Raw genomic sequence first — 55,631 nt, forward strand, 5'->3', positions numbered from 1 at the left:
GACCTGGACTGGCCTGGCGGCGCTGAGCGGCCTGCTGTCCGTGGCCTTCGGCGCCTTCGCCGCCCACGGCATCGAGGGCTGGAAAGCCGTCGAGTGGCTGAAGACCGGCGCGCAGTATCAGATGGTCCACGCCCTGGCGGTGTTTGGCGCCTTCGCCCTGCATCGGGCCGGGGCCAAGGGCATGGGCCTGGTCACGGCGCTGTTCTTCGTCGGGACGCTGGTGTTTTCGGGCTCGCTCTACGCCATGGCCCTGGGCGCGCCGAGGATCCTGGGCGCCATCACGCCGATCGGCGGACTGTCGTTCATGGTCGGGTGGGCGCTGATGGCCTGGCGCGGCTTCTCCATGCCGTCCAACCCCTAGGTCCTTTCAGGCCCGAGGCTTCTTCCCGCCGGGCAAGGCCAGGAAGAAGATCGCCAGGGCCGAGCCGACCAGGCAGGCGAACATCACCCCGGCCACCGGACGCGGCGTGCCGTCGTGCAACAGCCCGCCAGCCCAAGACGCCAGGGCCCCCGCGCCGAACGAGCTCGAGCCCATCAGCGCCGAGATCGAGCCGGCCCGGCGCGGATCCACGCTAAGCGCCCCGGCCATGGTGTTGCCGCCCATCAGGCCATAGATCGACAGGGCCGCGAACAGCAGGGGCAGCACGATCCACTGGCCGCCCCAGCCGGTCCAGGCCGCCAGGGTCAGCAGGAGGGCCGCGACCATCGAGGCGATGCTCGCCTTGCCCAAAACCTCGTCCGGCAGGTTGCGGCGCAGCAGCAGGCGGTTGACCTGGCTGGCCCCGATGATGCCGACGGCGTTGAAGGCGAATATCAGGTTGAAGACAAGCGGCGTGTGGCCATAGGTCCCCATCACCAGGTCCGGCGCGCCCGAGATGTAGGTGAACAACACCGCCCCGTTCAGCGCCCCGGCGATCGCGTAGCCCAACAGCCGGCGCATGCCCAGGAGTGCGACATAGGCCTTCAGTGGGTTCTCCGAGCGCGCCTGGGCCAAGGTCTCCGCCGAGCGGGACTCCTTCAGGCTGGCCAACACCCAGGCTCCGACCGCCAGGCCGAAGCCGACCTGGACCCAGAACACGCCCCGCCAACCAGCGAACGCCTGGATCACGCCACCCAGCTGCGGCGCCAGGACCGGCGCCAGCCCCATGATCAGCATCATCAGCGACAGCACCCGGGCCGTGTCGGTGTGACTGAAGCGATCGCGCACGACCGCGCGCGCCACCACGGCTCCGGCGCATCCGCCCAAGGCCTGGACGAAGCGCGCGCCGATCAGGGCGTGGATGCTTGGCGCCAGGGCGCAGGCCAGCGACGCGACGACATAGACGCCGATGCCCGTCAGCAGGGGACCGCGCCGCCCCAGACGGTCCGACAGGGGGCCATAGACGAACTGACCGATGGCCATGCCCGCGAAGAAGGCCGCCAGCGTGGCCTGCGTTTGGTCCGGCCGCGCCGAGAGGGTGCGACCGATATCGGGCAGACTGGACAAATACATGTCGATCGACATCGGCGCGAAGGCCGTCAGCGCGCCGAGAAGCAGGACAAGACGCCACGGAACGGCGGCGGGCGGCGGGACGGTGTCGGTCATGGCGGGCCTTCTACGCCCTTTGAACCTTACGGAAACCTGAAATGACGCTTGCCCGGACCCGCGGTGGGCTCCAGGGTGATCGCCAATCACCTAGAAACGCGGGGAGACGAGCGGTCATGACGGTCACGAATCCGGGTCTGCCCGAGCCCCAGTACGCCGATATCAACGGCATCCGCATGGCCTATTACGAAGCCGGTCCGCGCCACGGTGTCCCCATTGTCTTCTGCCACGGCTTTCCGGAGCTGGCCTTCTCGTGGCGCCACCAGATCGCCGCCCTGGCCGCCGCCGGCCGCTGGGTGATCGCCCCCGACCAGCGCGGCTATGGCCTGACCCCGGGTCCGGAAGCGGTCGAAGCCTATGACATGGATCACCTGACCGGCGACCTCGTCGGGCTGCTGGACCACCTGGGCGTGGAGAAGGCGATCTTCGCCGGCCATGACTGGGGCGGCATCATCGTCTGGCAGATGCCGTTGCTGCATCCGGATCGCGTGGCCGGGATCATCGGCCTCAACACCCCCTTCACGCCGCGCCTGCCGCTGGACCCGATCGAGATGTTCCGCAACGCCTATGGCGAGGACATGTACATCGTCCACTTCCAGAAGCCGGGCGAGGCCGACGCTCGGCTGGGCGCGGATCCGGAGCGGACGATCCGCTTCTTCATGCGCAAGCCCAAGAGTTCGCAGGACGAGTTCCTGGGCCGCCCGGCCGAACGCCGGAGCCTGGCCCTGCAGGACGCCCTGCTCCACTACGACCCGGCGACCGACGACAACCAGTTCCTGGAGCCCGACGAACTGGCCTTCTTCGTCGACGCCTTCAAGCGCACCGGCTTCACCGGCGGCATCAACTGGTACCGCAACTTCACCCGCAACTGGGAGAAGGCCGAGAGCCTGCCCCGCCGGATCGATGGCGTCCCCTGCCTGATGATCATGGCCGAACTGGACGTCGTCCTGCCGCCGGCCATGGCCGACCGCATGGGCGATCAGATCTCGGACCTGGAGAAGGTGCTGATCGAAGGCAGTGGTCACTGGACCCAGCAGGAGAAGCCGGCCGAGGTCAACGCCGCGATCCTGGACTGGATGGAGCGCCGCTTCCCGATCTAGTTCCGCGCCGCGATCATCTGCTCGGCCCGCCGCCGCATAGCGGCGGCCAATTGCAGCATGGCCAGGGCCGAGACCTCGTCGCGCTCGCCCGCGCGCAGGCTGTAGACGCTGGCCATGGCGAACAGCGCCTCGGCGCGGTCGACACCCTCGGCCCCGAACATCTCGCCGATCTGCCGGTCCAGTTCGGCCTGTTGCTTAGGGTTCAGCATCGCGAGCAGTTCGTCGTCGGAATAGTCTTCTGGCGCGGGCTGAGTCATGGCCGGCAACATACAGAACCGGACGAAAGGCGAAAACCTCAAGGGTCCGCCCAAGCGGACCCGTGTGTTTCATTGACGAAAGGCCTGCTTTTCCGACGCGAGGAAAATCCCCACGATCGGGCGGGCCTTTTGCTTTCCTCCGTTCACAGCCGGCGGAAAAACACGTTAGGTTCGTCTCATGGATCGTAACGCTTCCGCCGCCGCCATGAGTTCCGTTGGCCGTCGGGGCCTCTTCCGCGAGGTCGAGCCCTTCTCGTTCGGCTGGATGCCGACCGGCGGTCCGCACGAGATCTACTACGAGGAATGCGGCAATCCGCGCGGCAAGCCCTGCGTGATCCTGCACGGCGGCCCGGGCGGCGCGGTCAACCCGACCATGCGGCGGTTCTTCGACCCGGCCAAGTGGCGCATGACCCTGTTCGATCAGCGCGGCTGCGGCCGCTCGCGTCCGAACGCCAGCCTCGAGGACAACTCGACCTGGAGCCTGATCGAGGACATCGAGCGCCTGCGCGAGCACCTGGGCGTCGAGAAATGGACCGTGTTCGGCGGCTCCTGGGGCTCGACCCTGGCCCTGGCCTACGCCATCAAGCACCCCGACCGCGTGGACGGCCTGGTCTTGCGCGGCATCTTCCTGCTGACCGAGCGCGAGCTGGGCTGGTTCTACCAGGACGGCGCCTCGATGCTGTTCCCGGACGCCTGGGAGCGGTTCCTGGCGCCGATCCCCGAGGAGGAGCGCGGCGACCTGATGGCCGCCTATCACCGCCGCCTCACCGCCCCGGACCGCCGCGTGCAGTTGGAAGCCGCCGCCGCCTGGAGCCAGTGGGAAGGCGACACCATCTCGCTACGCGGCCCGGACGCCCGCCCCCCGAAGTTCAATGAAGAGGACTTCGCGATCGCCTTCGCGCGGATCGAGTGCCACTTCTTCACCCACAAGGGCTTCTTCGAGCACGACGGCTGGATCCTGAAGAACATCGACAAGATCCGCCACATCCCCGGCTGGATCGTCCAGGGCCGGTTCGACGTGGTGACGCCCTTGGATAGTGCCTGGAAGCTGCACAGGGCCTGGCCCGAGGCGCGCTTCGACATCGTCTGGGACGCGGGCCACGCCTCGACCGAGCCAGGCGTCATCGACGGGCTGATCCGGGCGACCGAGGCGGCGCTGGTCTCTTAGAGACCAGCCAGCCTTACATCAACGAGCCCTTGCCGCTCGTCACTTCGGTATAGCGATGCACCCGCACGGCCTGGACGAGGCCGAAGCCGACCATGACCGTCAGCATCACGGTGCCGCCGTAGGACAGCATCGGCATCGGCACGCCGACGACGGGGGCCAGGCCCATGACCATGGCGCCGTTGATCAGCACGTACAGCGAGAAGGTCGCCGTCACCCCGGCCGCGGCCAGGCGTCCGAAGTGGCTGTGACTGATCGAGGCGATCCGCAGGGCCATGAAGATCACCGCGCCGTACAGGAACAGCACGCCGAAACAGCCGACGAAGCCGAACTCCTCGGCCAGGGTGGCGAAGATGAAGTCGGTCTGTTTCTCGGGCAGGAAGTTGAGCTGGCTCTGCGAGCCCAGGCCGAAGCCCTTGCCCAGCAGGCCGCCGGAGCCCAGGGCGATCTTGGACTGCAGGATGTGATAGCCGTCGCCGGACGGGTCCTGCTCGGGGTTCAGGAAGGTCAGTATCCGATTTCGCTGGTAGTCATGCAATCCGAACATGATGAACGGCGGAATGGCCACGGCCGCCATCGCGCCCAGGGCCGCGATCACCCGCCAGGAGAGGCCGGCCAGCATCATGATCGCCCCGCCCGTGGCGGCGATCAGGATGGCGGTGCCCAGGTCAGGCTGCTTGGCGACCAGCAGGAACGGCACGCCGATCATCGCCGCCGGGATCAGCAGGCGCCAGGACAGCCGGGCGCTGTCAGACGACAGGCCATGATAATAGCGGGCCAGCGCCAGCACGAGGCCGATCTTCATCACCTCTGACGGCTGGAAGCGGAGTGGACCCAACTGCAGCCAGCGCTGGGCGCCCAGCGAGATATCGCCGACCAGATCGACGGCCACCAGCAGGACGAGGCCGATGCCATAGATCGGATAGGCCGCCGCGAACCACCAGCGCAGGTCGCACATGGCCAAGGCGATCATGATGATGAAATAGACGCCGAAGCGCAGCAGATGCTTGTCGGCCCAGGGCTCCCAAGAGGCCCCGGCGATCGAGAACAGCATCAGGCCGCCGACGCCGGCGATCATCGCCAGCACCAGGCAGAAGGTCCAGTCGACCTCCATGAACTTGATGATCGGCCGGTCGCGTTCGCCGGGCCGGGTCAGGCCGCCGCTCAAGGTCATCTTTGCCCTCCCTGGGGCGTGGTCGGCGGAACGGTCGGCGGGGCGCCGACATCGGGCGCTGGCGGCGCGGCGCCTTCGACGGGATCGTCCGGCGCGACGCCTTCCATGACGTCTTCCGGGGCGACTTCGGGCAGCGGCGCGGGGCTCTCGATGCGGGCGCGGATCTCGGGATCCTTCAGCAGAGCCACCCGCATGACCTCGCGGGCGCGCGGCGCGCCGGCGGTCGCGCCGCCCAGACCGCCGTGTTCTATGATGACCGCCACGGCGTAGCGCGGGTCGTCATACGGGGCGAAGGCCACGAACAGGTTGTGGTCCTTCAGCCGCCAGGTCGTGGCGTAGCCCTTGCGGTTCTTGACCCCGTCATAGCTGCGAACCTGTGCGGTGCCGGTCTTGCCGGCCATCTGCACGTCGCCCAGGCCCAGTTGGCTCTGCTTGTAGGCCGTGCCGCGCACATCGTTGGCCACGGCCGCCATGCCGCCGCGGACATAGTTGAGGTGCTCGGTGGAGAACGGAAGGTCGGGCACGGCGGCGCCGCTGGGCTGCTCCACCCCGCCCACCGACTTGATCAGACGCGGGACCAGCGCCTTCTTGCCGTTGGCCAGGCGCGAGACCATCACCGCCAGTTGCAGGGCGTTGACCGTCAAGGCTCCCTGCCCGATCCCGTAGCTTGGCGTCTCGCCCGGAAACCAGGTCTGGTTGGCCGGATTCTTCTTGAACGCCCGCTTCTTCCAGGCCGGGTCGGGGACATTGCCCTTCTTCTGGCCAGGAATGCCGATGTCGTAGATCTGGCCAAAGCCCATGGCCCGCGCGGCATTGGCGATGGCGTCGGGACCGATCTTCAACGACGTCTGGTAGAAATAGATGTCGCAGGAATTCTTGATCGCCTCGTGCAGGTTCTGCGAGCCGTGGCCGCGCGGCTCCCAGCACCGCCATGTCCGGCCGCCATAGTACCAGCTGCCGCCGCAGTTGACGCGGACCTCGGGATTGATGCCGGCGGTCAGCGCCGCCAGCCCCACGGTCGGCTTGAAGGTCGAGCCCGGCGGGAACACCCCAGTCAGCGACTTGTCGAGCATCGGCTTGCGCTCGTATTCGGCCAGCGCCTTGTACTCGGCGCCCGACAGGCCCTTGACGAAGCGGTTGGCGTCGAAGCTGGGGGCCGAGACCATGGCCAGCAGGTCGCCGTTGCGCACGTCCATCACGACGATGGCGCCGCTTTCCTCGCCCATCACCTCGAGGGCGCGGTTCTGGATATCGGCGTCCAGGGTCAGCAGGATTTCCTTGCCCGGGGTCGGCGGCACGTCGCCGGCCGGGTCGAGACGCACGACACGCCCCTGGGCGTCGACCTCGGTCTTGGTGGCGCCGGCGCGACCGCGCAGCGCCTTGTCGAACGCCTTCTCGACGCCCTGCTTGCCGATCCGGAAGCCCGGATGGTGCAGCAGTTCCTGGTCCTGGGTCTTGTCCCCCTTGGCCGCCTCGAGATCGCGGTCCGAGACCTTGGCGACATAGCCGATCACGTGGGCGAAAGCGCCGCCGAAGGGATAGACCCGCACCTCGCCCATGTCGGCGGTGACGCTGGGCAGTTCCGGCGCGCGGATGTTGACGCGTGAGAACTCCTCCCAGGAGAGGTCCTCCATGACCACCACCGGAGCCTTTCGCGGGGCGCGGTCCAGCTCCTTGAGGACGCGGGCGCGGCGCGAACCGTCGATCGGGACCAGCTTGGCCAGGTCATCCATGACCGACTCGGCGTCCAGGCCCTTGTCCTTGTTGATGATCAGCCGGAAGTTCGGCCGGTTGGACGCCAGCGATACGCCGTTTCGGTCTCGGATCAGGCCGCGCGGCGGCGGCACCAGGCGGTAGTTGAACTGGTTGCCGGCCGATAGCTTCTGGTAGCGCTGGGCCTCGACCAACTGCAGCTGGGCCAGACGAGCGCCCAGGGCCAGCAAGCCGCCGCCCGTCAGGCCGCCCAGCAGGAACGCGCGCCGGTGGAAGACCCCCTGACGCTCATTGACCTCGAAGAAGAAGATGGACGGTTCGCTCATGGTCTCACCGGAACCGCACGTCGGCGTCCTCGAAGCGATCGACCAGGCGGTGGGCGAAAGGGAACAGCAGCGCCGTGACCAGGAACTGCCAGAATACGGCCAGCAGGCTGGGCATGGCCAGGCTGTCGAGCATGGTGAACAGGAAGCCGCCGATCATGGCGACGCCCGTGACCCCGGCGAACCAAGCCCACATCATCGGCCGGCTCTGGCCGGTCATGGCGTTGCGCAGGATAAGAACCATGGCGTAGGCGACCAGCAGCGACAGGCCCCACAGGCCCGTGGGCCCGCCCCAGAAGATGTCCAGGAACAGGCCGAGGATCAACAGCGCGAATGGAGCCAGGATGGAGGGGCGGATCATCGCCCAGGCGAAGGCCGGGACCATGGCGAACACCGGCTCCGGCAGTTGCAGGCCCCAGATGCGGATCGGCGCGGCGAACAGGATCGTCGCGAAAATGCTCAGAAGCATCGGCACGCCCAGCCAACGGACGGGATTGAGCGCTCGCCCGCCGCTCATGCTCATCGCGGCGTTCCCGTCGCCGCGGGCGGCGCGGCCGTGGCGGGCTTGGGCGCGACCGGCTTCGGCGTCGCGGGCTTCGGGGCCGCTGGCTTGGGCTGAGCCGCGGCGGGCGGCGCCGGCGTCGTAGCCGGCGGAGACGCGGTGGTCGCCGCGGGCTTGGGCGCGGGCGCCGGGGCGGACAGGATCGAGGTCTGCGGATCCTCGGTCGTCACCGGCGGCAGGGACTTGGCCTCCAACTGCTTCTCGTCGGCCAGCTGGGAGAAGTCCTTGAACAGCAGGATGCGGATGTAGTCGATCGACGACTGGTCGGCGAACAGCACCACGCGCCAACGACCGTCCAGACCCTTGACCGCGGCGCCTACCGGGAGGCCGCGCGGCACCACGCCGCCGTCACCCGAGGTGACGACACGGTCGCCCTGCTGGATCGGATCGACGCCGCGTAGATATTCCAGCTTGGGATTGGGGCCGCCGTCGCCGGTCAGGATGGCGCGGGCGTTGGTGCGGTCGATCATCACCGGCGTGCGCGAAGCGATGTCGGTCAGCAGCAGCACCCGGCTGGCGCCGCGCGAGACGCCGACCACGCGACCGACCAGGCCGCGCTCGTTGAGAACGGGATTGCCGACCTCGACACCCCGTTCCGAGCCGGTGTCGGCCAGACGAGTATTGGCGAAGGGACCGCGGCTGTCGGCCACCACCCGGGCCGAGGCCATCGGGATCGGCGGATCGGTGCGCAGGCCTAGCAGACTCTTGAATCGCTCGTTCTGGTCGTGAAGGTCCAGGGCGCGGTCGCGCCACTGACGCATCTCGGCCAGCTCGGTCTTCAGGCGACGGTTCTCCGAGGCAATGAAGAAGTAGCTGCGGACATAGTCCAGGCCCAGGCCCGTCCAGCGGCCCGGCGCGGCGATGGCGCCGCTGACCGGCCGGGAGACGACGTCCACCGTCTGGCGGGTGACGCCATAGGCCTGCTCCTGGAGGGTCTCGCGACGATCGGCCAGCAGGAAGGCGACAGCGATGACAGCCGCGACGATCAGGGCCACCGCCGCCGTCCAGGTAAGCGGCACTTTCAGGTCGCCAAGGGGACCTTCGCGAAAGGGCACGTACTTTCTCCCGACGCCCCCCAGGCGCCTCTAGAGCAATACCGGCTTTAGGCCAGCGTGGATTCCAGGACGCCCTTCATCCACTTCGGATGCTCGAGAACCTTGCCGCAGCCCAGGGCCACGCACGACAGCGGATCATCGGCCACGGTGACCGGCAGACCGGTGTGGTCGCGGATCTCGGCGTCCAGACCGCGCAGCAGCGCGCCGCCGCCGGTCAGCATGATGCCCTTGTCGGCGATATCGCTGGCCAGTTCCGGCGGCGTGGCTTCCAGGGCCACCTTCACGGCCTCGACGATCTGCCCGACCGGTTCGGCCAGGGCGTCGGCCGCCTGCTTTTCCGAGATGCGGACTTCGCGCGGCACGCCCTGCATCAGGTCGCGGCCCTTGACGTCGATCGACAGCCCCTCGCCGTCGGCCGGCGCGCGGGCGGTGCCGATTTCCTTCTTGATGCGCTCGGCGGTCGTCTCGCCGATCAGCAGGTTATGGTGGCGACGCATGTAGCTGATGATCGCCTCGTCCATCTTGTCGCCGCCGACGCGGACCGAGCGCGAATAGACGATGCCCGACAGCGACAGCACGGCCACCTCGGTGGTGCCGCCGCCGATGTCGACGACCATCGAGCCGGTCGGCTCATGGATCGGCAGGCCGGCGCCGATCGCGGCGGCCATCGGCTCGTCGATCAGGCCGACGCGACGGGCAGAGGCGTTTAGGCAGCTGTCATTGATGGCGCGGCGTTCCACGGCGGTGGCGCCCGACGGCACGCACACGATCACCTTCGGGTTCACGAAGCCCTTGCGGTTGTGAACCTTGCGGATGAAGTACTTGATCATCTCCTCGGCGACTTCGAAGTCGGCGATGACGCCGTCGCGCATCGGGCGGATGGCTTCCATGTGGCCCGGGGTGCGGCCCAGCATCTGCTTGGCCTCGATGCCCACGGCGTGGACGATCTTGCGACCGCCGACATTGCGCAGGGCCACCACCGACGGTTCATTCAGAACGATCCCCTTGCCCTTCATGTAGATGAGGGTGTTGGCCGTGCCGAGGTCGATGGCGATGTCGTTCGAGATCACGCCGAAGAGGGAAGAAAACATTGAAAGCCCTGACTGAGGGGTAGGAGGGGCGTTACAGGCGGTAGAAATAGGACGTCAGATCGGAAGAAGAAGGCCGTTTCCGTCCCTGAGACGGGGTCGACGGAGAAGAAAAGGCTCCTACTTCAATTCGATGCGAGGACAACATGATTCCCGCATTTGGCGGATTTCGATCCAGCCGACAGGCCTCGCCGCTCGACGGGAGCGCGGCCCCCTGGCCGCGCCGTCGTCCGAACGGCCAAAAGCACGCCGACGCCCGCCCGTGTGCCCTGCGAAAGCGTTGAATTCAAGGTCTATTCGCGGGGTTTTCGAAGGCTTTTGCGGCCAAGTTGGCCAAGCACCCGAACATGGCGAAATCTAGCCCAGCGCGGCCATGACGACCCCGACGGCCGTTATGCCGCAGGCGCCCACTTGGAAGAGCGTCAGACGCTCCTTGAACAGACGACGTCCGGCGATGGCCGCGACCGGTATTTCGACCACCCCGACCGCCCTCACCGGCCCGACGGGCGACAAGGCCATGGCCGTGAACCACAGGCCGGAGGCCGCCGCGCCGCAGAACCCCGCGCCCAGCGACTGCCGCCAGGCGGCGACCACCGCTCTGAGCGAGTCCGGATCGCGCCAGGCCAGGTAGCTGGTCAGGGCGATCGTCTGGATGGCCTGCACCACCAGCACCGTCGTGAAGGCGGCGGCCGGCGGGTGGACAGGATCCAGGGCCAGGGCCGCTTGCCGGAAGCAGTTGGCGCACAGGGCGAAGGCCGCGCCCGAGACCAAGCCGGCCAGCACCGCGCCCCGGCGGATGACCACCTCGCCGCGCGGCCACGACAGGGCGGCCAGCCCGCCGGTCGCGATCAGTCCGCCAGCCCAGGCGACCGGGCCGACATGGTCCTTGAACACCAGCGCCCCGAAGATCAGCGCGAACGGCAGGCCGCTCTGCTGCAAGGCGGTGCCCAGAGCGAACGACGAGCGCTGCATCGCCGTCAGCATGGCCGCCGTCGCGCCGATCTGGAACGCAGCGCCGGCGACGCAGGCGACCCAGAACCGGGCGTGCGGGTGGAAATCCAGCCCCGGCGTCGCCAGCACGGCGATCAGGGCGAAGACGGCGGCGAACGGCAGGCCGAACAGGAAACGGACCAGGGTGGCGCCCCACGGCCCCGCCCCACCCATGATCGAGCGCTGGGCCGCGTTGCGCGCCACCTGGAAGACCGTGGCGACGATGGTGATGGGGATCCAGATCATCGGTGATCCTTACGTCGCCCTTAGGCGGACGCTCTGGTTTCGCATGGAGCCCTTATGCGCTGCGGGCGCAAGACAGGCGGCGTTCGTCGCCCGGTGCGACTTCAAGAAGGCTTACCGACCATGTCGCCCCACCCACTCCGTCAGGCCGCTCAGTTCCTGCTGGGCGTTCCGACCGACGGGATCAATCCCGCCCTGGACCGTATGCTGGACCTCGCCGAGGCCACGCCGCTGTGCTTCGTGGCGGTCGCCGGCCCTGGCGCGGGCGAAGCCATGTGCCAGCTGTGGCGTCGCGGCTATCAGCGCGTCGAGGCCGCGCGCCGTGCCACCTGCGGGGCGGCCGACGAGCGCAGCGACGTGCTGCTGGTGCTGGACTGCCCTACCCTGCACGACGCCCGCGCCGTCATCGCCGCGACCTACGGCATACTGCGCCCCGGCGGGACGCTGGTCGTGGACGCCAGCGCCCTGCTGGACGAAACGCTCCGCGGAGCGCTCGCCGACAGTCTGCGGGAACTGGGGCTGGACGTGCAGCCCCAGGCGCACCTGGGGGCCGAGATCCTGGCGACGCGGCCGTTCAGCTCGCGTCGCGTCGCTTAGAAGCCGCTGGCGATCGCCGCTTCCGGCCGGCTCTTTTCCTTGCGGGCGAAGAGGTTGTTCAGCGCGTTGACATACGCCTTGGCCGAGGCGGTGAGCGTGTCGGTGTCGGCGGCCGCGCCGGTGGCGATGCGGCCGTCCTCTTCCAGACGCACCGAGACCTGGGCCTGGGCGTCGGTGCCCTCGGTCACCGCATGCACCTGGAACAGGCGCAGGGCGGCCTCGTGGGGCACGATCTTGTGGATCGCGTTGAACACGGCGTCCACCGGACCGTCGCCCGTGGCCTCGGCCGTCTTCGATTGGCCGTCGACATCCAGGGTCAGCTCGGCCGACTGGCCGTCGGTGCCGGCCACCACGCGCAGGTGCGAGACGCGAATCTTCTCCGAGCCGCGCGCCAGGGCGTCGTCGACCAGGGCGATGATGTCGTCGTCGTAGACGTGCTTCTTGCGATCGGCCAGGTCCTTGAAGCGGCCGAAGGCTTCCTTCAGCGCGTTCTCGCCCAGTTCGTAGCCCAGGTCCTTCAGCTTGGCGCGGAAGGCGTGACTGCCCGAGTGCTTGCCCATGACCAGGCTCGACGGGGCCTGGCCCACCGACTCCGGCGTCATGATCTCATAGGTCTCGCGGTTCTTGAGCATGCCGTCCTGGTGGATGCCGCTCTCGTGCGCGAAGGCGTTCTTGCCGACGATGGCCTTGTTGTACTGCACCGGGAAGCCGGTAATGGCCGAGACGTAGCGGCTGGCGCGGGTGATGTGGGTGGTGTCGATGCCGGTCTGGAAGGGCAGACGGTCGCCGCGCACCTTCAGGGCCATGACGATCTCTTCCAGCGCGGCGTTGCCGGCGCGCTCGCCCAGGCCGTTCACGGCGCACTCGACCTGCCGGGCCCCGCCCTGCACGCCGGCCAGGCTGTTGGCGACGGCCAGGCCCAGGTCGTTGTGGCAGTGGGTCGAGAAGATCACCTTGTCGGCGCCCTCGACGTTGTTGACCATCCAGCTGAACAGGTCGGCGTATTCCGACGGATAGGTGTAGCCGACGGTGTCGGGCAGGTTGATCGTCGTGGCGCCGGCCTTGATGGCGGTCTCGGTGGCGCGGCGCAGGAACTCGCGGTCGCTGCGGGTGGCGTCCTCGGCCGACCACTCGACGTCGTCGCGCAGGTTGCGGGCGTGGGCCACCGAGCGGGCGATCACGTCGATGACGGCGTCCGGCTCCATCTGCAGCTTGTGCTTCATGTGCAGGTCGGACGTGGCGATGACCACGTGGATCCGGCCGCGCTGGGTGGGCTTCAGGGCCTCGGCGCAGCGGTCGATGTCGACCTGGTGGGCGCGGCACAGGCCGGCGATGGTCGAGTTCTTGACGATCTTGGCCACCTCGCGGACGGCCTCGAAGTCGCCGTTCGAGGCGATCGGGAAGCCGGCCTCGATGATGTCGACCCCCATCTCCTCGAGGATCTTGGCCAGTTCCAGCTTCTCTTCCAGCGACATCGAGGCGCCGGGCGACTGCTCGCCGTCGCGCATGGTGGTGTCGAAAATGACGACGTTGTCGCGCTTGTCGAAAGCTGCGGTCGGTACGGAAGTCATGGGAATACTCGTCGAATGGGGTGTCTGCGTGCGGGGCTGCGGGAACTATCCCCTGTGCGCCCGGCCGCGACGAAGCGCGGCCCCTAGAGCGCCCAGGGGCTGATAAGCCGAAGCGAAAGCAGTGCGCGCGCGACGTTCATGGCGGACTTTCTACACATCACCCCGGAATCGAGCAAGCAATTTGCGCCAGCCGCGCGATCCGTCGCAGCTGGCGCAAGTTTGTTCCCACTCGAGTTCAATTCGGGCGCGTAACGATCGGGAAGTCGGTCGGGAAGGCGTCGAACCATCCCGTCATCCGCCCCATCGCCGCGCGATCACCCTCGAGCTTGACCTCGCCGGTCAGGATCTTCGGAACCAGCGACTTGCCCGTGAACAGCGAGTCCAGGAACACCGGCCGCGCCACCGTCAGGGTGGCGTCGGCCTTTTCGCCTTCCCCCGCGGGCTGAGCGACCAGCACGCCGTTGCGCACCTCGACCAGGAACCGCTCGTTCCGGTCCGGGAAGACGAAGACGATCCGCAGGTGCGCGTCCTTGGCCTTGTCGGGGTTCAGGCGCACCGACAGCACGTCGAAGATCATCGCGCTGTCCAGCGCCGCCAGCATGTCCAGCGGGGTCATCGAGGCCGGCAGCTTGCGCACCCCGCCCCGCAGCTCGTCGGCGCCGGTCAGATAGATGTTCCGCCACAGGCTGTTCTCGGTCTGGTAGCCCATCTGCGTGTAGGCGGCGGCGAGCAAGGTCTTGGCCTCCTGGTCGCCGTCGTCGGCCATGACCGCGTGGTTCAGCAAGGTGGCGGCCCAGGCATAGTCGCCTTTCTCCATCGTCTCCTTGGCCATCGCCTTGACCTTGGCCGCCCCGCCCATCGCGGCGACGTAGCGCTTGCCAGCGTCGGCCGGCGGCGACGGGACCAGATGCGCCGGGTTGGCGTCGTAGAAGCCCATATAGCGCTGATAGACCGCCCGGCTGTTGAAGCTCATCGAGCCGTAGTAGCCGCGGTTGAACCAGTCCTTGGAAAGCGCGGACGGCAGTTCTATCCGCGCGGCGATCTCGTCGCCGGTCATGCCGAGGTTCATCATCCGCACCGTCTGGTCGTGCAGATATTTGTAGGCGTCGCGGTGATCGGCCAGGAAGTCGCGGACCACCGCCCCGCCGAAACGCGGCCAGCCGTGGCTGGTGATCATGGTGTCGGAGACGTCGCCGAACAGCCTGATCGACTCGGTCAGGTCGTCGGCCCAGGCCTTGCTGTCGCGGACCAGCGCGCCACGTGGCGTCAGCAGGTTGTGCATCGTGACATTGGCGTTCTCGGCCATGTCCAGAATGCGCAGGTCCGGGAAATAGAGGTTCATCTCGGCCGGCGCCTCGGTGCCGGGCGTGTACTGGAAGCGGATCTTCACGCCGTCCAAGGTCAGTTCCTGGCCCGTATGGTCGATGCTGACCGTCGGCGGGATCAAGGTGATCGATCCGCGCGCGATGTTCTGGCCGATGCCAGAGGTGATCTGCCCCTCGACGCCCGGCGGCAGCATGACCCCGAACTGGTACTGAGCCCGGCGGCTCATGGCGTTGCCGGCCAGGATGTTCTCGGCGGCGACCTCTTTCATGAAGCCCGCGGGCGCGATGATCGCCACCTTGCCGGCCTTGACGTCGACCTCGTCGACCACGCCGCGCACGCCGCCGAAGTGGTCGCTGTGGCTGTGGGTGTAGATCACCGCCTTGATCGGCAGGACGCCCAGCTTCTCGTTGACCAGGTCCAGCGCGGCCTTGGCCGTCTCCTTCATGGTCAGCGGGTCGATGACGATCCAGCCGCTGTCGCCGCGCACGAAGGTGATGTTGGAGATGTCGAAGCCGCGCACCTGGTAGACGCGGTCGGAAACCTTGAAGAGCCCATGCTTGGATAGCAGCTGCGCCTGCCGCCACAGGCTGGGGTTCACGGTCGCGGGCGGCTCGCCCTTCAGGAAATCGTAGGCCGCCAGGTTCCAGGCCGCCTGGCCATCGGCGCGCTTGATCAGCGGATCGGCGCGGGTGCCCAGGAAGCCCTGATCGGCGAAGGCGAAGTCCTGGCGGTCGGCCATCGGGAGAGTCGCGGCGAAGGCCTTCTGCTTGTCGGCCGTGATCGCGGTGGCCGGATCCCCTGCTCTCGCCGCGCCCGCGACCATCGCCAGAACCGCGACGCCAGCCGCCAGCATTTCCTTGCGCATCCCGCCCTCCACATTTTGAAACTTTATAGTTTCATTCTACATAGCATCCATGAGCGGAGTCGCGAAAGTCCCCCCGACCAAGGTCCCTGTCGCCAGAGGTCGCCCCGGTCAGCCCAAGCCCAGGGTCGACAAGGCCGCGCGCGGTCTTGCTGTGCTGGACGCCGCCGTCGAGGTGTTTTCCGAGAAGGGCCTGCAGGTCGCCACCATGCAGGACGTCGCCGACCGCATGGGGGTGGCCAAGATCCTGATCTATCGGCTTTATCCCTCGCGCCAGAGCCTGATCGACGCCCTCTTTGCGGAGATGCTGACCCGGATCGAGGCCGACGCCGGCCGGCCCTGGGGCGGCTACGGCTCCAGCATCGCGCGCCTGGTCGAGATGTCGCGCGCCAATCCGAAGCTGGCCTTGCTGCTGCTGCGCGACGCGCGAGGCGCGCCCGAGGCCGCCGTCTGGCGCGCGGCCCTGGAAGCCCTGCTGACCAAGCGGATCGAACCGTTCGTCGCGCCGACACCGAAGGCTTCGGACGCGGCCCGCGCCACGTGTCGCCACGCCGCGCGCACCTTCATGCCGTTCGTGATCGAGGCCTGGGCGGCCGGGGTCGAGGAGACCGATGGCATGGACGACGCTACGCGCACCCGCTGGTTCGGCGAGATCGTCCGAGCGTGGCGCGAAGCGACCTATGCAGCGGCGGGGCTTACGACTCCGCCTCTTCCGCCGCCTCACGCTTCTTGAGCCAGGCGCGGCTGAACAGGCCCATGGCCAGCCAGATGACGATGGCCAGGGCGATCATGACGAGGTGCTGCTTGCCGCCGCCCTTCATGGCCTGGACGATCGAATTGCCGGCGAAGGCGGTCAGGGCGATCTTGGGCACGATGCCGATGGCGGTGCCGGCGGTGAAATCGCGCAGGCGCATCGGCGTGACGCCAGCGGCCATGTTGACGACGATGAACGGCGCGGAGGGCACCAGGCGCACGATCAGGCTGGCCATGAAGCCGTTCTTGCCGATCATCCGCATGAACTTGTTGACGCCCTCGCCCGCGAAGTCGCGAAGGATCCGCGCCCCGTAGGCCCGGCCCAGCCAGAAGCCGACCAGGGACGAGACCAGGGTGCCGATCCAGCTATAGGCGAAGCCGGTCCACGGCCCGAAGGCGACCACCGCCGCGGCGATCAGCACGAACTGAGGCACGCCCAGGAAGGCCATGACCGCGAAGGCCGCCACGGCCATCGGCAGGGCCCAAGGCCCGCTGGCCGCGCCCAGCCAATGCTCGACCGCCGTCTCGCCGTTGACACCCAGCAACTGGGCGCCAAACAGGAAAACGACGCCCACCCCGCCGAACAGCACGAACGAAACCGCCACCGTGCGCCAAGCGCGGGCGTCCATATTGGTCAAGAAGTCGATAATGCGGCGGATCACGGCCCCTCCTCGCGCAGGCGCCGCCCAGGGTCAAGCGCCGCCGCCGAAACAAGGGCGCGACAGATGCAAAGGAAACGGGCGAATTTCCGGCCGGGCCCGCCGAACCGCGATCCGGGGACATTAAGACTCGCCCATCACGACAAATCGGTTGCGGTTCCTTCACATGACAGCGTTACTTATCCACAGGTCGCAAGGGCCGAAAACCTAGGCCTGATAGGGAGTTCTAAAGTGAAGACCTTGGCTGTGATCTCGCGCAAGGGCGGCTCCGGCAAGACGACCTTGTCGGTCAATCTGGCCATCACCGCGCACTTGGCGGGCTTGAAGGTCATGCTCGCGGACATCGACCCGCAGCGTTCGGCGTCGGACTCCTTGCGCGCCCGCACCGGCGACGGCCCGCTTCTGGCCGAGATTAACGCCGGCAAGCTGTTCTCGACCAAGGCCCAGGCCCAACAGGGCGACTTCGACGCCGTGATCATCGACACCCCCGCCGCGCCCGAAGCCGAAGTCCTGCAGGCGATCAACAGCGCCGACCTCTGCGTGCTGGTCTGTCGCCCGACCTTCCTGGACATCGCCTCGGTGGCGCGCTCGGCCGAGTCGGTCCGTCGCCTGGGCAAGAAGGGCGTCATCGTCCTCAGCCAGGCCCCTTCGCGCCGCAACGGCGTGGAGCCTCCGGCCGTGATCAAGGCCGCCGAAGCCCTGCGCTTCACCGGCATGCCGCTGGCCCCGATCGGCCTGCGCGCCCGCACCGTCTTCCAGCAGTCGGTGGCCCACGGCCGCTCGGTCTGCGAATGGGAGCCGGGCTCGGCCGCCGCCGAGGAGATCAACCGGCTGTGGGACCTGATCGCGCCGATGCTGTTGGGCGACCACGTCAAGACCCTCGCCGCCAACCAGGCCTGACGCGCGCATTACCGGCCTTCATGAGAATGTCGCCTAACCGCGTTGCGCCGCGGCGAACGGGCGCGTAAAGACCCCCGCAATCCTGAAACGGTCCCGTTTGGCGGACCAGTAAGCACAGGGGAGTCCTGCATCATGTCGCTCGAGTCCGCCGCCCTGCGGCGCATCGCACCGTCGGCCACCATCGCCATCAGCGCCAAGGCGCGCGCGCTGAAAGCCGCCGGCCGCGACATCATCGCCCTGTCGGCGGGCGAGCCGGACTTCGACACGCCGGACAATATCAAGAACGCCGCGATCGACGCGATCAAGGCCGGCAAGACCAAGTACACCGACCCGGACGGCATGCCCGAGCTGAAGGCCGCCATCTGCGCCAAGTTCAAGCGTGAGAACGGCCTGGAGTACAAGCCGAGCCAGGTCCACGTCGCCCCGGGCGGCAAGCCGGTGATCTACAACGCCTTGGTCGCCACCCTGAACCCGGGCGACGAGGTCATCATCCCCGCGCCCTACTGGGTGTCGTACCCCGACATGGTTCTCCTGGCCGGCGGCGCCCCCATCTCGGTCGAGACCACCGCCGAAAGCGGCTTCAAGATCACGCCGCAAGCCCTGGAAGCGGCGATCACGCCGAAGACCAAGTGGCTGATCATCAACAGCCCGTCGAACCCCTCGGGCGGCGCGTACAAGCGCGAAGAGCTGCAGGCGATCGCCGACGTGCTGCTGCGCCACCCGCAGGTCTGGGTGCTCACAGACGACATGTACGAGCACCTGGTGTTCGACGACTTCGAGTTCACCACCATCGCCCAGGTCGAGCCCAAGCTCTATGACCGCACCCTGACGATGAACGGCGTCTCGAAGGGCTATTCGATGACCGGCTGGCGCATCGGCTACGCCGCAGGCCCCGAAGCGCTGATCAAGGCCATGGGAAAGATGATCAGCCAGACGACCTCCAACCCCTGCTCGATCTCGCAGTGGGCGGCGCTTGAGGCGCTGAACGGCACGCAGGACTTCATCAAGCCGAACGCCAAGCTGTTCCAGGAGCGCCGCGACCTGGTCGTGTCGATGCTGAACCAGGCCGCGGGCCTGCACTGCCCGACACCGGAAGGCGCCTTCTACGTCTATCCGTCGTGCGCCGGCCTGATCGGCAAGACCGCGCCCTCGGGCAAGGTCATCGCGACCGACGAGGACTTCGCCGGCGAGCTGCTGGAAGCCGAGGGCGTGGCCGTCGTGCACGGCGCGGCGTTCGGCCTGTCGCCGTTCTTCCGCATCAGCTACGCGACCAGCAACGAGGTCCTGGAAGACGCCTGCGCCCGCATCCAGCGCTTCTGCGCCAGCGTGAAATAGACAGCGCTACCGCGTTGAAACGACGAAGGGGATCGGCTCGCGCCGGTCCCCTTCTTCATTTTAGCCGTCGATCCAGTCCGTCAGACCTTCGCGGGCGTGGACCTCCCGCAGCGCCGGCCGCTGGCGGATCGTGTCGAGATAGCGCTTCAGGTTTGGCCATTCGGTCGCTGGCTTGGGCATGTTGCGCGTCCAGCGGCACAGGATGGTCGCCAGCAGATCCACGGTCGTGAAGTGGTCGCCGACCAGATAGTCGCGGTCGACCAGGCGGGCGTCCAGCCGCGCCAGGCCCGCCTCGATGCGCTCGCGGGCGGCGGCCTGCACGGCTTGCCGCGCTTCTCCGCCGGCGGGCTCGTGCGGATAGAACCAGGCCCGGAAGTTGGGCTGAAAGCTGTTGGCCAGCCACAAGGTCCAGCTGAGATATTCAGCGCGCTCGGCCGAGCCTGGCGGCGGGGCGAAGCCGCCTTCGGGATGACGCTCGGCCAGCAGGGTCGCGATGCCGGCCATCTGGGTGATCGGCGCGCCGTCGACGATCAGGGTGGGCACGACGCCGTCAGGATTGAGCGCGAGGTATTCGGGCGTCTTGTGCTCGCCCTTGTCGAAATCGAGCAGCTTGGCCTCGAACGGAACGCCCAATTCGAGCAACAGCCAGTGGATGGCCGTGCCGGCGGTGCTAGGCGAACCATAGAGCGTGTACATCGAACCCCTCCGTGCTGACGCGGCGGATAGGCGGATGCTTCTGGGATCCGGTCAAGCAAAAGGCCTCCGCCCTTTCAGGCGAAGGCCGTCGAAATCCCCGAGCGTCTAGTCCTTGAGCTTTTCGCGCCACTTGGACTTGGCGTCGTCCTTGGTCACGCTCAGGTGGAGCTTGTCGTCATTGATATATTCCACCCAGTCCAGCGGGATCAGGTGGTGCTTGAAGCCCGCGCCCAGATCCAGCTTGGCCAGCTCGATTTCACCGCCGATGATGTGGTCCACGCGACCGACATGGCCGCCGTCCGAGCCGACGACTTCCTGGTGTTCCTTGATTTGCGAGAGGTCGATCATGTGTCGTCTCCAAGATTAAGCGAGACCGTGACGGGTCCCTCGCGACATCAAACGGCCATGCCCCTAGTTAAGTTTCAGCTTGCCATGCACGCATGGATTGTTCTTGATACGTTCTGAGTGGATTTGGGGACGACGCATGAGCCTTCGCGCCTTTCTCGCCAGCGCCCTGCTTCTGGTCGCCGGCCCCGCGTTCGCCGATCCGGCCATCGGCAAGCGGGTCGACGCCATCTTCGCCGACGACGCGGTGACCCTGACCGAGGCCGGCAAGACGGTGCTGGTCTACCGCACCAAGCCGCTCGATCCCGCCGTCGAGCCTGGTCGCTCGAACTATGTCGGCGTGCTCTACGCGCCGGACGGGACGGCCTTGACCGAGGACAGGCCCGGCGACCACCCCCACCAGCGCGGTATCTGGTGGGCCTGGATGAAGGTCCAGACCGGCGGCAAGACAGTCGCCGACGGCTGGTACATGAAAGGCCTCAGCTACTTCGTCCGCTCGAAGGCCTTCCTGGGCGACGCCGAGGGCGGCGGCGCCCTGACGGTCGAGGTCGACTGGATGGTCAATTCCGGACCGGAGCTGGCCTATGTCGCCCGCGAGACCACCAAGGTCACCGTGCGCCCCCTGAAGAGCGGCGCGCGGCGGGTGGAGTTCGACACCACGATCACCTCGCGCGTCGACGCCCTGGGCCTGGGCGGCAGCGAGGATGATCGCGGCTTCGGCGGCTTCTCGATCCGCCTCGTCGATCCCGAGCACCTGACCTTCGCCTCAGCAGGCAAGACAATCATCCCGAATGGCGCGGCGATCACCGCCGGCGGCAATATGGGCTTCGCCTGGACGGGCGACGGTGCCCCCGCCTGGGCGGTGGGCCTGGCCTGCAAGGCCAATGGTCAGCCTGTAACGCGCTGGATGCTGTATAATGACCGCTCGATGCAGAACTGCGTCTTCCCCGGCCGCGCGCCGCTGGTCCTCAAGAAGGATGAGGCGTTGCATCTGCGGGAAACCTTGGTCATTCGTCCCGCTCCCAAGAAGAAGCTCCCGTAAGCGCCCAAGAAAGCCTGGAGAAATGGCCGACATCGTCAATCTGAACCAGGCCCGCAAGGCCAAGGCCAAGGCCGATGACAAGGCCCGGGCGTCCGAGAACCGCGCGAAGTTCGGCCGCACCAAGGCCGAGAAGACCCTGGACGCGGCGCGGGCCGACAAGCTCAAGCGCGACCTCGACGGCGCCAAGCGCGAGGACTGAGTTCTGGCTGGGTTGAAGAAGCGCTCCGTGAACCTGGCCGGCCACGCGACCTCCCTGGCCCTGGAGCCAGAGTTCTGGGCGGTGCTGGACAAGGCGGCGGCCGAGGAGGCGGTGAGCCTGGCCGGCCTGATCCAGAGAATCGATCTTGAACGCGGCGAGAGGCCGCTGGCATCGGCGTGCCGGGTATTTGCCCTGATGCGAACAGGAGGCTGAGGTTAGCGAAACGGGTGACCGCTTCGCTACCTTAGTTCCGGCGTCACCGCCGGGCGCCGCTGCGTCGGAATCGGCGGCGGCTGCGGGTTCGGGGTCGGGCGTAGAGTTCTCGACAGCTCCGGCAGGCTCTGGCGCCAGTCGGCCTCACCACCGGCCATGACACCCAGCTTCCAGGCCCCCAAGATCGTCGCCGCAAGGATGGCTATGACCAGCAAGATCGCGAACACGCCGCCAGCGCTATCGCGGTGCGCGTGTCCGTTGTGCGCGAGCGTCTTGGCCATGAGAGTCTCCACGCGTGACTGCTCTGTTCGAGTTGGCGAATCAACGGTACGCGAGGTCCAAGGTTCCGTTGCCGCCCTCGCCGATCAGCCCATGGGGGCTTAAGCCGCGCGCGGTTTGTGCTACATATGTTCCATGTATCCCGATGATGACTCGCTCGAAGCCGCCGCCGGCTTCCCGGGCGACCTGCCCTCTCCGCGCATCTCCGACCTGGCCCGGCCGCGGCCGCCGGCCCACGGCCATGCCACGCCCAACTATCTGGACGGCCTGAACCCCGAGCAGCGCGAGGCGGTGGAGACCACCGAAGGCCCGCTTCTGGTCCTGGCCGGGGCAGGCACCGGCAAGACCCGCGTGCTGACCACCCGCCTGGCCCACATCCTGGCGACAGGCCGCGCCCGCCCATGGGAAATGCTGGCCGTCACCTTCACCAACAAGGCCGCCCGCGAGATGCGCGAGCGGATCACCCACATCATCGGCCCGGAGGCTGAAGGCCTGCGCTGGCTGGGCACCTTCCACTCGGTGGCCGCCCAGATCCTGCGCCGCCACGCCGAGCTGGTGGGGTTGAAGTCGAACTACACGATCATCGACACCGACGACAACGAGCGGCTGCTGAAGCAGCTGATCGAGGCCGAGAACATCGACGCCAAGCGGTGGACGCCCCGGATCCTGTCGCAGATCATCGACGGCTGGAAGAATCGCGGCTGGACGCCCGACCGCGTCCCGACCAGCGAAGCCGGCGAGTTCGCCAACGGCAAGGGCATCAGCCTCTATCGTCAGTACCAGGAGCGCCTGCGCATCCTGAACGCCTGCGACTTCGGCGACCTTCTGCTGCACAATATCAGCCTGTTCACCGGCCATCCCGACGTGCTGGACGAGTTCCAGCGCCGCTTCAAATACGTGATGGTCGACGAGTACCAGGACACCAACGTCGCCCAGTACCTGTGGCTGCGCCTGCTGGCCCAGGGCCGCCAGAACGTCTGCTGCGTCGGCGACGACGACCAGTCGATCTATGGCTGGCGCGGGGCCGAGGTCGACAACATCCTGCGGTTCGAGCGCGACTTCACCGGCGCCAAGGTCGTGCGCCTGGAGCGCAACTACCGCTCGACCGAGCACATCCTGGCCGCTGCCTCTGGCCTGATCACCGCCAACAAGGGTCGCCTGGGCAAGACCCTGTGGACCGAGGCGACCGGCGGCGAGAAGGTCCGGGTCAGCGGCGTCTGGGACGGCGAGGCCGAGAGCCGGATGATCGCCGACGAGATCGAGCGGGCCAAGAAGGCCGGCCGCAAGTACAACCAGATGGCCATACTCGTGCGCGCCTCGTTCCAGATGCGCGCCTTCGAAGAACGCTTCGTGATGCTGCAGATCCCCTACAAGGTGGTCGGCGGTCCGCGCTTCTTCGAACGGGCCGAAATTCGCGACGCCCACGCCTATCTGCGCCTGATCCAGTCGCCCGACGACGATCTGGCCTTCGAGCGCATCGTCAACACGCCCAAGCGCGGCATCGGCGACACCTCGGTGCAGAAGCTGTTGCAGATCGCCCGGCTGAGCGGCGTCTCGACCGTCGAGGCGGCGCGGCAGATCATCGCCAGCGACGAGCTGCCGGCCCGCACGCGAACGGCGCTCAGCAATTTCATCCGCGACCTGGACCGCTGGCGCTCGCTGATCGGCTCGGTCCACCACCAGCGCCTGCTGGAGACGGTGCTGGAGGAGAGCGGCTATACCGACGCCCTACGCCTCGACAAGGGTCCGACCAGCCAGACGCGGCTGGAGAACCTGAAGGAACTGGTCCAGTCGATGGCCGCCTTCGACACGCTCGAAGCCTATCTGGAGCACGTGTCCCTGGTCATGGACCTGGACCGCGAAGCCACCGGCGACGCTGTCTGGATCATGACCCTGCACTCAGCCAAGGGTCTGGAATTCCCTCTGGTCTTCCTGCCCGGCTGGGAGGAAGGCGTGTTCCCCAGCCAGCGCAGCATGGACGACAAGGGCGAGAAGGGCCTCGAGGAAGAGCGCCGCCTGGCCTATGTCGGCATCACCCGCGCCCGCGAGCAGGCCCTGATCAGCTTCGTGGCCAACCGTCAGGTCTATGGCCGCTGGACGTCGCAGTTGCCCAGCCGCTTCGTCGACGAACTGCCGATCGCCCACGTCGATGCGGGCTCCGAGACCGGCTATTACGGCGGCGGCCCCGGCATGCAGACGACGGCCGCCTCGCGTTGGGACGATCCCGGCACGTCCGCCTTCCAGGCCGGCAGCAGCTATGACAGCCCCGGCTGGAAGCGCGCCCAGGAACGCACCGCCGGCTTTGGCGAACGCGGCCCCGCCTGGCGCGGCCCCCAGGGTGTCCGCGCCGGCTCGTCCGCCCGCTCGGCCCCGATCGAGGGCGAGGGCCGCCTGGTCGCCGTCTCCGCCCCCAGCAAGAGCGCCTATTCGCGCGGTGACCGGGTGTTCCACGTCAAGTTCGGCTACGGCCAGGTCACCAGCATCGAAGGCAACAAGCTGACCGTGGCCTTTGACAAGGCGGGCGAGAAGAAGGTCATCGACAGCTTCGTCGAGAAGGCCTGATCTCCTCGCCCGGATTCGGGCTAGCCCCGCCTACTTCGCCGGCAAGCTCTCCAGCAGCTTGCGGGCGGCTTCGGCGTTGTTGTCGCCGTGCGGATTGCTGGCCACAGGAGCCAGCAGGGTCCGCGCGTCGTCGAACCGCTTCTTCTCGATCAGGGCCTGGGCCGCGTCCAGACGCAGGTGGCTGACCTGCGGGGCGATCTCGACGGCCCGGATGCGCACATTGACCAGATTGTCGGTCAGCGGCTCCAGGCCGCGAGAGTCGGCATAGCCGTGCAGGGTCGTGGGGTTGTTGGGGTCGATCTTGAAGGCTCGAGCGAACAGCTTGCTCGCCTCGCCGAACGCGGCCTTGCGTTGGGTCTCGTCGGCATAGCCCGTGGCCATGTAGCTTTCGCCCAGGAGGACCAGGGCCTCTTCGTCATTCGGATTGGCGGCCAGCAGGGTGTTGAGGATCGCCTGCCCCTTCGCGCGATCGCCCAAGGTGACCTCGGCGCGGGCCAAGGTCATCTGGGCGAAGTGGTCGTTCGAGCGGCCGGCCTCCGACCGGATCGACGCCAGGACCTTGGCTTGGTCGGCCTTGGCGACCCCCAGCTTCAGGCGCTGGTTGTCCAACAACAAGTCGTCGGGGCCAGACGGCATGGCGGTGACCGTCACCTTGGCCTTGAACCGCTCCTTGCGCGGCAACACCCGGACCTGCAGCGACCGCCTCAGATACTGGCGCAATTGGCCGTTCAGCTTGGCCGGATCGGTCCCGAACACCGCCTTCCAGGCCGCCGTCGGCGCCTGCCCGCCGCGCACGGCGTCCAGATAGCGCGGCAGCAGCGCCGCCCGCTTGGGATCCGTCAGGATGTAGTGGGTCAGCAGCCAGGACTGGGCATAGTACATCTGGCCGTCCCACTTGCCGAGTTCGCTCAACCGCTTGCTCAGCAGATCCTCGGCGGGCAGCCAGACCAGGCTGGGCGTCACCAGGGCGTCGCCGCGCCAGCGGTTGTAGTCGCCGATCACCCGGCGGTCGTTCTCCAGGCTGGCCGTCATGTAGTATTCGGCATAGCCCTCGACCAACCAGGCCGGATAGGCGTTGGCGTAGTACTGCATCATGAAGTGATGGACGTATTCGTGCAGGGCGATGTCGTCGCCCTTGTTCCAGTCGTTCTCGTTGTCCTCGCTGCGCACGGCGACGGCGAAGACCTCGGTCAGGGTCGGGAAATAGAGCCCCGCCGTATAGGGCGGCGCTTCGGGATACACGCGGCGCAGCTCGTCCTGGTTCCTCACCAGATAGACGGGCAGCTTGCGGGGCGAGCCGTCACTGGCGCTGCGGCCATGCACGGCGCGCAGCATGTCGTCGAAGTCCTCAAGCATGGTGGCGTAGTCGCGGACCGTCTTGTCCGTATGCCCGTAGACGATGAAGTGGTCGCTCTCGGCCCGCTTCCATTCGGCATGGGCGGCCACAGGCCCCGCCAGCAGCGCCAGACCCAGCAGACCGGGCAGCGCCCGCCGCAAATTCAACCTGAACATCGTCATTCGCCCCCAAGCGCAATCTTCGATTGAAATAGACGGATTGGCCCAGGACGCGCAAGCCTTGCGCGGTCATTGTGTCGCGGGGGTTGAACGCGACAGGCGGATAACCATATGCTAGTCAGGAAGCAGCCAACGCTTCAGCCCAAGGCGGCCGAGCATCCAGGCGCTCCATCGCCCCGACCGTCACTGACGGCTTCGGGCGGATATCTCCACCCCTTATGATCTATCGGGTCCGGCGACACGCCCGACCCCTGTCTGGAACTTTATGAACACCAACTTTACCCGTAAGGCCGCCACCAAGAGCGCGCCCCACATGCCTTCGACCTTCCGCACCGCGACGCCCGCACGTTCCGCCCAGCCCGACTGGGTCTGGCCCGGCCTCACCCGCGCCCAGCTGCGCGACATCGTCATCGAGCAGATCGGCTAACGCAGCCGTCTCTCCGCCAGCCACGTCTCCCACACCCCGACCACGACCAGAACCAGGGTCGAAAGGATCGACAGGACCAGCGGGCTGACGTGGCTCGCGATCGGGATAAGGGCGGTTAGCAAAGCCAAGCCGACGATCCGCGTCCTCGACCACTGCCGAAACACCGCCAGCTTGAAGACCAGGGCTCCGAACAGGAACAGCGCCGGTCCGCCGATCAAGGCGGCGGCCGTCTTGAAGTCGGTGTGGCCCAGCGGATGGTGCAGCACCCACTCGTCGCCGACCGCCGCCACGATGACCCCCGCCACCGGCAGAAGGTGGCTGTAGGTATAGGCCACGCGCGCGATCCGGCCGGGATTGTCGGAATGGGCGATCGCCTCGCTGGCCGCCTCGGCGGTGAACGAGAAATAGATCCACCACATGGCGATGCTGCAGACCAGGGCGCTGGCGAAGGCGGCGATCACCTCGAATGTCCATGGCAGGCCGACCACGGTCGCCCCGGTGACGATGACCGACTCGCCCAGGGCGATGATCGTGAACAGGGCGCAGCGCTCGGCCAGGTGACCGCCCTCGACGACCCAGTCGGTCGAGGACGAGCGCCCCAGGCCCGGCGTCCAGAAACCCATCGCCGGCGAAGCGTATTCGATCGTCAGGGCCAGGGCCCAGATCAACAGCCGCGCCTCGCCTTGCTGCAAGGCGCCGGCGATCCAGAAGATCGCCGACAAGGACAGCCAGGACAGGATCCGCGCGAAGTTCAAGCGGTGGGCCGGCTCTCGCCAGACGCCGACCAGGAAGAACAGAGTGCGCCCCACCTGGATGAACACATAGGCGCAGGCGAAGACGAGACCGCGCTTGCCGAAGGCGTCCGGGATGGCCGCCGACAGCACCAGCCCCGCCGCCATCATCACGAACAGCATCACCCGCACGGGCGTTCGCTCGGGATCCATCCAGTTGGTCACCCAGGCGGTGAAGACCCACGCCCACCAGACCGCGAGCAGCAACAGGCCCGCGTGCAGCAAGCCCAGGCCGGTCGGGTGGCCGATCACGGCGTGCGAAAGCTGGGTGACCGCGAACACGAAGACGAGGTCGAAGAACAACTCCACATAGGTGACCCGGGCGTGTTCACGCCCGTTTCGTTCGCGCAGCAGCGGCTTCTTGCTCATGACGTCCCCTCTTCGCGCCCAACCTAGAATCCGGCCGCTGAGTCTCGCGAGCGGGATTTCGAACCAAAAGCCCTCGTCGCGCGCTATGGGCATATGGACCAGCGGCTCGAAATGATCATCGGCCATCTGAAGGCCTTCACCCTCACCCGCCCCGTCGCCTTTGGCGTCCCGGCCTTCGCCGTGATCGGCGCCCTGGCGGGGCTAGCCATGCAGACCGGCGCGCAGGACAGCGGTTACGCGCCCGAGATGGAAGCCGCTCGGTACGCTGAGCAGGACCAAGCCGAGCCGCTTTCGTGGCCGACGGGCAAGGTTCCGGACTATGTGGTCGGAACCGACTTCCTGCAGGCGACGCAGGCCCCGCCGCCCGTCCACTACGCGGACTACGAACCCCCGCAGCCGCCCGAGCTTCCGCCCTATGTTCCGGCCCAGCACGGTCCGGCGACGCCGCCGATGCCCGCCGACGCGCCCAACTGGGCGTCGGAGCGCGGCGATATCCTCGACGTCTCCCTGCCCGAGGATCGCAAGCCCCAACCCGCGCAAGCGCCTACCGCTCTGGTGATGGCGGACGCGGCCGCCACCGGCATGACGACGCGCTAAGGCTCGCTTTTCGCGCCCGTTAGAGCTAACAGGCGCGAATGACCGACTATACGCCCCAGCAGATCGTCGCCCGCGGCGCGCGCGCCGAGACCGAGACCGCCGCCGACGCCATCGACAACCATCCGGGCCTCGAGGGCGCGACCTACTCGATCCTGGAAGAGGACGAGGACAAGGGCATCTGGCGCATCGACGCCTTCCCGACGACCGACGAGGAAGACTCCAGTCTGATGGCCCTGCTGGGCGAGTACGACCTGAAGGTCGTGCGCGACACCCTGGCGGACGCCGACTGGCTGGCCATGGCGCTGTCGGGCCTGCCGCCTGTGCGCGCCGGCCGCTTCTTTGTCTACGGAATGCACGATCGCGGCCGCCTACCGGCCAGCACGGTCAACCTGCGCATCGAGGCCGGAGCGGCCTTCGGCACGGGTCACCACGGCACCACCGTCGGCTGCCTGCAGGCCTATGACCGCCTGATCAAGGCCCGCAAGTTCAACAAGGTTCTGGATGTCGGGGCCGGCACCGGTCTGTTGGCAATCGCCGCCGCCCGCACCGGCAGCAAGCTGGCCGTCGGCACCGATATCGACAAGCCGTCCGTGCGGATCTCCAAGGAGAACGCCAAGGTCAACAAGGCCAACGCCAAGTTCGTCCACGCCTCGGGCCTGTCGAACCCGCTGGTGGCCAACAACGCCCCCTACGATCTGGTGTTCGCCAACATCCTGGCCCGCCCGCTGATCAGCCTGGCCCAGGACATCAAGCGCGCCCTGGTTCCCGGCGGCACGGTCATCCTGTCGGGCCTCCTGCGCACCCAGGAGCGGATGGTGAAGGCCGCCTATCTGTCGCGCGGCTTCAAGGTCGTGACCCGCATCCATCGCGACGCCTGGGCGACGCTGGTGTTGCAGCGGCCGTAGGACTTCCCTGTTCGCATGGGGAGGCTTAAATCCTCCCCATGCGCCAGACCTTCGACGAATCCACCGATCCATCCTTCGGGCCCAAGCACGTTCCGCTGATCCGCGCCGCCATGGCCGCGCAGGGGCTGGACGGCTTCCTCGTGCCGCACGAGGACGAGCACCAGAACGAATATCTGCCCGCCGCCAATGACCGACTGGCGTGGGCCAGCGGCTTCACCGGCTCGGCCGGGGCCGGCGTGATCCTCAAGGACCGCGCCGCCGTGTTCGTCGACGGCCGCTACACCCTGCAGGTGCGCGAACAGGTCGATGAGGACGTGTTCGAGATCCGCGACCTCGTCGAGGGCGGCGTGCCCGCCTACCTTGAGACCACCGACAAGGGCGCTGTGATCGGCTACGACGCCCGCCTGCACAGTCCCTCGGCCCTGGAAGGCCTGAAGGCCGCCGCCCATCGCGCCGGCGCGATCCTCAAGCCCGTCGCCGCCAACCCGATCGACCAGGCGTGGGGCGAGGACCGTCCCGCCCAGCCGATGGCGCCGGTCGTGCCGCAGTACGTCGAATATGCCGGCGAGGACTCGAGTTCCAAGCGCGCCCGCGTCGGCGCTTCGATCGCCGCCTTCGGCGCCGATGCGGCGGTGATCACCGCGCCGGCCTCGATCGCTTGGCTGTTCAACATCCGCGGCGGCGACGTCATCCGCTCGCCCCTGCCGCTGGCCCAGGCCATCCTCAATGCCGACGGCACGGCCCGCCTGTTCCTGGAACCGGCCAAGGTCACCACCGACCTGCCGGCCTGGCTGGGCAACCAGGTCTCGCTGGAAACTCCGGACAAGCTGCAAGAGGCGCTAGGCGACCTGTCGGGCAAGGCCGCGCTGGTCGATCCCGGCCAGTCCTCGGCCTGGTACTTCGACATGCTGGCCGCCGCCGGCTCGAAGATCGTGCGGGCGATGGATCCCTGCACCCTGCCGCGCGCCTGCAAGAACGGCGTCGAGCTGGACGGCACGCGGGAGGCCCACAAGCGCGATGGCGCGGCGCTGACCCGCTTCCTCCACTGGCTGGCCACCGAGGGCCAGATCAATCCGCCGGACGAGAAAGAGGCTGTCGCCAAGCTGGAAGGCTTCCGCGAGGCCACCGGAAGGCTGAAGGACCTGTCCTTCGACACCATCGGCGCGGCCAACGGCCACGGCGCCCTGCCCCACTATCGCCCGACCGAGCGCAGCAATGAACGCGCGGCGATGGGCTCGTTGTTGCTGGTCGACAGCGGAGGCCAGTACCTAGACGGCACCACCGACGTGACCCGTACGGTCGCCATCGGCAAGCCGTCAGCCGAGATGATCAACCGCAATACCCTGGTGTTGAAGGGCCACCTGGCCATCGCCCGCCTGCGCTTTCCGGCCGGCACCACCGGCTCGGCCATCGACGCCTTCGCCCGGGCCGCGCTCTGGGCGCATGGCCTGGACTACGACCACGGCACCGGCCACGGCGTCGGCGTCTATCTGGGGGTCCACGAAGGCCCGCAGCGGATCGCCAAGGCTCCGAACCTCATCCCCCTGCAGCCTGGCATGATCGTCTCGAACGAGCCCGGCTACTACAAGGACGGCGAATACGGAATCCGGATCGAGAACCTGGAAGTGGTCATGCCGGCCGAGGACATCGAAGGCGGCGACCGCCCGATGCACCGCTTCGAGGCCCTGACCCTGGCGCCGATCGACCGTCGCCTGGTCGACAAGACCCTGCTGACGGCCGAGGAAGTGGCGCAGTTCGACGCCTATCACGCGCGGGTTCTGGCCGAGATCGGGCCTCGGGTCGAGCCCGAGATCCGCGCCTGGATGGAAGAGGTCTGCGCGCCGCTGTAGGGCGGCGCGCATAGCCCTACTTCAACCGCGTCCACTTCTGCGTCTTGCACAGCGGCGCGACGATGCAGCCCTTCAGCTTCAGTTCGTTGTCGCTGAGCAGTTCGACCGTGCCCGAATAGGTGCCGCCGTCGTCGGGGTTGTAGACCTTGCCGCCGGTCCACTTGGTCGGACCGCCGGTGAAGTCGTACAGCATCTGCAGGTTCTTCAAGGGACGGCCGCGCTGGGACTCGTCCTTGTTCTTGACGTCCTTCTGGGCCGGGTTGGCCTTGATGTGGTCCGAGGCGACCAGCTTGCCGCACAGGCTGTTGCCGCAGCGCGTGATCTCGACCTGGCCGCCGTTGGTCGGCGTCTGCCAGACCCCGGTGACGTCGGCCGCGAAGGCCGAGCCAGCCGTGACGGTCAGGGCGGCGGCGAGCAGGATGGTGCGCAGCATTCGGTACTCCCAATAGGTTCGCGCCTTCAAATGCGCGTTTGAACCCATTCGTTGCGTGATCCGCCCAGTCAGGACAAGGCCGAAGGCGAAAACGAGGCGGGAATTGCGATCGCGGCGATGCGCGTCAAGCGTGGGCGCGCGATCGGCGAGCGCTCACCGCCCCCTTGGGCGGCGTGTAGCCGTCGTGGTCGAGACGGCCGAGGGTCATGCCCAGGCGGCCCGGAAGGTCGCGCATATGCGGCGCACCGTTGAGGCTGGCGGCGGCCAGCGCTACCTGCCCGCAGGCGTAGGCGTCCGCGGCCGCGTCGTGGTGGGCGAAGTCGACGCCCAGATGCCCGCAGACCACGTTCAGCTTGTGCGACGACAGTTCCGGCCACACGCCGCGCGCCACCTGCACCGTGCACAGGTAGTCGAAACCTGGCGCCCTGATGTCGTAGTGCTCGCAGGTTCGCCGGATCACGCTGACATCGAACGAGGCGTTGTGGGCCAGCACCAGCGCGCCGTCCAGCTCGGGCCGCAGGCGCTCCAGCACATCCGGCCACTCGTCGGCGTCCTCGACGAGCTCGGGACCGATGCCGTGAAAGGCGATGTTGAACCGCGCGAAGCGATTGCCGGGGGGGCGGATGTAGTGATGCTCGATCCGCGACACCTGGCCATCCTCGATCCAGGCCAGGCCGATCGAGCACGGGCTGGCGCGCTGCTCGTTGGCGGTCTCGAAGTCGAGCGCGATGACCTTCATTTGGCGACCATATCCAGCCACTCGTCCTCGGTCATCACCTGGATGCCCAGTTCGGTAGCCGTCTTCAGCTTCGACCCGGCGCCCGGGCCGGCGACGACCAGGTCCGTCTTCTTCGACACCGACGAGGCGACCTTCGCGCCGAGTCCCTCGGCCTGGGCCTTGGCCTCGTCCCGGGTCATCTTCTCCAGCGAGCCGGTGAAGACGATGGTCTTGCCGGCCACGGCGGTGTCGGTCTTGGGCTTGGCGACCGGCTGGATGTCCAGCTCAGCGACGAGGCTTCCCACCTTTTTGCGGTTGTGCTCCTCGGCGAAGAACCGCGCCAGCGATTGGGCGGCCACCGGACCGACGCCGTCGACGGCGGCCAGGTGCAGATAGTCGTCGCCCGGCGCGCCCGACGCGGCGGCGGCCAGGCCCTCGGCGAAGGCGTCCCAGGTTCCGTATCGCTGGGCCAGGGCCGCGCGGGCGGGCTTGGTCAGCTTCGGAACCGCATGGCCGATCTTGATCTCCAGGTCGTCGCTCGTGGGCCAGGGATCAGCCATCGGACCGCCCTTTCCCGCCTCGACCAGGGTGTCCAATGCCTTGGGCCCGACGCCGGGCGCGGTGGAAAGCGCCAGATAGGTCTCGCCCGGCAGGCCCTTGGAGGCGGCCTCGGCGGCGGCTTGCAGGTCCTCGAAGCGATCGAAGTTGCGGGCCAGCACGGTCGAGGTCGTCTCGCCGATGTCGCGCGCGCCCAGGCCGTAGATCATCCGGTCCATGCCGATCGTGCGACGGGCCTCGATGCCCTTGATCAGGTTGGCGACCGAGGTCTCGCCATAGCCGTCGCGCTCGCGCAGGGCGGCCAGCTTTTCCTCGTCCCTGGCCAGCTTGAAGATGTCGGCTGGCTCGATGATCCAGCCCTCGTCGAAGAAGGCCTGCAATTGCTTCTCGCCCAGCCCCTCGATGTCGAAGGCGCGGCGCGACACGAAGTGGCGCAGATGCTCGACCCGCTGGAACGGACAGGCGAACTCGCCGGTGCAGCGGCGCACCACCGACTCCTGACCCGAGGCCGTGACCTCGCGGGCCAATTCCGTCTTCAGCGGGCATTCGCAGACGTGAGGGAATTCGTAGACGGGAGGTTCAGGGTCGGGGCGAGCCGCGAGGTCGACTTCGACAATCTGCGGGATGACGTCGCCGGCGCGCTGCAAGACGACCGTGTCGCCGATGCGGACATCCAAGCGAGCGATCTCATCGCCATTGTGCAGCGTCGCGTTGGTCACCGAGACGCCGCCGACGGTGACCGGCTTCAGGCGCGCGACCGGCGTATGAGCGCCTGTCCGGCCAACTTGAATCTCGATGGCCTCCAGGATCGTGCGGGCTCGCTGGGCCGGGAACTTGCGGGCGATGGCCCAGCGCGGCGAGCGCGAGACGAATCCCAGGCGGCGCTGCTGCTCCAGATCGTCGACCTTGTAGACGACCCCATCGATGTCGAAGCCGAGCGTGGGCCGCAGGGTCTCGAACTGGGCATAGACGTCCAGTAGGCCCTGGGCGTTCTCAACCCGTTTGGCCGGCGGGGCCGTCGTCACGAAGCCCCATTCGGTCAGCTTCTCAAGCGCCCCCCACTGGCTGTCGGCGAACGGCTCGGAGACCAAACCCCAGGCATAGCCAAAGAACCGCAACGGCCGCTGGGCGCTGATCTTCGGATCGATCTGCCGCAGCGATCCGGCGGCGAAGTTGCGGGGATTGGCGTAGGTGCGCTGGCCGGCGTCCTCGGCCGCCCTGTTAAAGGCGGCGAAAGCCTCCAGTTCGACATAGACCTCGCCGCGCACCTCGATCACGTCGGGCCAGCCCGAACCCTTGAGGCGGTGCGGTATGTCGGCGATGGTGCGCAGGTTGGCGGTGACGTCCTCGCCCACCCGGCCGTCGCCCCGCGTCGCGCCCTGGACCAGAACGCCCTTCTCGTAGCGCAGCGAGGCCGACAGGCCGTCGATCTTGGGCTCGGCGGTGTAGGCGACCGTGTCGGAGGGCGAAAGCCGCAGGAACCGCCGGATCCGCGCGTCGAACTCGGTCGCCTCGTCGTTGGAGAAGGCGTTGTCGAGGCTGAGCATCGGCACGCCGTGCTCGACGGGCGAGAACTGCTCGGCCCGCGCCGCGCCGACCCGCATGGACGGGGAATTGTCGCGCACCAGGTGCGGAAAGCGGGTCTCGATGTCGAGGTTGCGACGCTTGAGAGCGTCGTACTCGCCGTCGCTGATCGTGGGCGCGTCCTGCTGGTGATAGGCCAGGTCGTGAGCCGTCAGGTCGTCGGCCAGGCGCTCCAGTTCCTCGACGGCCTGGGCTTCGGTGAGGTCGGCGACGGGGATCTGTGACACAGCGGCGAATCCAACGGCGGGAAGTCCAGACAGGTTAGCAACGCGATCCTGACGGGGGGAGTCGGCGATGTGGTCGCCTGTCAGGCGAAAACTGGCCCGGCCCTTGCGCCGCAAGGCTTGAAGGAGCCTTCGATGTTCAAAGCCGGCACAAATAACGCCCTGCCCGTCCTGTCGCGGGACGGTCCGCTGGACGCCCTGCGCTTCCTGGCGGCGTTGTTCATCGTGCTCTACCACGTGGCCGAGCGGGCGCCGGTGTCGCTGTTCAGCCTGTCGCCAGCCTTCGGACGCGGCTACCTGGCGACCGACTTCTTCCTGATGCTGTCCGGCTATGTGCTGGCCCGCGCCTACGGTCCGCGCGTTCAAGGCTCGGATATCGACACCCTGACCTTCCTGAAGCGCCGCGTGCAACGCATCTGGCCGCCGCACCTGGTCATGCTGGCGCTGTTCGTCGCCTTTTTCGTCGGCACGTCGGCCCTCGGCATGGCCCCTCAGAACCCTCAGTGGTTCCAGTGGGGCCAGCTGCCGCCGCAGGTCTTCCTGGTCCAGGCCTGGTTCGTGCCGGGGACCTCGGGCTGGAACACCCCGACCTGGACCCTGTCGGCCCTGATCGTGGCCTACGCCCTGTTCCCGGTCGTTTGGCGGCGCATGGCCATGACGAAGCGCCCGCTGGCGCTGCTGGCCATGGGCGTCATCGCCTATGTGGCCATCGACCAGGCCGCCCTGATGGTCTTCGAGGTTCCCGGCTATCAACTGCCGCTGCGCTTCGGCCTGATCCGAGGCCTGCCGCTGTTCATGATCGGCCTGCTGGTCGCTCGCCTGCCGGTCACGACCCTGGCGCGCCGCCAGGCCCTGCCGCTGGCCGTGACGACCCTCGCGGCGGTGGTCGGCATCCAGGCTCTCGGTCGCTTCGACTATTTCAGCCTGGCCCTGCTGGGTTTCCTCATCTACGCGGCCGGCGCCTCCAAGCCCCGCTCGTGGCGTTGGGCGGGCGCGGCCGGCAAGCTGTCGTTCTCTCTGTTCCTGACCAACACCCTGACGGCGGTGGTGTGGTTCGGCGTCGTGCGGATAGTCGAGAGCAAGCTTGGCCTGCCCTCGGCGGCGTCCTGGGCGCTGTGGGCGCTGGCGATCCCGGCGACCATCGTCGTGGCATGGGTGTTCGAGCGGGCGGTGGATGCGCCGTTGCAGCGTTGGATGAAAGGGCGGTCGAACGCCCGGCGCGTTCCGACCGGCGCGCCAGCGGCCGCTTAGGCCATCAAGGCCCGCGCTGCCGCCCGCGCCGCTTCCGTCACCTCGGCCCCCGACAGCATCCGCGCGATCTCTTCTTCGCGTTCGGATGGGCCCAGCGGCTCGACCTTGGTGCGAGTCGAGGTGTCGTCGCCCGACTTCGAGATCCGCCAGTGGGCGTCGCCCCGCGCGGCGACCTGGGCCGAGTGGGTGACGACCAGAACCTGAGCATTCGAGGCCAGCCGCTTCAGGCGCAGGCCGACCGCGTCGGCCACGGCGCCGCCGACGCCCTGGTCGACTTCGTCGAAGATCATCAGCGGCTGCGGGCCGCCGCCGCGTCCCGCCAGCGCCGCCTTCAGGGCCAGGGCGAAGCGAGCCAGTTCGCCGCCCGAGGCGATGGCCTCCATAGGCCCGAACGGCGCGCCGGGGTTGGTCGAGATCTCGAAGGCGATGCGGTCCAGGCCGGTCGGGCCGGCGCGCTCCTCGGCCAGCGGATCGACGGCGACGCGGAACTTCGCCTTCTCCAGTTTCAGCGGGGCCAGCTCGGCCTCGACGGCCCTGGCCAGCGCGTCGCCGGCGGCGCGGCGCTCGGCCGACAAGGCCTCGGCGGCGAAGAGATAGGCCTCGCGAGCTTCCGCGGCCTCCTTGTCGGCGGCCTTCAGGGCGTCCTCGGACGTCTCGATGGCTTGCAAGCGAGCGGCGAACTCGGCGCGCTTGGCGGGCAGATCCTCGACCAGGACATTGAGCTTGCGAGCCATGGCGCGCAGGGCGAACAGCCGCTCCTCGGCCTTTTCCAGACGATCGGGCTCGAACTCGAAGCTCTCGGCCACCGAGTCGATGGCGGCGCTGGCTTCCTGAGCCTCGACCAGGGCGCGGTCGACGGCCTCGCAGGCGGCGGAAAGCCGGGTCATGGCCGCGCCGTCGGCCGGGGCCCCGGCCTGCAGGGCGCGCTCGCGGGCCCGCTCCAAGGCGCGATAGGCCTGGGCCAGCTTGCCGGACAAGGCGTCGCCGCCCAGGGCGTCCTGGGCCGAGGCGATGTCGATCATGGCCTTTTCGGCCGAACTCAGCAGGGCCCGCTCCTCGGCCAGAGCCGCCTCCTCCCCTTCGCGGGGATCGAGGCGGTCCAGTTCGGAGAGGCGGAGGGTCAACTCCTCGGTCTCCGCGGCGGCGCGGCCGGCCAGGTCGCGCAGATCCGCGGCGGCCTCGCGGGCGGCGCGCCAGGCGCTCCAGGCCGAGCCGACGGCCCCGACGCTGACACCGCCGAACGCGTCCAGCAGGTTGCGATGGGTCTTGGGGTCCAGCAGGCCGACGGTCTCGTGCTGGCCGTGAACCTCCAGCAGCAGCGCGCCGAGATCCTTCAGCACCCCGACACTGGTGGCCTGGTCGTTGACGAAGGCCCTGGAGCGACCGTCTGGCGACAACTGCCGGCGCAGGACAAGATCCTCGTCGCGGGCGTAGGTCAGGCCCTTGTCGTCGAGATAGGCGAAGGCCGGATGGTCGGCCGGCAGGGCGAACATCGCCGTGGCCGAGGCGTGGCCGGCTGCCCCGCGACGGACCAGGCCGGCGTCGGCGCGCGCGCCGGTGGCCAGGCCCAGGGCGTCGAGAATGATCGACTTCCCCGCCCCGGTTTCGCCGGTCAGCGCGGTCAGGCCCTCACCGATGGCAAGGTCCAGGCTCTCGATGAGCACGACGTCACGGATGGAGAGGCCGATCAGCATGGTGCGCAAGATCGCCGGGAATCAGGATTTTTCAAAGCGCAAAGGTAGAACGAAACGGGATCAAGCAGCCGATCCCGCCGTTTCTACATGCCCAGGACGCCCATCAGGCCCTTCCGGGACTTCTTTTCGCCCGGCGGCGCCAGGGTCGTGTCCTTGTCCTTCGACAGGACGCGTTCCAGGGCGTTGCGCTTGGCCCCGGCCTTCAGAGGCTCGACGGCGGGACGCAGACCATTGTCGGTGAGCAGCTTGTAGGCGTCGGCGTACCAGCGGTCGCCCGGGAAGTTGTAGCCCAGGACGGCGCCGTTGCGCTTGGCTTCGTCGATCAGGCCGATGGTCAGATAGGCCTCGACCAGACGGAACAGAGCTTCGGGCGTGTGCGAGGTGGTCTGGTGCTTCTCGATCACGGTCTTGAAGCGACCGATGGCGGCCAGCGTCTGGCCCTGCTTCAGGTAATAACGGCCGATGGCCATTTCCTTGCCGGCCAGTTGGTCGTTGACCATGTCGATCTTCAGGCGGGCGTCCTGGGCGTATTCCGTGGTCGGATAGCGCTGGACGACGTCGCGCAGCGAGGCCAGGGCCTGCTCGGTAGCGGCCTGGTCGCGGTTCACGTCGACGATCTGCTCGAAGTAGCAGATGGCCTTCAGATAGTAGGCGTACTGGGCCGACGGGTTACCGGGATACAGCGAGATGAAGCGGTCCGAGTCGCCGATGGCGTCGGCGTACTGGTTACCCATGTAGTGGGCGTAGCCGGTCATCAGAATCGAACGACGCGACCATTCCGAATACGGGTGCTGGCGCTCGACCTCGCGGAAATAGTCGACGGCCTCGTTCCAGTTGCCCCGGTCCAGGCGGTTGGCGCCCGTGGAATACAGCAGCTCGACCGGACGCTCTTCGTAGGCGAGGGTCGGCTTCTTGGCCTTGCCCGCGCAGCCCGCCACCGACACGGCGACCAGCATTGCGGCGATCGTGACGGCCGAACGTCCCTTGAAATTACGAAGCACGGAGTCTCTCACCCTCGAAGCAAACCTGCGCCCCAGCGCCGTGCAAGGCTTCTACACCACGCCGTCGAAGGCGCAAATGCGAACGCCGAGCCCGACTCCCGGAGACGCTATCTAGACCGCTTCAGCCAGTTCCGACGCGAGGGCGCGTAGGCGCCAGGCGCGCGGCTGGGCCATCAATGCCCGAACCACGGCGTTATTGAGGCCGTGACCGGCCAGCACGCCTTCGAAGCGGCCCAGGAGCGGCTTGCCCAGCACATAGAGGTCGCCAATGGCGTCCAGCGCCTTGTGGCGCACGAACTCGTCCGAGCGGCGCAGGCCTTCCGGGTTCAGCACGCGATCGCCGTCGATGACCACGGCGTTCTCCATCGAGCCGCCGCGGGCCAGACCGATGGCGCGCAGGGCCTCGACGTCGCGAACGAAGCCGAAGGTGCGGCAGTCGGACAGTTCGGCGCGGAACGATTCTTCGTCGACGACCAGATCGACGGCCTGACGGCCGATGGCCCGCGAGCCGAAGGCGATCTCGAAAGCCACTTCAAAATGATCAGACGGCAGCAGGCTGGCGCGCTTGTCGCCCTCCTCCACCGTGATCGGCGCCAGGATCTCGATATATTGGCGGACGGCTTCCTGCTTGCGGCGGCCGGCGCGGTCCAGGATCTGGACGAAGGGCTCGGAAGAGCCGTCCATGATCGGCACTTCGGGACCGTCCAGCTCGACGACGCAATTGTCGATCGACAGGGCCGCCAGGGCCGCCATCAGATGCTCGATGGTTGAGACGCGGACGTCGTCGCCGTTGCCGATCACCGTGCCGAGTTGCGTTTGGCAGACCGCCTGGGCGGTCACGGGGACGCGGTTGTCGCGGTCCTGCACATCGGTCCGCACGAAGACGACCCCGGCGTCGGGGGCCGACGGACGCACCGAGACGCGCACGTGCGCGCCCGTGTGCAGGCCGATCCCCGCGAAGATCACCGGTCCTGCGACCGTGTGCTGAAAATAACCCGAAGCCGACACTAGAGACACCTTATCGTTCGACGGACGACTCTGCGGTCGTCCTTTCGCCCCGACTACCATCTAGGAAGGATGCTGCGTCGCGGCAAAGCAAAGTCTGTTTCGGATTGTTACGCGCTAAGCAGCTGACTTAATTACAGTTTTGTCACACGAACGCGAACAGGGAAACAGACCGTCGGTCGACGATCCGCGGTCGGGAATCTTGTGCCGGGGTCCCCTATCCCCTCGACGAAAGCAGGACTACGCTCCGCCGCCAAAGCGATAACCGTTTCCGGGAATTTCGGTTTCATGATCAAGAGCTTGCGTTTCGCCGCCTCCGCCCTCGTCCTGGCCGCCGCCCTATCGGGAGCCGCCTACGCGCAGGCGCCCGCCAAGCCGCACGTCTTCACGGCCAAGGACATGGCCAGCCTGGATCGCCTGTCGGATCCGCGGGTCTCGCCCGACGGCCGCTACGTGCTCTATTCCGTGCGGACGATGAACTATGCGGCCAACAAGGCCGCGATGTCGTTGTGGGTCGCCGACCTGAAGGCCAAGATGGCCCCGCGCAGGCTGAAGATCTCGGATGGCGGCGCGTCCGGCGGCCGCTGGAGCGCCGACGGCAAGACCATCTACTTCTCGTCCAGCCGCGCCGGCGGGACCGAGCAGGTGTTCAAGACAGACGTGGTGGGCGAGACCGCGACCCAGGTGACCGCGGCGCCGTTCGACGTCCAGGCCTTCAAGCTCGCCCCGGACGGCAAGACCATCGTCGTGGGCCTGGCCGTGTTCCCCGACTGCGCCGACTTCGCCTGCACCGAGGCCAAGCTGGCCGCCAAGACGGCGACCAAGGCCACGGGCGTGGTCTATGACCGCCTGTTCGTCCGCCACTGGGATGCGTGGAACGACGGAACCAAGAACCACCTGTTCGCCTGGACCCTGGACGCGAAAGGCGTGGCGACGGGCCAGCCGATCGACCTGATGAAGGGCTTCGACGGCGACACGCCGACCAAGCCCTATGGCGACGACGCCGACTTCACGATCACGCCCGACAGCAAGGCCCTGGTGTTCTCGGCCAAGGTGGCCGGCAAGGACGAGGCGTGGACCACCAACTACGACGTCTGGAGCGCGCCGCTGGACGGCTCGGCCAAGATCCAGAACCTGACTGCGGGCAACAAGGCCTGGGACGCCGCCCCGGTGTTCTCGCCCAATGGCAAGCTGGCCGCCTATCGGGCCATGAAGCGTCCTGGCTTCGAGGCCGACCGCTTCGCGATCATGGTGCGCGACATGGCCACCGGTCAGGACCGTGAACTGGCCCCCAACTGGGACCGCTCGGCCGACTCCATCGCCTGGAGCCCGGACGGCACGACGATCTACGCCACCGCCCTGGACGTCGGCCAAGGCAAGCTGTTCGCCATCGACGTGAAGAGCGACAAGGTCGTCGCGCTCACCGGCGACGGGCATGTCACAGGCTTCGATGTGGGGCCCACGGGCATCGTCTACGCCTCCGACTCCCTGAAGGGTCCCTCGGAGCTGTTCCTGCTGGGATCCAAGCGCCCGGTCGTCAAGGTGGCCAGCGTCTCCGGCGAAGCGCTCAAGGACGTGGCCTGGGGCGAGCCCGAACAGTTCAGCTTCAAGGGCTGGAACGACGAGGAGGTCCATGGCTTCGTCGTGAAGCCGGCCAATTTCGACCCGGCCAAAAAGTATCCGGTGGCCTTCCTGATCCACGGCGGGCCGCAAGGCTCGTTCAGCAACAGCTGGTCCTACCGCTGGAACCCGCAGGTCTACGCCAATGCCGGTTACGCCGTGGTGATGGTCGATTTCCATGGTTCGACCGGCTACGGCCAGGCCTTCACCGACGCGATCAGCCAGCACTGGGGCGACCGCCCGCTGGAGGACCTGCAGAAGGGCTGGAGCGCGGCGCTCGGCAAGTACGCCTTCCTGGATGGCGACCGCGCCTGCGCCCTGGGCGCCTCGTATGGCGGCTACATGGTCAACTGGATCGCCGGCAACTGGCCCCAGCCGTGGAAGTGCCTGGTCACCCATGACGGCGTCTTCGACACCCGAGCCATGGGCTACGCCACCGAGGAGCTCTGGTTCACCGAGTGGGAAAACGGCGGCACGCCGTGGCAAGCCAACACGACCTACGACAAGTTCAATCCGGTCGACCACGTGGCGCAATGGACCAAGCCGCAGCTGATCGTCCAGGGCCAGCTGGACTATCGCATCCCCGTCGAACAGGGCCTTGGCGCCTTCACCGCCCTGCAGCGCAAGGGCGTGCCGAGCAAGCTGCTGTACTTCCCGAACGAGAACCACTGGGTCCTGAAGGCCCAGAACTCGGTGCAGTGGCACAAGGAAGTGCTGGACTGGCTGGACCAGTGGACGGGGAACACGCGGCCGGGGAAGTAACTATCCTTGTCGTCCCGGAAAGCCCGTAGGGCTTGTCCGGGACCCAGGGGCCAAGCCCCGTGCGGTGGCGCCTGGGTCCCGGCTCTCCGCTTCGCCGCGGCCGGGATGACAAGCTAAGTTGTTAGAGGCTGCCAGTGGCCACGGCGAACGTCAGCCGCGCCTTCTTCTCCAGATCACCCATCTCGCGGCCCTTCATGTACGGCCGGACTAGCGCCGCCGGGGCTACCGCAGGGAAGGCCGCCACGGGCAGCCCTCTCACCTCGCCGCGCGCCGCCTTCAGCTGCGCCTCCACCCGAGCGGCCACGTCCTCACGCGTCCAGTCCTGCGGCAGCCGCGACTTCCCGGCCTGCTTCAGCCGCCACAACCCCGTCAGGCCAAACGCGCGCGCCGAGCCCTTGACCGCGTGCGGGTCGGCGCTCGGGTCCAACCGCCGGGCGGCCAGCACCGCCAGGGCTCCGGCCGTGGCGTCGACATAGGCCAGCACCGCCGCCTCGTCCTTCAGAGAACCTTCGTCCAGGTCGGTGAAGCGCGCCTCGGCGAGAGCGGCCAGGGCGTTCGGGTCGAACCTCGACGCGGCCAGGGCCTCGACATTGGGATGCTTGCGAGGCGGCTTGCCGGCGGCGATCTCTTCCATCGCCTCGCGCCACCAGGTGATGCGGATCTCGCCCATCAGGGCGTTGGTCACGCCGCCCGCCACCCGGGCCAGCTCATAGTTCATGGCGTACAGCGCGATGACGTCGGCGCGCGCGGTCAGGTCGCCGATGAACCGGCTGGCCAGCCAGCGATCGGGATCGACGCGGCGGACGAGGTCGTCGAGGTTTTCGGTGTCGGCCATCGGTCTCGGAAACGGAAAAGGGCCCGCCCGGAGCGAACGGGCGGAAGCAGATGCCTGCTTCCGCCCGTTCGCTCAATCCTGCAAGAACGAGCCTGCCAATGCAGGCTCGTAGGCGGCCCCTCCCCTTACAGCATTTCTCGGCGGTGTTTAGCCGAAGATGGTCTGGTTCATCGTCATGGTCGCCAGCATCGGAATACTGAGCAGCGTATTGATGCGGCTGAACAGCATGGCCATCTTGGCCGCCTTGGCCTTGGCGTCCGCATCGACCTCGATGATGCCGAGCGCGCGTTTCTGGTTTGGCCAGATCACGCCCCAGACGTTCAGGAACATGACCGTCGCCAGCCACATGCCAGTGCCGATAAAGGTGAACTGCATGTCCACGCCAGGCGTGTAGCCGCCGGCCAGGCCTAGGGTCGCCGATTCCAGCAGCGTGCCGCGGCTGAAGGACAGGATTACCCCCATCACCCAGGTGGCCAGGGCCGCCCAGCGGAACCAGAACAGCGCTTCGGGCGCGATATACTTGCTGACCGCCGGCTTCAGCTCAGCCGGAATCTGCGGCATCACGCGGATCTGCACGAAGTTGAAGTAGTAGAGCAGCCCGATCCACAGGATGCCGAACAGCACATGCAGCCAGCGGAAAACAGCTTGGAAATAGACTTCGCCATGGCCCTGTGGACCGTGCGAATAGCCAATAACGATAACCAGGGCCAGCACGAAGCTGACGATGATGGTGTTGCGGAAATTGGAGAGCAGTCCAGACATCGGTTTCCCCCTCGGATCCCTATTGCTTGAGCTGGACCATAGGGGTGTTTCGGGAGTCGGGTAAAGTTTGGCGGGTCAGACCGCGATCAGCGCCGCCGCCAGTCGGCGACCTTCGCTGGCCAGGACGTTGTAGGTCCGCGCCGCCGCCTCGGTGCTCATGAACTCGAGGCCCACGCCCGCCCCCTTCAGCGCGTCGCGGACGGCGCGTGGCGGCAGGCCATTGTTGAGGCCCGTGCCCAGCAGCACGAACTCCACGGCCCCGCCGGCGGCGAACACCTCGGCGAACGCCTCGGGGGTCAGCTCGGCCAGGGACGTGGCGGCCCAGTCGCGGGGCTGATCGTCGAGGATCAGCAGCGAGCCGGGCCGCCAGTCGCCGGAGACCCGGAAGCCGCCGCCGCCCCAGGCGTCGATGGACGGCGGCTGGCGCATCAGGGGCGCGAGGCCGCGCCGAGCTTGATCGGCGTGGCTTCGTCGTCGTTGCGCTTCACGCCCCAGATGAGGATCATCGGCAGGGCGATATAGATCGACGAATAGGTGCCGATGACGATGCCGAAGATCATCGTGAACACGAGTGGGAACAGCACCGGACCGCCGAACGCCATCGTCCCGCCCAGGGCCAGCAGGGCCGTGGTGCCGGTGATGATCGTCCGCGACAGACGCTCGTTTTCCGACAGGTCGATGATGTCGCGCAGCGGCGTGGTGCGGTACTTGCGCAGGTTTTCCTTCAGACGGTCGAAGGTGATGACCTTTTCGTTCATCGAATAGCCAATAACCGTCAGCAGGGCCGCGATCTCGGTCATCGAGAACTCTATCCCGCAGACCGACAGCAGGCCCAGGGTCAGGACGATGTCGTGGATCACGGCCACGACCGCGCCCGTGCCGTACGACAGGCCGAAGCGGAACCAGATGTAGCCCAGGGTCAGCAGCAGGGCGACGCCCAGGGCCTTGAAGCCGGACATCAGCAGTTCACCCGAAACCTTGGCCCCGACTTCGGAGCGGCTGGTCACCTTCAGGTCGGGGAAGCGCTTGATCAGTTCGGATTCGACGTTCTTGGACGCGTCGCTGGGCTTCTCGCCCTCGGCCGGCAGGAACTTGACCATGGCCGAGTTCGGCGAACCGAAGCCCTGGACCTGGCCGTCATGGGCGCCGATCTGGTCCAGCGTCGTGCGCAGCTGGGCCAGGGGGACAGGGCGGGACATCTGCACCTCCAGGGCGACGCCGCCCTTGAAGTCGATGCCCAGGTTCAGGCCCTGGAAGACCAACAGGCCGATCGAGGCGACGATCAGGATCGCCGAGATGACGGCCGCGACCGGCGCCCAGCGCACGAAGCGGAAGTGGGTCGAACGCGGGATGTAGCGAATGAGGGGCCAACGCATGGTCGGATCTCCTATGCGATCGGCAGCTTCTTCGGCTTGGTGGCCTTGAACCACCAGCCGATGAGCACTTGCGTGATGAAGATGGCGGTGAACAGCGACGTGAACACGCCGATCACCAGGGTCCAGGCGAAGCCTTTCACCGGACCCGAGCCGAAGCTGAACATGATCAGGCCCGAGATGAGGCTGGTGATGTTGGCGTCCAGGATCGAGGTCAGGGCCAGCTTGTAGCCGTGGTCGGCCGCCGCCATGGGCGTGCGCCCGGCGTTGGCCTCGTCGCGCATGCGCTCGTAGATCAGCACGTTGGCGTCGACGGCGACGGCAAGGGTCAGGATCAGGCCGGCGATGCCCGGGAAGGTCAGGGTCGCCTGGGTCATCGACATGATGCCGACGATCAGCAGGACGTTGACCACCAGGGCGATGGCCGCGAAGCCGCCGAACAGGCCATAGGCCAGGATCACGAACACGAACATCGACACCGCGCCGATGGCCAGCGAGATCGAGCCGGCCTTGACGGCGTCGGCGCCGAGCTCGGCGGTGACGGTGCGCTGGTCTTCGATGTTCAGCGGGGCCGGCAGGGCGCCGGAGCGCAGCAGCAGGGAGAGCTCGTTGGCGCTCTCGGCGGTGAAGCTGCCGGTGATGATGCCGCTGCCGCTGGTGATCGGATCGTTGATCACCGGGGCCGAGATCACCTTTTTGTCCAGGACGATCGCGAACCGCTTGCCGTGGTTGCGCAGGGTGATGTCGCCGAACTTCTTGGCGCCGGACCCGTTGAACGCGAAGCCGACGGCCGGCCGGCCATTCTGGTCAAAGGTTTGCGAAGCATTGGTCAGCTCGTCACCCGAGACGACGGCGCGCTTCTTGACCACGTAATAGGGGGCGAAACGGTCTTCGCTCTGCAGCACTTCCGAGCCCGGGGGCAGACGGCCGGCCTGGACGTCCTCGGGCGTGACCGTCTCGTCGACCATCTGGAAGGTCAGCTTGGCGGTCTTACCGATGACGGCGCGCAGGCGCTCGGGATCGCTCTCGCCGGCCGCCTGGATCATGATCCGGTTGGTGCCCTGGCGGTTGATCGAGGGCTCCTTGGTGCCCAGGCTGTCGATCCGGCGGCGGATGGTCTCGATCGACTGTTCGACGGCCTTGGCGGCGTCGGCGCGCTGGGCTTCCGGCACGAAGGTGACTTCGATGCGGTTGTCGCCCTTGCCGGAGACGGTGACGTCCTTGCCGCCGATCACGCCGGCCAGCGGCGCGCCGAGGTTCTTGCGCAGCAGGTTCAGGGCCGCCTCGTAGCGCGAGGCGTCGCCGATGCGGACGCTGATCACCTCGCCCTGCTGGGCCAGTTCGCCGAATGGGATCTGCTCGCTCCGCAGCTGGGTGCGGGTGTCTTCCATCAGGTCGGACAGACGCTCGCGGTGCAGCGCGTCGGTGTCGACCTCATAGAGCAGATACGAGCCGCCTTGCAGGTCGAGGCCGAGATTCAGCTTCTGATGCGGCAGCCAGCCGGGCATGGCGTCCAACGTCTTCTGCGGGAGGACGTTGGGCAGGGAGAACAGGATGCCGAAGATCACCGACAGGGTGACGGCGATGATCTTCCAGCGGGAGAGGGTCAGCATGGATCAGTGACTTTCAGGCGACGTCGCTAGAACGCCTCGCGATATTCTGAGAGCGTCTTAGTTCTTCGCGTCGTTGGCGGGCGCCGGATCGCCCTTGGCGCGGACTTCCGTGATCATGCCCTTGAGGACCTTCACGGTCACGCCAGTGGCGATCTCGACGCCGACTTCCTTGTCCTCGACGCGCATGATCTTACCGATCACGCCGCTGGACAGGACAACCGTGTCGTTGCGCTTGAGGTTGGTGAGCATCGCCTGATGCTCCTTGGCGCGCTTCTGCTGCGGACGGATCAGCATGAAGTAGAACAGCACGACCATCAGCAGGATGGGGGCGAGCTGCAGGAATTGAGCGTTCAGACCGGACATGACGTCTCCAAGAAAACCGATGCGGCGCGCCAGCCAAAAAGAGACAAGCTCATAGGGTCGCGCCAAGTCGGCGGAAGCTATGCGTTCGCCTCCCCTTTTGCAATCCAAGCGCACCCGGTATGCAGCGTGCCCATGACAGACGCGCCAAACACCGGGCTTGCTCCCCTGCTCGCCCGCATCGCCGAAGCCCTGGAACGCCTGGCGCCCCCGCCGCCGCCCGCGCCCGACTTCTCGACCGCGCGCCTGTTCCGGCACGACCCCAAGGACGGCGCCTTCGTCGCGGCGGCCGACTATCCGCTGTCGCTGGACCTGTTGGTGGGAATCGACCGCCAGAAAGGCCGTTTCGTCGAGAACCTGCGCCGCTTCGCGCTGGGTGCGCCCTGCAACCACGTGCTGCTGTGGGGCGTGCGCGGCACGGGCAAGAGCTCGGTGACCAAGGCCGCCTTCGTCAGCCTGGCCGACGACTATCCCGCCCTGAAGCTGATCGAGGTCGATCGCGACGAGGTGACGGCCCTGCCGCCGCTGTTCGATCAACTCCGCACGCGTACGGAGCGGTTCGTGGTGCTGTGCGACGACCTCTCGTTCGAGGACGGCGCCGCCGCGGCCAAGGCGCTGAAGTCGGCCTTGGAGGGCGGCGTGTCGGGTCCGCCCGAGAACGTACTGTTCGTGGCCACCTCGAACCGCCGCCACCTGATGCCGCGCGACCACGTCGAAAGCCAGGGCGCCATCGCCGCCGCCGAGAACGCCGAAGAAGAGATGAGCGTCTCCGACCGCTTCGGCCTGTGGATCGGCTTCCCGCCGATGGACCAGGACACCTACCTGGCCGCCATCCGCGCCTACGCCGAGCGGTTCGGCCTGGCCGCCCCCGATCTCGACCGCCGCGCCCTGCAGTGGTCGCAGCTGCGCGGGGCCCGCTCGGGCCGGGTCGCCTGGCAGTTCGTGCGGGACCTGGCCGGCGAGCAAGGCGTAAACTTGCCCAGCTGAACGTAGAACGGCCCGCCTCTTTCGAAGCGGGCCGTCCAGAGTTTCAGCGCGCGGAACGCCTTAGCGCGGCAGCACCAGGGCCGGGTCGACCGGCTTGGCCTTGTCTTTGACCGTCGGCGCGTAGCGCATCTCGAAGTGCAGCTTGGACTCGTTGGTCCCGCCGGTGGCGCCGACCGCGCCCAGCTGCTCGCCCTGGCGCACGGCCTGGCGCATCTTGACATTGATGCTGGAGAGGTGGGCGTAGGCCGTGACCCAGCCGTCGGCGTGCTTGACCAGCACCAGATTGCCGAAGGTCGGGACTTGGTTGCCGGCATAGGCCACTTCGCCATCGGCGGCGGACAGCACCGGCGTGCCTTGCGCGGCGCGGATGTCCAGGCCGTCGTTGCGCTGGCCCGTACCCTTGACGCCGAAGGTCGAGATGATCTCGCCACGCACCGGCCAGGCGAACTTGCCCTTGCCCGAGGCGATGATCTCGGCCTCGGTCGGGGCGGCGCTGCTCTCGATGATCGGACGCGAGGACGGCGGCGGGCTGACCGGCTGGGCGGCGACCGGCGCGGTGGGACGCGAATAGCTGTTGCCGCTGGGCTGGTAAGGCTGCGGATTGGACGGCGTCGACGGCGCGGGGGCCGTGGCCGAAGGCGCCGAGCTGTCGACGCGGGCATAGGTGTTCGAGGGCGTCGACGGCGTGGTCGAAGGCGTCGGCTCGGGACGCTTCGCCACCGTGGTGGTCGTGGTCCGGATCGGGCCCTTGTCCTTGTAGCCGTCGGGCAGCAGGACCTTCTGGCCCTTCTTCACCGAAGCCGTGGCCCGCAGGTTGTTCTCCGACGCCAGTTCCTTGACGCTGACATTGAAGCGCTTGGAGATGCCGGCCAGGGTGTCGCCGCTGACGGCGACATAGGCCTTCTGGGTGGTCGCCGGGCCCTTGATCTTGGTCCCCAGCTTCAGCGGCTTGTCGGCCTTCAGCTTGTTGTCGTCGGCAAGGTCGCTGACGCTGACGTCGAACTTGCGGGCGATGGCGGTCAAGGTGTCGCCCGACTTCACCGTGTGGATCTGGCGCGGACCAGCGACGGTCGTGACTGAACCGGTGACGCTGAGCGTCGTGGTCGAGGTCGTGGCGGGCGTAGTGTCCGGCTCGCTCGCGACGGGCGGCGTGTAGGTCGGACGCGAGGGTGTCGTGGCCGTCGGCCGGCTCGGCGCGGGACGGCTCGGTTCGGCCTCGGCGACGGCCGGTTGCGAGGCGGGCGCGCCAGCCAGCACCGTGGTCGTCTTGATCGGCCCCTTGTCCTTGTAGCCATCCGGCAGGACCAGCTTCTGGCCCTTCTTGATCGCCGAACCGGCCTTCAGATCGTTCTCGTCGGCCAGGGCCGCGGCGGTCACGTTGAAGCGCTTGGCGATGGCGAAGATGGTGTCGCCGGTCTGGACCACATAGGCCTTCTGGTCGTCCTTGGCCGGGCCCTTGATCTTCTGGCCGAGCTTCAGATTGTACGGCTTCTTGAGGCCGTTCAGCTCGACAAGCTCGGCGCGGGTCGAGCCGAAGCCGCGGGCGATGGCGTCCAGGGCGTCACCGGATTCGACGACGCGCACCTGTGGCTTGCCCGGGACTTTGACCACCGGACCGGTGACGGTGGTGGTGACGACGGTCTTCGGCGGGACGGCGCGCGGCTGCGGCGCGGGCGCGGAGGTCGTGGCATGAGCGGGCGGCGGCAGCTCCGACTGGGTGACCGACGGGGCGGCCGAGGTCGAGATCGGCGTCGGGCGCGGCAAGGTCTCGCTCTGGCTCGGCGCGGTCGAGAAGGTCTCCGACGCCGGAGTCGCCGTCGTCGTTGGAGCCGGCTGCGTGGCCGGCGGCTGGGTGATCGGGAAGTTCGGCGTGAAACGTTGGCCCGCGGCCCGCGCGTCCTCCGCATGGGCGCCGAGCGTTCCAGCCGTCAGGGCGATCACCGCCGCGCGCGTCCACAACTGCCTCATAGCCTCTCCTTTCCCGCCGGAGCCACCAAAGGCCGCCGCCAGGGTAAACCAACCTTTAACACCAGAGGCCGCGAAACGCCGCGTCCCCCAACCTTCACTGATCCTTCGCGACGCCGGCCAGCAGGGGCACGAAACGCACGTCGCAGAGAATCTCGACCCGGAAGCCCCCTTTGCCGTCGCCGGCATAGCGGCGAAGGCTTTGAACTGGCCCCTTCCCCACCGGCGCGACCAGCACGCCGTTGGGCTTCAGCTGCGAAAGCAGCCGTTTCGGATCATCTTCGGCCGCCGCCGTGACCATAATACGGTCGAACGGCGCTTGTTCGGCCCAGCCCTCGCCGCCATCGCCGAACTTGGTGATGACATTGGTCAGGCCCAGCGTGTGGAAGCGGCTTTCCGCCTCCTTCATCAGGGTCCGGTAGCGCTCGATCGTGTAGACGAGGCGCGAGACCTTGCTGAGGATGGTGGTCTGGTAACCCGAGCCGGTGCCGATCTCCAACACCCGACAGCGCGGCTCGATCGTCAGGGCCTGGGTCATCAGGCCGACGATATAGGGCTGGCTGATGGTCTGACCGCAGGCGATCGGCAGGGCCGAATCCTCCCACGAGCGGTCCTTGAACAGGTCCGGCGTGAACAGATCGCGCGGCGTGGTCTCGATGGCCTTCAGCACCTGCTGATCGGTCACGCCCTGGTCACGCAGGGCCTGCATCAGGCGCGGCAGGTCGGCCTTGGCGTTGTCGGCGGCCTTGGTCGTTCCGCTCATTCGCCCTCCTGGGAGGGGCTGAATGAGTCCTTGAGCTTCGGCGGAGCCCCGCCCAGCACGCCCTTCAGCTTGTGGACGGTCTCGTTGTGCGTCAGGTCGATATGCAGCGGCGTGACCGAGATGCGGCCCGAATACACCGCCTTCAGGTCGGTGCCGTCGACGGGCTCCGACGCCTTGGCCGAGAAGCCCATCCAGTAGTAGTCGCGGCCGCGCAGGTCGGTGCGCTTGTCCATGTTGCGCAGCAGGCCGTCACGGAAGCCCTGGCGGGTGACCTCGACCTCGGTCACTTCATCCGGCGTCACGGCCGGGAAGTTGACGTTCATGATCACGTCGGCCGGCCAGCCCACTTCCAGCAGGCGCTGGACAATGCCCGGACCGAAATGCTCGGCCGTCTCCCAGTGGGCGACGACCTCGTGATGGAAGAAGTTCATGGTCTGCGACAGGGCGATCGAGCGGATGCCATGAGCCATGCCTTCGATGGCGCCGGCCACCGTGCCCGAGAGGGTGACGTCCTCGGCCAGGTTCTGACCGCGATTGACGCCCGACAGCACCAGGTCCGGCGCGGGGCCGTCGATCAACTGCTGCACGGCCATCATCACGCAGTCGGTCGGCGTGCCCTCGACGGCGAAGCGGCGGTCATCGAGCTTCCGGACGCGGATCGGGTCCGACAGGGTCAGGGCCCGGCTGGCGCCCGACTGCTCGTATTCCGGCGCGCAGATCCACACATCGCCGGTCAGGGCGCGGGCGATCTTCTCCAGGCTCACAAGGCCCGGCGCGTTGATGCCGTCGTCGTTGGTGAGGAGGATCCTCACGCGTCGCCTCCGATGTGGGTCAGTCCGCCCATATAGGGTTGCAGCACGGCCGGGATGTGGATGCGCCCGGCCTCGTCCTGGTAGTTCTCGAGCACGGCCACCAGGGTGCGGCCGACGGCCAGGCCCGAGCCGTTCAGGGTGTGGACGAAGTGGCCGCCCTTCTCGCCGGTCTTGCGGAAGCGAGCCTCCATGCGCCGGGCCTGGAAGTCGCCGCAGTTCGAGCACGAGCTGATCTCGCGATACATGTTCTGCGACGGCAGCCAGACTTCCAGATCGTAGGTCTTTTTCGCGCCGAAGCCCATGTCGCCGGTGCACAGCAGCATGGTGCGGAACGGCAGCTCCAGCTTCTTCAGCACGGCTTCCGCGCACTCGACCATGCGCTGGTGCTCGGCTTCCGACTGGTCGGGCGTGGTGATCGAGACCAGCTCGACCTTGTAGAACTGGTGCTGGCGGATCATGCCGCGCGTGTCGCGACCGGCCGACCCGGCCTCGGCGCGGAAGCTGGGCGTCAGCGCGGTGAGGCGCATCGGCAGCTCTTCCTCGGCCAGGATCTGCTCGCGGACGATATTGGTGAGGGAGACCTCGGCGGTGGGGATCAGCCAGCGGTCGTCCGTGGTGTGGAACAGGTCGTCCGCGAACTTCGGCAGTTGCCCGGTGCCGAACAGAGCCTCGTCGCGCACCAGCAGCGGGGGGCTGATCTCGGTGTAGCCGTGCTCGACCGTCTGCAGGTCCAGCATGAACTGGCCAATGGCGCGCTCCAGGCGGGCGATCTCTTTCTTCAGCACCACGAAGCGCGCGCCGCTCATGCGGGCGGCGGCTTCGAAGTCCATGCCGCCCAGGGCGTGGCCCAGGTCGACGTGGTCCTTGGGCGCGTTTAGGCGGCCGGCTGGCAGCTTGGCGGCGTCGCCCCAGCGGCGCTCCTCGACATTGCCGTGCTCGTCCTCGCCCGACGGCACTTCCGGAGCCGGGATATTGGGCAGGCTGGCCAGCAGATCCTTCAGCTTGCCACCGACCAGGGCCTCTTCCTCGGCGGCGGTCGCCATGACGCCTTTCAGCGCCTCGACCTCGGCCATCAGCCGCGCGGCCTCGGCCTCGTCCTTCTTGGCCTTGGCCATGCCGATCAGCTTGGAGCTCTCATTGCGCTTGGCCTGGGCCTCTTGCAGCGCGGTCTGGGCCGCGCGCAGCTGGGCGTCCAGCTTGACGGCCCGCGCGGCGTCGCCCGACCGCCCCTTGGCCGACCAAGCGGCTTCGAAGGCTTCGGGGTTTTCGCGGATGGCCTTGATGTCGTGCATCGAACGCAAGCTCGGGAGATGGGCGATGGAGAAGCGCCCTCTCTAAGGCGCGTCGGCGGGGGCGCCAAGCTTTCCGGACGGGCGGGCGACCTGCCCACGGCTTCGTGATCCCCGGCCAGGGCCGCCAGGACAACCCCGCATTGCGCGAAATCGCCAAAATTCAAAAGATGCGACCGGATGACGCACGGCTGAAAAGCGTCTTTTTCCCCAATTCCGCGCGAAACGGCACGAACGACCCAACTGTTAACGGAAATTAGCCGGACTTTGTCACACGGACTTAATCCCGATCGCCGACAAGCCGCGCCAATTCAGTACGCGTCTTTTTCCGCGCCGCACCGGCCGCCCGATCATTCCAAGGAATTTGAAATCATGAAGACCTTCGCCGCTTTCGCCGCCCTCGCCATCGCCGCCGCCGTCGCCGCTCCGGCCGGCGCCAAGACCGCCACCGAAGTCCGCGTGTCGCTGACCGGCAAGAACTCGGTCCAGATCGAAAACGAGATCAAGACCGCCGCCGCCACCGTCTGCGGCGCCGGCGACGCGGCCTGCGTCGACAACGCCATGATGGTCGCCCACCGCCAACTGGCCTCGATCATGCGCGCCCGCGTCTCCGGCAAGCCGGCCGCCGTCGAGACCGTCTCGGTCGTCCGCATCTCGCTGAAGGGCAAGACCCAGGAGCAGATCCACGCCGAGATCCGCACGGCCGCCCAGACGGTCTGCAAGGCCCAGGGCCCGAACTTCAGCGTCGTGAACTACTCGTCGTGCGTGGCCGACACCGTCCGCGCCGCCAAGGCCCAACTGCAAGCGCGCGTCGGCGCCGCCGCCTAAGGCTTAGGTTTCGAGCAAAAAAAAGAAGGGCCCCGCGGATCAGCCGCGGGGCCCTTTTTTATGTCTGGACCTCTAACGCCCCTCCCCTTGATGGGGAGGGGTGGGGTGACTGGGCGGTCGATGCCGAGCGCCGTAGTCAACTCAGCGGGTCTCCCCATCCCTGCCCTTCCCCCATCAAGCGGGGAAGAGAATAACTTAAACCGCGACGATATCCTTGCCGGCTTCCTCGTCGTCTTCCCGCTTGCGGCGGCGTTCGATCAGCCACACGCACCAGATCGAGATCTCGTAGAGCAGGCACAGCGGCACCGCGAGGGTGATCTGGCTGATCGGGTCCGGCGGGGTGACGATGGCGGCCACCACGAAGACGGCGACGATGGCGTAGCGGCGGCCCGTCCGCAGCATCTGAGAGTTGACCAGACCCGCCAGGCCGCCCAGCGACAGCACCACGGGCAGTTGGAAGCTGAGGCCGAAGGCCAGCAGCAGGGTCGTCACCAGGGTCAGGTACTCCGAGACCCGCGTCTGCAAGACCACCTTCACGCCGTCGCCGACGATCTGCTGGCTCAGCGAAAACCAAAGCACGAAAGGCAGCATCACGTAATAGACCAGCGCCGAGCCCATCAGGAACAGCACCGGCGAAGCGACCAGGAACGGCAGGAACGCATTGCGCTCCTTCTTGTACAGGCCCGGCGCGACGAAGCGGTAAAGCTGCCAGGCGATGATCGGAAAGGCCACCACGATGGCCGCGAACGCCGACAGCTTGATGTTGGTGAAGAACTGCTCGAGCGGCGCGGTGGCCTGCAGGGTGATGTCCTTCAAGGCGGAGGGCGGCACGTGCTTGATGCCGATCAAGGCCAGGATGAGGTCGAACGAGCCGTGATGCCCGCCGGCGTCCTGCACGGCCTTCAAGCCCTCGGCCACGGTGAACGGCCGGACCAGGAACAGGAAGATCGGCTTCACGAACGCGAAGCAGACGCCGAAGGCGACGGCGATCGCGCCGACGCAGATGATCAGGCGGGTGCGCAGCTCGATCAGGTGATCCAGAAGCGGCGCGCGCGACGACTCGATCTCGTCCTCGTGCGCATCCTGCGGGTCGTATCCGATGGCCTTGTCGTTCACGAGACGATGTCCGAAGCGGTGGAGCCGCCGGCCTTGGCCGCGCGCTTACGAGGCGCGCGGACGGCCTTGGGGGCCTCGACCGTGATGTCTTTCTTGGAGGCCGCGCGCTTGCGCGGAGCCTTGACGGTTTCGACCGGCGTGGGTTCGGCGACGGCCTTCTTGCGCGGCGCGCGCTTGGGCTTCTCGACGATCTCGACGCCCGGCGCGGGAACCGCGTTGTCGGCGCTCAAGGCCGGATTGTGGATATCGCCGCCAGCATAGGGGTGCATCTGGGTCGCGCCGCTGGACAGCGAGGCGTCGATGTCGGCGAAGACCTGATCGACATGCGGGTCGGCGGTTGGCGTGGGCGTGGTGAATTGGCCCGAGCGCATGGCCTGCACTTCGCGGCGCAGCTCGTCCAGTTCGGACTGGCGCGCCATCTCGTCGAAGCTGGCGCGGAATTCCGACGCCATGCCCCGCATCCGGCCCACGAACTGGCCCAGTTTGCGCAGCAGCGCGGGCAAATCCTTGGGACCGACCACGATCAAAGCGACGGCGGCGATGACCAGGAGTTCTGTGCCGCCGATATCAGGAAGCATGGACGCGCCTTAGAACGGCGGAGCCGATGGCTCCCCGCGTGAAGTGGACATACGCGCGCGAAGAACCCCTCCTCGCGCGCTTCAAGGTCTTACGACTTGCGAAGCTCTTCGGCTTCCTGCTCGGTGCGCGGCAGGGCGCCCTTGGACTTGTTGTCGGCGACTTCGCTGCTGGTGTCGTCCTTCAGGCCGTCCTTGAACGCGCGAATGCCCTTGGCCGCGTCGCCCATGATGCCCGACAGCTTGCCGCGGCCGCCGAACAACAGCAGCACCACGACGGCGACGATGATCCAGTGAATCGGACCGAGACTTCCCATAATCGAGACTCCTTGCGACAGCGCCAGATAGCCGCTGCGACGCGTCGTTACAACATGCCTGGGAATATAGGCGCTCACGGGGCCGGCGACCATCGTTCGCCTGCGAACGGGAGGTTGGGGGCGGCCAGCGCGGCTTAT

General features: G+C 67.5%; 55 protein-coding genes and 1 pseudogene (1 of these 56 cut by a window edge). 19 read left to right on the top strand and 37 right to left on the bottom strand.

The window, feature by feature from the left end; translation table 11 throughout:
• Positions 1–361: the 3' portion of a DUF423 domain-containing protein gene (locus ACW175_RS15980; protein ID WP_492104979.1), read on the top strand. 20 nt of this gene lie to the left of the window's left edge; 361 of the gene's 381 nt are visible here — the last part of the coding sequence; its start codon lies beyond the left edge, outside the window; its stop codon occupies positions 359–361.
• Positions 362–367: 6 nt separating this feature from the next.
• On the opposite strand, the gene ACW175_RS15985 is transcribed toward ACW175_RS15980, so the two are convergent.
• Complete coding sequence (locus tag ACW175_RS15985) at positions 368–1,585, bottom strand: multidrug effflux MFS transporter (protein ID WP_492101007.1); 1,218 nt, start codon at positions 1,583–1,585, stop codon at positions 368–370.
• A gap of 116 nt (positions 1,586–1,701) precedes the next feature.
• Here ACW175_RS15985 and ACW175_RS15990 point away from each other — a divergent pair, with 116 nt between their 5' ends.
• Positions 1,702–2,685: an alpha/beta fold hydrolase gene (locus tag ACW175_RS15990; RefSeq protein ID WP_492101008.1), complete on the top strand. Its 984-nt coding sequence runs from the start codon at positions 1,702–1,704 to the stop codon at positions 2,683–2,685.
• Here ACW175_RS15990 and ACW175_RS15995 read toward each other — a convergent pair.
• A complete protein-coding gene (locus ACW175_RS15995) occupies positions 2,682–2,942 on the bottom strand; it encodes a low temperature requirement protein A (RefSeq protein ID WP_492101009.1) in 261 nt (86 codons plus the stop codon). The two genes, ACW175_RS15990 and ACW175_RS15995, sit on opposite strands and share 4 nt — an antisense overlap.
• Before the next feature lie 178 nt (positions 2,943–3,120).
• On the opposite strand from ACW175_RS15995, the gene pip reads away from it, so the two are divergent.
• Entirely contained in the window at positions 3,121–4,110 is a 990-nt protein-coding gene (pip, locus tag ACW175_RS16000; protein ID WP_492101010.1) for a prolyl aminopeptidase, read from the top strand.
• A gap of 13 nt (positions 4,111–4,123) precedes the next feature.
• Here the strand turns inward: pip and rodA are convergent, their stop codons facing one another.
• The 6 genes from rodA to ACW175_RS16030 all read right to left on the bottom strand — a co-directional run bounded on the left by rodA (position 4,124) and on the right by ACW175_RS16030 (position 11,258).
• On the bottom strand, positions 4,124–5,281 hold the full coding sequence (gene rodA, locus ACW175_RS16005; protein WP_492101011.1) for a rod shape-determining protein RodA: 1,158 nt from the start codon (positions 5,279–5,281) through the stop codon (positions 4,124–4,126).
• Positions 5,278–7,320 (bottom strand): penicillin-binding protein 2, encoded by a 2,043-nt coding sequence (mrdA, locus tag ACW175_RS16010; protein ID WP_492101012.1) that lies wholly within the window; start codon positions 7,318–7,320, stop codon positions 5,278–5,280. The genes rodA and mrdA overlap by 4 nt, the downstream gene beginning before the upstream one ends.
• A gap of 4 nt (positions 7,321–7,324) precedes the next feature.
• Positions 7,325–7,840 carry a hypothetical protein gene (locus ACW175_RS16015; RefSeq protein ID WP_492101013.1) on the bottom strand — a complete coding sequence of 172 codons (516 nt, stop codon included), beginning with the start codon at positions 7,838–7,840 and terminating at the stop codon, positions 7,325–7,327.
• A complete protein-coding gene (gene mreC / locus ACW175_RS16020; RefSeq protein ID WP_492101014.1) occupies positions 7,837–8,934 on the bottom strand; it encodes a rod shape-determining protein MreC in 1,098 nt (365 codons plus the stop codon). The genes ACW175_RS16015 and mreC overlap by 4 nt, the downstream gene beginning before the upstream one ends.
• Positions 8,935–8,981: 47 nt before the next feature.
• Positions 8,982–10,025 carry a rod shape-determining protein gene (locus ACW175_RS16025; RefSeq protein ID WP_004623009.1) on the bottom strand — a complete coding sequence of 348 codons (1,044 nt, stop codon included), beginning with the start codon at positions 10,023–10,025 and terminating at the stop codon, positions 8,982–8,984.
• 354 nt (positions 10,026–10,379) lie between these two features.
• A complete protein-coding gene (locus ACW175_RS16030) occupies positions 10,380–11,258 on the bottom strand; it encodes a DMT family transporter (RefSeq protein ID WP_492101015.1) in 879 nt (292 codons plus the stop codon).
• Between the two features lie 120 nt (positions 11,259–11,378).
• On the opposite strand from ACW175_RS16030, the gene ACW175_RS16035 reads away from it, so the two are divergent.
• Positions 11,379–11,852: a hypothetical protein gene (locus tag ACW175_RS16035; RefSeq protein WP_492101016.1), complete on the top strand. Its 474-nt coding sequence runs from the start codon at positions 11,379–11,381 to the stop codon at positions 11,850–11,852.
• Here the strand turns inward: ACW175_RS16035 and ACW175_RS16040 are convergent.
• The 3 genes from ACW175_RS16040 to ACW175_RS16050 form a co-directional block, all read right to left on the bottom strand.
• On the bottom strand, positions 11,849–13,423 hold the full coding sequence (locus ACW175_RS16040; RefSeq protein ID WP_492101017.1) for a 2-isopropylmalate synthase: 1,575 nt from the start codon (positions 13,421–13,423) through the stop codon (positions 11,849–11,851). The genes ACW175_RS16035 and ACW175_RS16040 overlap by 4 nt on opposite strands.
• Before the next feature lie 83 nt (positions 13,424–13,506).
• Positions 13,507–13,563 (bottom strand): hypothetical protein, encoded by a 57-nt coding sequence (locus ACW175_RS16045; RefSeq protein WP_199170726.1) that lies wholly within the window; start codon positions 13,561–13,563, stop codon positions 13,507–13,509.
• A gap of 95 nt (positions 13,564–13,658) precedes the next feature.
• Positions 13,659–15,614, bottom strand: a complete 1,956-nt coding sequence (locus ACW175_RS16050) for an alkyl/aryl-sulfatase (protein ID WP_492101018.1) — start codon at positions 15,612–15,614, stop codon at positions 13,659–13,661.
• A gap of 49 nt (positions 15,615–15,663) precedes the next feature.
• Here ACW175_RS16050 and ACW175_RS16055 point away from each other — a divergent pair, with 49 nt between their 5' ends.
• Positions 15,664–16,344, top strand: coding sequence for a TetR/AcrR family transcriptional regulator (locus ACW175_RS16055; RefSeq protein ID WP_492101019.1), 681 nt, complete (start codon positions 15,664–15,666; stop codon positions 16,342–16,344).
• Here ACW175_RS16055 and ACW175_RS16060 read toward each other — a convergent pair.
• Positions 16,307–17,026 carry a TVP38/TMEM64 family protein gene (locus ACW175_RS16060; protein WP_492101020.1) on the bottom strand — a complete coding sequence of 240 codons (720 nt, stop codon included), beginning with the start codon at positions 17,024–17,026 and terminating at the stop codon, positions 16,307–16,309. The genes ACW175_RS16055 and ACW175_RS16060 overlap by 38 nt on opposite strands.
• Before the next feature lie 228 nt (positions 17,027–17,254).
• Here ACW175_RS16060 and ACW175_RS16065 point away from each other — a divergent pair, with 228 nt between their 5' ends.
• Together ACW175_RS16065 and ACW175_RS16070 are read left to right on the top strand one after the other, a co-directional pair.
• Positions 17,255–17,923: an AAA family ATPase gene (locus ACW175_RS16065; protein WP_492101021.1), complete on the top strand. Its 669-nt coding sequence runs from the start codon at positions 17,255–17,257 to the stop codon at positions 17,921–17,923.
• Between the two features lie 132 nt (positions 17,924–18,055).
• Entirely contained in the window at positions 18,056–19,258 is a 1,203-nt protein-coding gene (locus ACW175_RS16070) for a pyridoxal phosphate-dependent aminotransferase (protein ID WP_492101022.1), read from the top strand.
• 60 nt (positions 19,259–19,318) lie between these two features.
• Here ACW175_RS16070 and ACW175_RS16075 read toward each other — a convergent pair whose 3' ends face one another.
• Positions 19,319–19,954: a glutathione S-transferase family protein gene (locus ACW175_RS16075; RefSeq protein ID WP_492101023.1), complete on the bottom strand. Its 636-nt coding sequence runs from the start codon at positions 19,952–19,954 to the stop codon at positions 19,319–19,321.
• 105 nt (positions 19,955–20,059) lie between these two features.
• Positions 20,060–20,302, bottom strand: a complete 243-nt coding sequence (locus ACW175_RS16080) for a DUF2171 domain-containing protein (RefSeq protein ID WP_492101024.1) — start codon at positions 20,300–20,302, stop codon at positions 20,060–20,062.
• A gap of 136 nt (positions 20,303–20,438) precedes the next feature.
• Here ACW175_RS16080 and ACW175_RS16085 point away from each other — a divergent pair, with 136 nt between their 5' ends.
• From ACW175_RS16085 to ACW175_RS16095, 3 genes are read left to right on the top strand one after another with little or no spacing between them, the layout of a single operon-like run.
• Positions 20,439–21,341, top strand: coding sequence for a DUF6807 family protein (locus ACW175_RS16085; RefSeq protein ID WP_492101025.1), 903 nt, complete (start codon positions 20,439–20,441; stop codon positions 21,339–21,341).
• Positions 21,342–21,363: 22 nt separating this feature from the next.
• The gene (locus tag ACW175_RS16090; RefSeq protein WP_492101026.1) at positions 21,364–21,540 is read left to right on the top strand and encodes a DUF4169 family protein; all 177 of its coding nucleotides are present in this window, start codon (positions 21,364–21,366) and stop codon (positions 21,538–21,540) included.
• Between the two features lie 3 nt (positions 21,541–21,543).
• A complete protein-coding gene (locus tag ACW175_RS16095) occupies positions 21,544–21,753 on the top strand; it encodes a ribbon-helix-helix domain-containing protein (RefSeq protein WP_492104980.1) in 210 nt (69 codons plus the stop codon).
• Between the two features lie 26 nt (positions 21,754–21,779).
• On the opposite strand, the gene ACW175_RS16100 is transcribed toward ACW175_RS16095, so the two are convergent.
• Positions 21,780–22,034: a hypothetical protein gene (locus ACW175_RS16100; RefSeq protein WP_492101027.1), complete on the bottom strand. Its 255-nt coding sequence runs from the start codon at positions 22,032–22,034 to the stop codon at positions 21,780–21,782.
• A 133-nt stretch (positions 22,035–22,167) separates the two neighbouring features.
• Between ACW175_RS16100 and ACW175_RS16105 the strand changes: the two genes are divergently transcribed.
• On the top strand, positions 22,168–24,594 hold the full coding sequence (locus ACW175_RS16105; protein WP_492101028.1) for a DUF3553 domain-containing protein: 2,427 nt from the start codon (positions 22,168–22,170) through the stop codon (positions 24,592–24,594).
• Between the two features lie 30 nt (positions 24,595–24,624).
• Here ACW175_RS16105 and ACW175_RS16110 read toward each other — a convergent pair whose 3' ends face one another.
• Positions 24,625–26,106: a tetratricopeptide repeat protein gene (locus tag ACW175_RS16110; protein WP_492101029.1), complete on the bottom strand. Its 1,482-nt coding sequence runs from the start codon at positions 26,104–26,106 to the stop codon at positions 24,625–24,627.
• Between the two features lie 268 nt (positions 26,107–26,374).
• On the opposite strand from ACW175_RS16110, the gene ACW175_RS16115 reads away from it, so the two are divergent.
• Positions 26,375–26,536, top strand: a complete 162-nt coding sequence (locus tag ACW175_RS16115) for a hypothetical protein (RefSeq protein ID WP_492101030.1) — start codon at positions 26,375–26,377, stop codon at positions 26,534–26,536.
• On the opposite strand, the gene ACW175_RS16120 is transcribed toward ACW175_RS16115, so the two are convergent.
• Complete coding sequence (locus ACW175_RS16120) at positions 26,533–27,696, bottom strand: low temperature requirement protein A (RefSeq protein WP_492101031.1); 1,164 nt, start codon at positions 27,694–27,696, stop codon at positions 26,533–26,535. The two genes, ACW175_RS16115 and ACW175_RS16120, sit on opposite strands and share 4 nt — an antisense overlap.
• 111 nt (positions 27,697–27,807) lie before the next feature.
• Between ACW175_RS16120 and ACW175_RS16125 the strand changes: the two genes are divergently transcribed.
• From ACW175_RS16125 to ACW175_RS16135, 3 genes are read left to right on the top strand one after another with little or no spacing between them, the layout of a single operon-like run.
• On the top strand, positions 27,808–28,293 hold the full coding sequence (locus ACW175_RS16125; protein WP_492101032.1) for a hypothetical protein: 486 nt from the start codon (positions 27,808–27,810) through the stop codon (positions 28,291–28,293).
• Positions 28,294–28,331: 38 nt separating this feature from the next.
• On the top strand, positions 28,332–29,198 hold the full coding sequence (locus tag ACW175_RS16130) for a 50S ribosomal protein L11 methyltransferase (RefSeq protein ID WP_492101033.1): 867 nt from the start codon (positions 28,332–28,334) through the stop codon (positions 29,196–29,198).
• A 38-nt stretch (positions 29,199–29,236) separates the two neighbouring features.
• Positions 29,237–31,048, top strand: coding sequence for an aminopeptidase P family protein (locus ACW175_RS16135; RefSeq protein WP_492101034.1), 1,812 nt, complete (start codon positions 29,237–29,239; stop codon positions 31,046–31,048).
• Positions 31,049–31,064: 16 nt separating this feature from the next.
• On the opposite strand, the gene ACW175_RS16140 is transcribed toward ACW175_RS16135, so the two are convergent.
• From ACW175_RS16140 to ligA, 3 genes are all read right to left on the bottom strand, one after another.
• On the bottom strand, positions 31,065–31,481 hold the full coding sequence (locus ACW175_RS16140) for a DUF2147 domain-containing protein (RefSeq protein WP_492101035.1): 417 nt from the start codon (positions 31,479–31,481) through the stop codon (positions 31,065–31,067).
• 124 nt (positions 31,482–31,605) lie between these two features.
• Complete coding sequence (locus ACW175_RS16145; protein ID WP_492101036.1) at positions 31,606–32,241, bottom strand: 3'-5' exonuclease; 636 nt, start codon at positions 32,239–32,241, stop codon at positions 31,606–31,608.
• Positions 32,217–34,568 (bottom strand): NAD-dependent DNA ligase LigA, encoded by a 2,352-nt coding sequence (ligA, locus tag ACW175_RS16150; RefSeq protein ID WP_492101037.1) that lies wholly within the window; start codon positions 34,566–34,568, stop codon positions 32,217–32,219. The genes ACW175_RS16145 and ligA overlap by 25 nt, the downstream gene beginning before the upstream one ends.
• A gap of 132 nt (positions 34,569–34,700) precedes the next feature.
• Here ligA and ACW175_RS16155 point away from each other — a divergent pair, with 132 nt between their 5' ends.
• On the top strand, positions 34,701–35,816 hold the full coding sequence (locus tag ACW175_RS16155) for an acyltransferase family protein (protein WP_492101038.1): 1,116 nt from the start codon (positions 34,701–34,703) through the stop codon (positions 35,814–35,816).
• Here the strand turns inward: ACW175_RS16155 and recN are convergent.
• The 3 genes from recN to lpxC all read right to left on the bottom strand — a co-directional run bounded on the left by recN (position 35,813) and on the right by lpxC (position 39,519).
• Entirely contained in the window at positions 35,813–37,510 is a 1,698-nt protein-coding gene (gene recN, locus ACW175_RS16160) for a DNA repair protein RecN (protein ID WP_492104981.1), read from the bottom strand. The genes ACW175_RS16155 and recN overlap by 4 nt on opposite strands.
• Positions 37,511–37,593: 83 nt before the next feature.
• Positions 37,594–38,523 carry an outer membrane protein assembly factor BamD gene (locus ACW175_RS16165; protein WP_492101039.1) on the bottom strand — a complete coding sequence of 310 codons (930 nt, stop codon included), beginning with the start codon at positions 38,521–38,523 and terminating at the stop codon, positions 37,594–37,596.
• A 99-nt stretch (positions 38,524–38,622) separates the two neighbouring features.
• On the bottom strand, positions 38,623–39,519 hold the full coding sequence (gene lpxC / locus ACW175_RS16170) for a UDP-3-O-acyl-N-acetylglucosamine deacetylase (RefSeq protein WP_492101040.1): 897 nt from the start codon (positions 39,517–39,519) through the stop codon (positions 38,623–38,625).
• A gap of 285 nt (positions 39,520–39,804) precedes the next feature.
• Here lpxC and ACW175_RS16175 point away from each other — a divergent pair, with 285 nt between their 5' ends.
• Positions 39,805–41,898: a S9 family peptidase gene (locus ACW175_RS16175; RefSeq protein WP_492101041.1), complete on the top strand. Its 2,094-nt coding sequence runs from the start codon at positions 39,805–39,807 to the stop codon at positions 41,896–41,898.
• An 8-nt stretch (positions 41,899–41,906) separates the two neighbouring features.
• Here ACW175_RS16175 and ACW175_RS16180 read toward each other — a convergent pair.
• The 7 genes and pseudogenes from ACW175_RS16180 to yajC form a co-directional block, all read right to left on the bottom strand.
• Positions 41,907–42,033, bottom strand: a pseudogene (locus ACW175_RS16180) (hypothetical protein); the annotation flags it as partial.
• Complete coding sequence (locus ACW175_RS16185) at positions 42,020–42,733, bottom strand: squalene/phytoene synthase family protein (RefSeq protein ID WP_492101042.1); 714 nt, start codon at positions 42,731–42,733, stop codon at positions 42,020–42,022. The pseudogene ACW175_RS16180 and the gene ACW175_RS16185, both read right to left, overlap by 14 nt.
• A gap of 147 nt (positions 42,734–42,880) precedes the next feature.
• Positions 42,881–43,495, bottom strand: a complete 615-nt coding sequence (locus ACW175_RS16190; protein WP_492101043.1) for a urate hydroxylase PuuD — start codon at positions 43,493–43,495, stop codon at positions 42,881–42,883.
• 75 nt (positions 43,496–43,570) lie between these two features.
• On the bottom strand, positions 43,571–43,924 hold the full coding sequence (locus ACW175_RS16195) for an Mth938-like domain-containing protein (protein ID WP_492101044.1): 354 nt from the start codon (positions 43,922–43,924) through the stop codon (positions 43,571–43,573).
• Entirely contained in the window at positions 43,924–44,871 is a 948-nt protein-coding gene (secF, locus tag ACW175_RS16200) for a protein translocase subunit SecF (RefSeq protein WP_492101045.1), read from the bottom strand. Before secF ends, ACW175_RS16195 begins: the two co-directional genes overlap by 1 nt.
• Positions 44,872–44,882: 11 nt before the next feature.
• Complete coding sequence (gene secD, locus ACW175_RS16205) at positions 44,883–46,481, bottom strand: protein translocase subunit SecD (RefSeq protein WP_492101046.1); 1,599 nt, start codon at positions 46,479–46,481, stop codon at positions 44,883–44,885.
• Between the two features lie 57 nt (positions 46,482–46,538).
• Positions 46,539–46,844 (bottom strand): preprotein translocase subunit YajC, encoded by a 306-nt coding sequence (gene yajC, locus ACW175_RS16210; protein ID WP_099579668.1) that lies wholly within the window; start codon positions 46,842–46,844, stop codon positions 46,539–46,541.
• Between the two features lie 132 nt (positions 46,845–46,976).
• On the opposite strand from yajC, the gene ACW175_RS16215 reads away from it, so the two are divergent.
• A complete protein-coding gene (locus ACW175_RS16215; protein ID WP_492101047.1) occupies positions 46,977–47,828 on the top strand; it encodes an ATP-binding protein in 852 nt (283 codons plus the stop codon).
• A gap of 60 nt (positions 47,829–47,888) precedes the next feature.
• On the opposite strand, the gene dipM is transcribed toward ACW175_RS16215, so the two are convergent.
• From dipM to serS, 4 genes are all read right to left on the bottom strand, one after another.
• Positions 47,889–49,796: a cell division endopeptidase DipM gene (dipM, locus tag ACW175_RS16220; protein WP_492101048.1), complete on the bottom strand. Its 1,908-nt coding sequence runs from the start codon at positions 49,794–49,796 to the stop codon at positions 47,889–47,891.
• Positions 49,797–49,890: 94 nt separating this feature from the next.
• Positions 49,891–50,556, bottom strand: a complete 666-nt coding sequence (locus ACW175_RS16225; RefSeq protein WP_099579678.1) for a protein-L-isoaspartate(D-aspartate) O-methyltransferase — start codon at positions 50,554–50,556, stop codon at positions 49,891–49,893.
• Positions 50,553–51,368, bottom strand: a complete 816-nt coding sequence (gene surE / locus ACW175_RS16230) for a 5'/3'-nucleotidase SurE (protein ID WP_492101049.1) — start codon at positions 51,366–51,368, stop codon at positions 50,553–50,555. Before surE ends, ACW175_RS16225 begins: the two co-directional genes overlap by 4 nt.
• Positions 51,365–52,660: a serine--tRNA ligase gene (gene serS, locus ACW175_RS16235; RefSeq protein ID WP_492101050.1), complete on the bottom strand. Its 1,296-nt coding sequence runs from the start codon at positions 52,658–52,660 to the stop codon at positions 51,365–51,367. Before serS ends, surE begins: the two co-directional genes overlap by 4 nt.
• A gap of 369 nt (positions 52,661–53,029) precedes the next feature.
• Here serS and ACW175_RS16240 point away from each other — a divergent pair, with 369 nt between their 5' ends.
• Positions 53,030–53,485 (top strand): UrcA family protein, encoded by a 456-nt coding sequence (locus ACW175_RS16240; RefSeq protein WP_492101051.1) that lies wholly within the window; start codon positions 53,030–53,032, stop codon positions 53,483–53,485.
• Positions 53,486–53,680: 195 nt separating this feature from the next.
• On the opposite strand, the gene tatC is transcribed toward ACW175_RS16240, so the two are convergent.
• From tatC to tatA, 3 genes are all read right to left on the bottom strand, one after another.
• Positions 53,681–54,601 carry a twin-arginine translocase subunit TatC gene (tatC, locus tag ACW175_RS16245; protein ID WP_492101052.1) on the bottom strand — a complete coding sequence of 307 codons (921 nt, stop codon included), beginning with the start codon at positions 54,599–54,601 and terminating at the stop codon, positions 53,681–53,683.
• Complete coding sequence (tatB, locus tag ACW175_RS16250; RefSeq protein WP_492101053.1) at positions 54,598–55,179, bottom strand: Sec-independent protein translocase protein TatB; 582 nt, start codon at positions 55,177–55,179, stop codon at positions 54,598–54,600. The genes tatC and tatB overlap by 4 nt, the downstream gene beginning before the upstream one ends.
• An 89-nt stretch (positions 55,180–55,268) precedes the next feature.
• Positions 55,269–55,493, bottom strand: a complete 225-nt coding sequence (gene tatA / locus ACW175_RS16255) for a twin-arginine translocase TatA/TatE family subunit (RefSeq protein WP_099579690.1) — start codon at positions 55,491–55,493, stop codon at positions 55,269–55,271.
• Between the last annotated feature and the right edge of the window lie 138 nt (positions 55,494–55,631).

It is taken from the genome of Caulobacter sp. FV1ye6ST (assembly GCF_058681225.1).

Bases quoted from the DNA above. Each gene is read 5' to 3' on its own strand.
- ACW175_RS16075 (WP_492101023.1), bottom strand. From the start codon at position 19,954: ATGTACACGCTCTATGGTTCGCCTAGCACCGCCGGCACGGCCATCCAC.
- ACW175_RS16140 (WP_492101035.1), bottom strand. From the start codon at position 31,481: ATGCTGCGCACCATCCTGCTCGCCGCCGCCCTGACCGTCACGGCTGGC.
- ACW175_RS15995 (WP_492101009.1), bottom strand. From the start codon at position 2,942: ATGACTCAGCCCGCGCCAGAAGACTATTCCGACGACGAACTGCTCGCG.
- serS (WP_492101050.1), bottom strand. From the start codon at position 52,660: ATGCACGACATCAAGGCCATCCGCGAAAACCCCGAAGCCTTCGAAGCC.
- ACW175_RS16070 (WP_492101022.1), top strand. From the start codon at position 18,056: ATGTCGCTCGAGTCCGCCGCCCTGCGGCGCATCGCACCGTCGGCCACC.
- ACW175_RS16085 (WP_492101025.1), top strand. From the start codon at position 20,439: ATGAGCCTTCGCGCCTTTCTCGCCAGCGCCCTGCTTCTGGTCGCCGGC.
- ACW175_RS16080 (WP_492101024.1), bottom strand. From the start codon at position 20,302: ATGATCGACCTCTCGCAAATCAAGGAACACCAGGAAGTCGTCGGCTCG.
- ACW175_RS16100 (WP_492101027.1), bottom strand. From the start codon at position 22,034: ATGGCCAAGACGCTCGCGCACAACGGACACGCGCACCGCGATAGCGCT.
- recN (WP_492104981.1), bottom strand. From the start codon at position 37,510: ATGCTGATCGGCCTCTCCATCCGTGACGTCGTGCTCATCGAGAGCCTG.
- ACW175_RS16040 (WP_492101017.1), bottom strand. From the start codon at position 13,423: ATGACTTCCGTACCGACCGCAGCTTTCGACAAGCGCGACAACGTCGTC.
- pip (WP_492101010.1), top strand. From the start codon at position 3,121: ATGGATCGTAACGCTTCCGCCGCCGCCATGAGTTCCGTTGGCCGTCGG.
- ACW175_RS16195 (WP_492101044.1), bottom strand. From the start codon at position 43,924: ATGCGCCAGCCGCCGTCCATCGACGCCTGGGGCGGCGGCGGCTTCCGG.
- ACW175_RS16130 (WP_492101033.1), top strand. From the start codon at position 28,332: ATGACCGACTATACGCCCCAGCAGATCGTCGCCCGCGGCGCGCGCGCC.
- ACW175_RS16185 (WP_492101042.1), bottom strand. From the start codon at position 42,733: ATGGCCGACACCGAAAACCTCGACGACCTCGTCCGCCGCGTCGATCCC.
- ACW175_RS16105 (WP_492101028.1), top strand. From the start codon at position 22,168: ATGTATCCCGATGATGACTCGCTCGAAGCCGCCGCCGGCTTCCCGGGC.
- tatB (WP_492101053.1), bottom strand. From the start codon at position 55,179: ATGCTTCCTGATATCGGCGGCACAGAACTCCTGGTCATCGCCGCCGTC.
- yajC (WP_099579668.1), bottom strand. From the start codon at position 46,844: ATGTCCGGTCTGAACGCTCAATTCCTGCAGCTCGCCCCCATCCTGCTG.
- ACW175_RS16215 (WP_492101047.1), top strand. From the start codon at position 46,977: ATGACAGACGCGCCAAACACCGGGCTTGCTCCCCTGCTCGCCCGCATC.
- ACW175_RS16090 (WP_492101026.1), top strand. From the start codon at position 21,364: ATGGCCGACATCGTCAATCTGAACCAGGCCCGCAAGGCCAAGGCCAAG.
- ACW175_RS16050 (WP_492101018.1), bottom strand. From the start codon at position 15,614: ATGCGCAAGGAAATGCTGGCGGCTGGCGTCGCGGTTCTGGCGATGGTC.
- ACW175_RS16025 (WP_004623009.1), bottom strand. From the start codon at position 10,025: ATGTTTTCTTCCCTCTTCGGCGTGATCTCGAACGACATCGCCATCGAC.
- ACW175_RS15990 (WP_492101008.1), top strand. From the start codon at position 1,702: ATGACGGTCACGAATCCGGGTCTGCCCGAGCCCCAGTACGCCGATATC.
- ACW175_RS16110 (WP_492101029.1), bottom strand. From the start codon at position 26,106: ATGTTCAGGTTGAATTTGCGGCGGGCGCTGCCCGGTCTGCTGGGTCTG.
- ACW175_RS16155 (WP_492101038.1), top strand. From the start codon at position 34,701: ATGTTCAAAGCCGGCACAAATAACGCCCTGCCCGTCCTGTCGCGGGAC.
- rodA (WP_492101011.1), bottom strand. From the start codon at position 5,281: ATGACCTTGAGCGGCGGCCTGACCCGGCCCGGCGAACGCGACCGGCCG.
- ACW175_RS16225 (WP_099579678.1), bottom strand. From the start codon at position 50,556: ATGAGCGGAACGACCAAGGCCGCCGACAACGCCAAGGCCGACCTGCCG.
- ACW175_RS16015 (WP_492101013.1), bottom strand. From the start codon at position 7,840: ATGAGCATGAGCGGCGGGCGAGCGCTCAATCCCGTCCGTTGGCTGGGC.
- ACW175_RS16055 (WP_492101019.1), top strand. From the start codon at position 15,664: ATGAGCGGAGTCGCGAAAGTCCCCCCGACCAAGGTCCCTGTCGCCAGA.
- ACW175_RS15985 (WP_492101007.1), bottom strand. From the start codon at position 1,585: ATGACCGACACCGTCCCGCCGCCCGCCGCCGTTCCGTGGCGTCTTGTC.
- ACW175_RS16240 (WP_492101051.1), top strand. From the start codon at position 53,030: ATGAAGACCTTCGCCGCTTTCGCCGCCCTCGCCATCGCCGCCGCCGTC.
- ACW175_RS16030 (WP_492101015.1), bottom strand. From the start codon at position 11,258: ATGATCTGGATCCCCATCACCATCGTCGCCACGGTCTTCCAGGTGGCG.
- ACW175_RS16125 (WP_492101032.1), top strand. From the start codon at position 27,808: ATGATCATCGGCCATCTGAAGGCCTTCACCCTCACCCGCCCCGTCGCC.
- ACW175_RS16135 (WP_492101034.1), top strand. From the start codon at position 29,237: ATGCGCCAGACCTTCGACGAATCCACCGATCCATCCTTCGGGCCCAAG.
- ACW175_RS16035 (WP_492101016.1), top strand. From the start codon at position 11,379: ATGTCGCCCCACCCACTCCGTCAGGCCGCTCAGTTCCTGCTGGGCGTT.
- ACW175_RS16120 (WP_492101031.1), bottom strand. From the start codon at position 27,696: ATGAGCAAGAAGCCGCTGCTGCGCGAACGAAACGGGCGTGAACACGCC.
- secF (WP_492101045.1), bottom strand. From the start codon at position 44,871: ATGCGTTGGCCCCTCATTCGCTACATCCCGCGTTCGACCCACTTCCGC.
- secD (WP_492101046.1), bottom strand. From the start codon at position 46,481: ATGCTGACCCTCTCCCGCTGGAAGATCATCGCCGTCACCCTGTCGGTG.
- mrdA (WP_492101012.1), bottom strand. From the start codon at position 7,320: ATGAGCGAACCGTCCATCTTCTTCTTCGAGGTCAATGAGCGTCAGGGG.
- ACW175_RS16190 (WP_492101043.1), bottom strand. From the start codon at position 43,495: ATGTCTGGACTGCTCTCCAATTTCCGCAACACCATCATCGTCAGCTTC.
- tatA (WP_099579690.1), bottom strand. From the start codon at position 55,493: ATGGGAAGTCTCGGTCCGATTCACTGGATCATCGTCGCCGTCGTGGTG.
- dipM (WP_492101048.1), bottom strand. From the start codon at position 49,796: ATGAGGCAGTTGTGGACGCGCGCGGCGGTGATCGCCCTGACGGCTGGA.
- ACW175_RS16115 (WP_492101030.1), top strand. From the start codon at position 26,375: ATGAACACCAACTTTACCCGTAAGGCCGCCACCAAGAGCGCGCCCCAC.
- ACW175_RS16175 (WP_492101041.1), top strand. From the start codon at position 39,805: ATGATCAAGAGCTTGCGTTTCGCCGCCTCCGCCCTCGTCCTGGCCGCC.